Below are 57,002 nucleotides of genomic sequence, written 5' to 3'. Positions count from 1 at the left end.
CCTGCTGGCGGGCGTGATTCCGCTGGGGATCGCCATGGAGGAGTCGGGCGCGGCGGCCTTCCTCGGCGAACTCATCGTCGCTTCGGGGTCGCTGTTGCCGCCGCTTGCCTTGCTGGGGGTGTTCTACCTGTTCACCGCGCTGCTGACCAACCTCGTCAGCAACAACGCCAGTGTTGTGTTGATGATCCCGCTGGCAATCGACACGGCCTCGACGCTGGGGGCCAACCCGTTTTCGTTCGTGCTCGCGGTGACGTTCGCCGCGTCGACGGCCTTTATGACGCCCGTCGGCTACCAGACGAACCTAATGGTGTACGCCCCCGGCGGCTACCGGTTCTCGGATTTCATCCGGGTCGGACTGCCGCTCCAACTGCTGTTGACGATCGTGACGCCGCTCGGGATTGCGCTGTTCTGGGGCGTCTGAGATCGCTTAGAAGAAAGTGGAAGGCAGACAGCCACGTTAGTTCGTCGGCGTCGACGCCGTGTGGGCGTCCTTGACGCCGTCGACCGTCTCGCTCACGGCGTCGCAGCCCTTGTCGTGCAGCAGGTCGCCGACGACGACCACGTCGGCGTGTTGGCCCATCTCGTAGGCGTCGTCGTAGTCGTGGATGCCGCCGCCGTAGAACAGCGTCGCATCGTCAAGCGCATCGCTGGCGGCCTCCACGATCTCGGAATCCCCAAAGGTGCCGGAGTACTCCAGATAGATGATTTCCTGGCCGAACATCTTCTCGGCCACCCGCGCGTAGGAGGCCACGTCGTCGGCCGACTGATCGCAGTCGGCGTCGGTGTACTCGGCGACCGAGGCCTCGGGATTCAGGACGATGTAGGCCTCGGTCGTCGTCCGATCCCAGTCGAGGCCGTTTTCGATCCGCACCCACTCTTTGTGCGCGCCGACGATCCAGAACGGATCGCTCGAATTGAAAACGGTCGGTATTAGATACCCCTCCAAGGCTGGCGAATCGATGACGACCGAGGGGTTCGACGGCTCCTGGTACAGCGGCACGTCGTAGGCCGCGCAGGCGTCGACCACTCGCTGCATCTTGTCTTCGGTCATTCCCAGCGTCCCGCCGATCTCGATCGCATCGGTGCCGGTCGCACAGACGTCCTCGAACGTCTCGCCGTCGACCAACGGCTTGTCCGGATCGATTTTGAGGAGATGGTCCCACTCGGTCCACGGGCGTGTGCTCATGTTGGATTGAGGTGTCTTGTGTGACAATAAAAAGGGTGCGGTGGCCGATTCTGTCGGCTCGACGGCATCTCCGGCACAAGTGAATCACTGCGGATGGTAACTAACTAGCTCACATCTACATTTTATCGCACAAGTCTCACGTAATATTACTCTCAACGCACTATCAACAGTGATATACGACTGACTCGCTTATCTAATTGGAAGAAATGCAGAAACTAGAGGTCCTCTACGTCGACCTCAATTCCCAGCGGGCGGATGGAGCACTCGACGGGCTTGCAGCGGCCGATTCCGGGCTTGCTGTGGAGTTGGTCGACGAGGTCGAAGACGCCGTGGCTCGCTGTCGAACCTCCGAGGTCGACTGTCTGGTAAGCGAGTGGATCGGTTCGGAGGCCGACCGAACGGCGTTCGTCAATGCCGTACGGGACGCTGCGCTCGAGCTTCCGATACTCTGGATCACCGACCAGCCCGCCGCGACCGTCGGTCCGACGCTCGAACGGGGGCTGACCGAGTACGTTTATAAACAGGAACCGCCCGAACTGTACACCGTTCTGGCCCACCGGATCCGCTCGACGCTCGCCTCGGCGACTCCCGAATCGCAGCCCCCACCGGCCGCCTCGACGAGCGTCGACGCCGACGCCGACCTACCTGAGACGGATCACTCCGAGCGCGGTCACGCCGACGCCGACCTACTCGAGACCGATGGACCCGAGATCGGTCACACCGACGCCGACGAACCACACACGGAGGGCGTCTCCGAGGAGATCGTCGACCTGAGCCAGGTCGGGATTCTCCTGTTCAACGCGGCGGGTAAAATCACGCTCCTCAATCCAGTCGCCGAAGAGATCATGGGTCTGCCGGCGAGCGAGGCGATCGGCAGCGACTGTGAGGCGTTGGATATGCGGACGATAACCGACCAGGCGGTGCCGATGGCCGATCGGCCCGTTGCCCGCGTGCTGGCTTCGGGCGAGTCGATCGTCGACGAGCTCGTCAGTGTTCCGGCCGAAGAGGGCCGCCGCTGGCTCTCGATCAGCGCCTCGCCGCTGGCCAACGGCGAAACGGTCGAAGGCGTGGTGGTCACACTCGACGATGTCTCGGCGGAGATCGAACTGGAGACGACGCTCGAAACCGTTCTCGACCGGATGACCGACGGCTTTGTCGCGTTCGATACCGACCTTCGGTTCACCTATTTCAGCACGCAGGCCATCGACGAATCCCGATATCCTAACGTCGACTACGTCGGCGCGAAGCTCTCGGATCTCCATCCGGAACTCGGCATGTACGAAGACGACCTCCGAGCGGTCCTCGACACACAGGAATCGACGGCTGTCGAGACGTATCTCCCCGAGCCGACCGACGCGTGGATTCGCGCGCGGTTGTACCCCTCCGAAACCGGTATTTCGGTGTTCTACCGTGATATCTCCGAAGAAAAGCAACGCGAACGCGAGCTCGAACAGTACAAACAGATCGTCGAGTCGGTTCGAGACGGCGTCTGCATTCTCGATTCCGAGCTGCGGTTCGTTTACGTCAATCCCGCGTTCACCGAACTCACAGGCTACTCAGCAGCCGAATTGCGTGGCGAAAGCGCCGCACTGATTACGGATCCCGAGGATATGGCGGAGGCACGTGACCGCCGGGCGGCGCTGGTCGACGGCGAGGCTGACGCGACGATGCTCACCGCCGAGATTCGGACAGCCTCCGGCGAGCGAGTGCCGGTCGAGTCCTGGATGACGCCACTAACGCTGATCGATGGTGGACACGGGACAGTCAGTATCGTCCGAGATGTCAGCTTCCGAAAGCACACCGAACAGCTGTTCACCGCGCTCTACGAGGCCGCCCACGACCTGCTGTCGGTCCGGTCCGAAGGGGGTATCGCCGAAATCGCTGTCGAGGCCGCCTCCACGATGTTCGGGTTCGACGACGCAATCATGTTCAGTTACGACGACGCCACCAACGCCTTTCGGCCGCTGGCGCACACCCCGGCTGTTGAGACGAGCTACTCTGAACTCCCGTCGATCCCCGCCAGCAGCACCAGCCTCTCAGGGCGGGCGTTTTTCGAGTCCGAACTCGTCACAACCGCAGATATGAGCGCCCATCCCGAGGTCTTCGACCCCGAGACACCCTACCGGCGGGCGATGTTCATCCCGATCGAAGAGCACGGCGTGCTGTTCGTCGGCGACACCGACACCGGAGCCACCGCCGAGCGGACGCGGACCGTCGCCGAGCTGCTCGGCGCGACCGTAGCGGCCGCGTTCAATCGACTCGAACTGGAGCGCCAGTCGCAGGCCCACCGCCAGACGCTGGCCGACCAGACCGCCGAGCTGGCCGCACTGGCTCACACGAACGAACTCGTCGGCGAACTCGTCGACCGATTGTTCGAAGCCTCGACCCGCGAGGAGGCCGAGGCCGCCGTCTGTTCGGTGTTGGCCGGGTTCGACCGCTATGCGTTCGCGTGGATCGGCTCGGCTGACCGCCGGACCGACACGATCGAGACACGGGCCACCGCGGGCGACGACGGCGGCTATCTCGACTGGCTCGACCAGCAGCTGTCGACCAGCGGCCTGTCGGTCGTCGACGAGCCGACTTGCAGTGCGCTCAGAACGACCGAACCCGTGTCGGTCGAGCAGATCTCGATGGATTGGCAGCGGTCTCCGTGGCGAAAGGAGGCGCTCTCGCGCGGCTACCAGTCGGTGTTCAGCGTTCCGTTAGTTCACTCGGAGATCACCTACGGCGTGCTCTCGGTGTACGCCACCGCGCCGTCGGCGTTCGACGAGCACATCCGAACGCTCCTGGGCGTTTTCGGCCGGATCATCGCCTACGTTATCGCCGCGACCGAAACCAAACGCGGGCTGTTTACCGACGCTCGGACGGTCGTCGAACTCGACGTCGAGGCCAGCGACGACGTGTTGAGCCGTCTGGCCGCCCACCTCGGCGAGACCGTCTCGTTCGAAGGGATCGTTCCCCAGCGCGAGGGACGGTCGCTCCTCTACTTTTCGACCGAAGCGTCGACGGCGGCCGTAGAGCGGGCGGCCGAACAGCACTTCGCGATCGAGACGCTTCGGGCGATCACCCGCCACGACGAGATGGCACTGTTCGAAGCGACCGTCTCTGGGTCCCTGCTCGCCGCCACGCTCGTCGACTGCGGGGCGATCCCAAGACGGATCGACGCCGACGGCGAGCGCCAACACGTCGAGCTGGTCGTCCCCCAGACGACCGCGGTTCGGACGGTCACCGAGCGGCTCAACCGCGAATATCCGTCGACAGTGGTCTCTCGACACCCGAGCGACCAAGGCCTGCAGACGCGTGAGACCTTCCAGATGCAACTGCTCGACAGGCTCACCCCGCGCCAAGAAGAGACGCTCCGGACGGCGTTTTTCGCGCGCTACTTCGACTCGCCGCGCGGGAGTACGGGCACCGAAATCGGCGAGTCGCTCGGCATCTCACAGCCGACGGTCAACTACCACCTCCGTGCAGCGCTACGGTCCCTCCTGACGATGCTGTTCGAGCAGCCAGCCGACGAGGCTCTAGATAGATAGCCCCGATCGTTCGCCGACCCTGTATATATAGCAGTGATGGTTTTACACCTCCCGTTCGTCACATCTTATATGGCAGCAGACAGCCGCTGTCTGTACCTTTCGTGACGGCCCACACGGCTGTCGACGAGGCTGCACTGGCTGTCGATACTGCATGCTGTGGGCTCGCCAACGGGCTCACAACGCGGCTATCGCAGTCCGGATCCGCACACTGCGGTCGACCTGTGGGAGGCCCGTTCGGGGGAGCGGGCCTCGTTGCCGTGTCGTTGGGGGACGACACGCGACGGTCGAAACTCCGGGGAAGGCTGCCATACTGCTCGGCCGTTCCGTCGACACTGATGGAACGTACGCCGGTTGGCTCCGTTGGTGGGGGCCACGGGACCGACCGGTCACCGAGCCGTTACCGGTTTATACTGGACGGCACCCGACGGGGGCGGCACTACCGGGCAGCACGCTGCCGCCACACCTTTTGTTCACTCGTCTCACGGGCGACTCGCCGCACCCAAGAGGCCAACACCTAACTCGCAGTCGAGAGATGTCGACGTATGTCTTCCGACGAATCGAACGTGCTTGGTCGCCCGCTTGAACCTTGTAGTACGGTCCCCGAAACCGGGTTTTTGCGCGACGGTCACTGTCGACACCTCGACCGCGATCCGGGTCGACACGAACTCTGTGCAGTCATGACGCAGGAATTTCTCGAATACAGCCGCGCCCAAGGCAACGACCTGGTAACACCGCGGCCCGAATTCCAGTTCCCCGGGCTTCATCCGGGCGACCGCTGGTGTGTCTGTCTGCCGCGCTGGCTCGAAGCCCGCGAGGCTGGCTGCGCCCCGCCGGTCGTTCTTGAAGCGACGACCGAGGGCGTCCTTGACGAAGTTTCGGTCGACGAACTCCGCGCATACACGCACGAGCAGCCAGACACGTACGAGGAGTCAGGCACGAACACGGGTATGGATACAGATACCGATACGCGTCACGGCGAGTAGACAGTAGGCACTGCCTGCGATAGCGAATCCGTCTTTTCAAACGGTGAGAACCCGGTTAGTCGGCTTTTATCTGCCAGTTTCGGACGGTGTCGGCGCCGACGCCGTCGACCTGTTCGGCCAAGTCGTCAGGATCGGCATCCTTGAGCGCCGCAACGTCATCAACGCCTGCCGTCTTCAGCTTCTCGGCGGTCTTTTCGCCGATGCCCGAGACGGTTTCCAGCTCGGAACCGTTCTGTTTGGCCTGGTACTCGCGGTAGTTGCAGATCGGACAGCCGAGCTCCCACGGCTCGTCGCCCCCGTTGTCGACGACGAGTTCGGGTAGGTCGTGTTCCTCACACCGCTCGTCGGTGACTTCGATCTCACCGCGTCGCGGTAGTGGCAGCGAGTAATCGCAGTCGGGATACCGGGTACAGCCCACGAGACGCGAGCCGTTGCGGAGGCGCTTGATTGCCAGTTCGCCGTTCTCATCCTCGCCACAGTCTGGACACGCTCCGATAACGAGGTCATCTTCCTCGTCGGCCTCGTCGGCTTTGCACTGCGGACAGCCGTGGGTGAACGTTTTTCGCCCGGCGAGCATCTTGACCTCCCGAAGCTCGTGGTCGTCGCAGGTCTCGTCGAGTATCAGCGGCTTACCGGTAGATGGTAACGGCAGCGTGTACGTGCAGTCGGGATAGCCGTTGCAGCCGACGAAGTACGAGCCGTAGCGGCTTTTGCGAACCAACAGATCGTCGTCACACTCCGGGCAGGGACCGAGCGTTTTGTCGGCCTTGAGGGATTTTTGGATGTGGTCACCGATCTCTTCGCGCGAATCGGTCAGCTCATCGAACACACGTTCCAACATCTCCTTTGATTCGGTTGTCACCTCGTCGTAGCCCTTTTCGCCCGCCGCGATCGCCTGCATATCCGCCTCCAACTGGGCGGTCATATCCTCGCTGACGATCTGGTCGGCGAAGTCCTCGGCGGCCTCGACGACCGCGCGGGCGAGCATCGTGGGCCGCGGTGGATCGCTCTCGATGTAGCCCCGATCGTAGAGTTTCTCGATGGTATGGTGGCGGGTCGACTTCGTGCCGATCCCCATTTTCTCCATCGTCTCGATCAACCGCGATTGACCATAGCGCCGGGGCGGTTGGGTTTCTTTGTCCTCGATCCGCGTTTCGGTGATCGCCAACGACTCGCCTTTGTCGACGTCAGGAACGTGGGTCTCCTGCTGATTGAAGTACGGATAGACGTCGTGGTAGCCCGCCTCGATCAGCCGCTTGCCGTTGGCCTTGAGTCGGAGCTCGTCGACGGCCGTCTGGTCGACGTCGACCGCCGCGACGACTTTTAAATGCTCCCACGTCGCGTCGTCGGCGACGGTTGCAAAGAACCGCCGGACGACGAGTTCGTAGATCTCCCACTCGTCTTCGGAGAGTGCACCCGCCTCGGGGAGTTCGCCGGTCGGATGAATCGGCGGATGGTCGGTCGTCTCGTTGTCCCCGGCGGTCGGCTCGATCTCGCTGGCTTCGAGGAGCGATTCAGCGTCATCGCCGAACGCCCGGCTGTCGACGAACGCACCCAGCAGCTCTTCGGGGTCGAGATCTTCGGGATACACCGTGTTGTCGGTTCGGGGGTAGGTGATGTAACCAGCAGTGTAGAGGTCCTCGGCCATGCTCATCGCGCGCTGGGCCGAGTAGTTCAGCGAGCCCGCTGCGCGAATGAACTGGGTCGTATTAAATGGGGCCGGCGGTCTGTCGGTTCGGGTCCGCCGACGAACCGAGTCGACCGTCGCCTGGTCGGTCGACGACAGCACCTCGTAGACGGCCTCAGCGCGGTCGCCGTCCCAGACGCGTTCGGCCTCGTTGCCGTCTTCATCGCGGTAAAAGTATTGGGCCTCGAACCCGCCCTCGCCGGCCTTTTCGAGGTCGGCAAACAGCTCCCAGTAGGCTTCGGGATCGAAGGCGTCGATCTCGCGTTCGCGGTCGACGATCAGTTTGAGAGTGGGCCCTTGAACCCGGCCAACGGAGATAAAATCGTCGCCGAGTTGGCGGGCCGAAAGCGACAGAAAGCGGGTGAGCGCCGCGCCCCAGATGAGATCGATTACCTGTCGGGCCTCGCCAGCGGCCGCCAGATCGAAATCAAGGTCGTCGGGCTCGTCGAAGGCGCTATGAACCTCGCGGTCGGTGATTGAAGAGAATCGAACGCGGTCGATCTCGACGTCCTCGTTGACCTCGCGGACGAGTTCGTAGGCCTCCTTGCCGATCAGTTCGCCCTCGCGGTCGTAGTCGGTGGCAATGGTGACGTTCGAGGCGTTTCGGGCCAGCGAGCGGACCGCCGAGACGATGTTCTGTTGGGTCGGCTGCTTTTCGATCGGTGCGCCGATCAGTTCGACCGGTTCGACGTCGCGCCAGTCGTTGTACTCGGCGGGGAAGTCGACGCCGACGACGTGGCCGGAGAGACCGATACAGCGTTTACTGCCCCATTTGTAGACGTTGACGCCGTTTTCCCGTGTGGCGTCGGCGGTGCCGCCGCTCAGGATCTCGGCGATCCGCCGGGCGGCGTTGTCCTTTTCGGTGATGATCAGTGCAGGGCCGCGACTCATTGGGCGAGATACGCCGCTTTGTGGCCTAAACCTTTCGCGCTGACTGGCAGTCGACCGTCGACCCGCGATTTTTTGTCTCACCCGGTCGACTGGTACGATATGCTCAAACTCCTCATCGGCGTCTTCGGACTACTTGAAGCACTATACCCCGACCGCGTTCTTTCGACACTAACGAGACTCAGTTACGAGTACGAGGGTTCGGCTCCAACCGCGAAACCGTGGGTCATCACAGCCGCCCGTATCGAGGGGGTCATCCTACTTAGTGTGGCGATTCGTGCAGCGATCAAAGCCGACTGTGCCGCCAAGGGTGACGAGGCGTCGACCGACGAACCCGAACCGTCTGGAACGGTCGACCGAATCTAACCCGCCACACCCGGTGTCGATAGCCGAGTCGCACGCCTTATTTTCGTTGCGTCGCTCCGAACCGGTATGGAACACGTCGCCGCAGTGGCCGCCGAGACCGCAGCCACCAGCGGTGTTCTCCTTTCGAATCCCGAAGCGTGGGCACGCGACCAGATCGCTGACGCTGGCGGGATCGGACAGTACCTCCTCGTCTTTCTGTTGGCAGCGACGCCGCTGCTCGAAATACTGGTCGTCATTCCGATCGGCATTGGACTCGGTCTCCAACCCGTGGCAGTTGCCGTCGTCGCCTTCGGTGGGAATCTGCTGCCGATCTACGGGATCATCATCGCCCACAAGCGGGTTACGGCGCTTTCAGAACGCCGAGGTGCCACGATAGAATCGTCAGGTCGACACAAACGAATCAGACGGCTGTGGGAAAAATACGGCCTCCCCGGCTTGGCGGTGGCATCACCGATTAGTACCGGTGTACATCTTGCCGCGTTGTTGGCGCTCGGATTCGGGTCGACGCGACGGTCGACCGCCTTGTGGATGACCGCGAGCATCGCCGGCTGGACGGTCGTCATCACGGTCGTCTCGGTCACTGCGCTGTCGGCGCTGGGCGTTGTAGTTAAGTAGCCACCGCCTACCTTGAGAAAGTCACGGCTGTTTCGACCACAACTCCCACGTACCTTCCACCCCAACTGAGGGTATGGCACGGCTTCTCGTTGTCGGCGGCAGTGGGTTCATCGGACAGGCGATCTGTCGACAGGCGGTCGCGGCAGGCCACGAGGTTCGAAGCGTCTCGCGGAGCGGCCGTCCCGACGGCGTGGTCGGTGGTTGGGTCGATCACGTCGAATGGACCAGCGCCGACCTGTTTTCGCCACACGTCTGGCGCGACCGTCTTCGTGGGGTCGACGCTGTCGTCCACTCGGTCGGAATCGCCCACGAACGGCCGCGTGAGGGCGTCACCTTCGAGCGACTCAACGGTGATTCGGCCATTATTACTGCTCTCGAAGCCGAACGCGCTGGCGTCGACACATACGTCTTGCTCTCGTCTGCGGCCAACTACCCCACAGCTCGCCGGGCGTATCTTCAGTCGAAACGACGGGCTGAACGGGCGATCGAAAGCCTCTCTCTGGAGACGGTTATTCTTCGGCCTGGACCCGTCTACGGCCCCGGCCAGCCACACTTTCCGCGACCGCTCAACTACCTTTGCCAACTCGTCGACGAGATCGATCCGCTCGCCGAGCGACTCGGCGATGCCCGCCCCGTCTCGGTCGACCGGCTGGCGGGTGTCGTTGTCGACGCGGCGGTCGATCCCGAAACGCGCCTGCTGACCGTCGAGGACATCGTCGACCGGTGATCCGCATGGGGCTGACCGAGCCGAGGCGATCCCCGTGAGCAAACGGAGTTCGCCAGTCGACATGACGACCGGGGCGATCACCCCGCGACTCGTCTCGCTGGCGTGGCCGCTGGTGCTCGGGAACCTGCTGCAGACGTTCTACAACCTCGCGGATATGTTCTGGGTCGGCCGCGTGAGCGACGAGGCCGTCGCCGCCGTCTCGCTGATGTTCCCGCTCTCGTGGATGTTCGTCTCGACGGCGATGGGGATCACGGCGGCGACCATTGCCTTAGTATCCCAGCACATCGGCGCGGGCAACAAGCGAGAAGCCGACCGGGTCGTCGGCCAGACCGCGCTGCTGACCACGGCGGTCGCTACTGTGTTGGCCGCCATCGGGCTGGGATTCCGCGAGCCGCTGTTGTCGACTATCGGCGCGGAGGGGCAGGTGTACACCGAGGCGCTGGCCTATATCGAGATCATCTTCCTCACTCTTCCCCTCACCTTCCTGTTTTTCGCCTTCCGCGCCGCCTTGCAGGGCGCGGGCGACACCAAAACCGCAATGTGGCTGATGCTGCTGTCGGCCGGGCTGAACGTCGTCATCGACCCGGTTTTTATCCTCGGCTGGGGACCGATCCCCGCCTTCGGCACGCAAGGGGCGGCGATCGCCACGTTCATCGCCCGCGGGGTCGCTGCTACGGTGGGGGTTTATATACTCCTCATCGGTGGTTTCGGCGTTCGGCTCCGCCTCCCGGACCTCAGACCGGACTGGGGCCTCCAGCGACGGTTGGTCGACATCGGCACCCCGGCGACGATCGACGGCTGGGCCCGGAGCTTCGCGGCGGTCGTGATGGCTGGCTTCGTCGCCCAGTTTTCAGTCGCCGCGATTGCGGCCTACGGCATCGGCATCCGGCTAATGTCGGTCTCCTGGACCGTCGCGGGAGCCGTGGGGCAGGCCACCGCAACGGGCGTCGGCCAGAACCTCGGCGCGAAGACGCCCGACCGTGCCGCGGAGGTTGTCTGGAAGGCGACCGCCGCGACGATGGCGATCCTCTTTGCCGCGGCCGGAGTCGTCGTCGCGTTTCCCGCGGCGGCCATCGGCGTGTTCATCGACGGCCCTGCGGTCATCGACGAGGGGATCGTCTTCCTGCGGATCATCGCGCCGTTCTGGGCCTTCTTCGGCGGTGTGATGGTGATTCAGGGCGGCTTCCGCGGGGCGGGGGTCACCAAAGTCGCCATGGTGCTTTCGTTCCTCTCGCGGTGGATCTTCCGGGTTCCCACCGCCCTCGTCCTCGCTTTCGGGTGGGCCTACGCGATTCCAGGGACAGGACTGACGATCACGGCGTTCGACTGGGGCGTCGACGGCCTGTGGTGGGCGTTTTCGTTCGGGGCGTTCGCCTCCTTTATTGTCGCTGTCTTCTGGTTCCGGCTCGGGACGTGGAAAAGTGGTATCGTCGAGCGCGAGGCGTCGACGCCCGCGCCGACCGACTGATACGGTTTCCTGTAGACGGGTACCGACTCGACGGCTGCCCGGTGAGCAGTCGTGCGGTAGCGTCCTCCAATCAACCGTATGAGCTATCCGGTAAAGTGGTGTTGGAAAAACTGATTACAGCCACGCCGCAACAGCGCGCTGGCCGCCGACGGCGAGCTATCGAGGGCATCGGCGACGTCGTCGAGATGCGCCCCACGAGGCACGTCGTAGTACCCCATCTCAAGGGCGGTTTCGAGGGCCCGTTCCTGTTTGCCGGTGAGAACCGATCTGGATTCGGTCGACTCGAACGTCATCTCCTGAACCAGTGACTTGAGTTTCATATCGATGTCACTGCCGGCGGTTACGTCACGGAAGAACCCCGAGACGTTCACGTGTTCGGGAAACCGGAGTTCGAACTCCCAGGCCATCGTATCCCCGCGCGCTGATAGAATAACGCCATCGTTAGCCTTGATTTCGAGAAGTAAGGGGGAGGTGTCTGTCTCCCACGAAATCTTGTACAGTCTCCCGTTCCCGAAGGTTTCGAGCCGCGTGATCAGTTCGATCTCCGGAAGCGAACGCATCGTTTCCTCAAACCGTTCGAAGTTTGTGTGATCCCAGACGAAAATGAAGGGGAACGTGTCCTCTCGCATCGGCACGATCCGCTCGATCTCGATTTCGGCAGTTGGCTGGTTTTCGATTGATTTCCCGAGCGGGAAGCTCTCAGAGTCGATAACAAAGGTCGCAATAACACTCATACGGTCTCATAATACAAGCAGTTGGCCCAAGAGCGATATGACGTATTACTATGAATACTGAGACCACGTACTTCAGTCAACAAACCAGTCGACGGATCGGTGGTACTCGGTGAGGTGCCTTGTTGCCCGCATAGGCCATCGAGGCTGCGACACGGGTCTGTGATTCCTGCATGAATGGACACCGCGTTTACCCCCCAGTAGACGCGAGACCATTCAGGTAGAGATAGTTTTGCCCGAACTCCGGACGCACCTGAATCCCCCCATAATAGGTAGATGCCCCCTATCTCTACACTGAGATAGAGGATCGACAGAAGGGTGACTATTCGGGCGCAATTTGTCGTACCTTTTTATGCGAGTGGCGGTCGACACGCTCACCGAACCCGTTGTGGTGAGTTCAATCCGCCAACTGTGAGCGAAGGAGTTCGTTGACGCTGCCTGGATCGGCCGAGCCCTTAGATTTCTGCATCACTTGGCCGACGAGGAAGTTCAGCGCACCGCCCTCGCCGTTGTGGTAGTCCTCAACCGCCTCGGGATTCTCTTCGATCGCCTCGTCGACGAACCCCTCGATGGCATCGTCGTCGGCCTTGCCGAGGCCCTCGTGATCGATGATCGTCTCCGGATCGTCGCCCTCGTCGAGCATCTCCCGCAGGACGACCTCCTCGGCGTTTTTGACCGTGAGTTCGTCGGCGTCGACTAACCCGATGAGGCGCGTAAATTCGTCGAGGCGGTGGTCGACGTCCGTGATTTCCATATCGCGGTAGTTGAGTTCGCCAAGCAAATTGTCAGCGACCCACGTCGCCGCCAGATCCGCATCGAAGTTTTCGGCAACGGACTCGAAGAAATCCGCGACCTCCTTGGTCGAGGTGAGCTTCGAGGCCGACTCGCTGTCGAGGCCGTATTCGCTTATAAACCGCTCACGGCGCGCATCGGGGAGTTCGGGGATCGGAATCTCGTCTTTCCAGTGAGAAACTTCGAGCGGCGGGAGATCGGCCTCTCGGAAGTAGCGGTAGTCGGCTTCGGACTCCTTCGAGCGCATCGAGACCGTAATCCCCCGCGTTTCGTCCCAGTGGCGGGTTTCAGTTTCGATCACACGGCCGCGACGGACGGCGTTCTTCTGGCGAGTGACTTCGTAGGCCAGCGCCTTTTCGGCGCCCTTGTGGCTCGAAATGTTCTTGACTTCAGTTCGGTTGGCATCGGCGAGCACCGCGTCGGGAATCGAGCCGTCATCGCCGTCGACTTCGTCGCTGTCGACCAGCGAGATGTTGGCGTCGACGCGCAGGCTGCCGTCGCGGGTGGGATCAAACACGCCGAGATATTCGAGCACACCTTCGAGTTTGGCGAGAAAGGCGCGGGTTTCGGCGGGCGAGCGGAAATCCGGCTCGGTGACGATCTCCACGAGCGGCGTTCCAGCCCGGTTGTAGTTGATTAGGGTCGCCTCGGCGGTGTCGATCTGTCCGCCTTTGTGCTGGAGACTTCCGGGGTCCTCTTCGAGATGCGCACGCGTGATGCCGATCTCACGGCGCTCGCCCTCGACGGCGATTTCGAGGCTCCCCTGTTGGCAGATCGGGGCGTCGTACTGGGTGAGCTGGAAGTTCTTCGGGAGGTCGGGGTAGTAGTAGTTCTTCCGGTGGAACGTGGTTCGTTCGGGCACCTCGGCGTTCAGTGCCTTGCCGATTTTGACCGCGGCCTCGACGGCTCCTTCGTTGAGCACCGGCAGCGCACCGGGCAGTCCCAGACAGACGGGACAGGTACGGGTGTTGGGCTCCTCGTCGTCGTCCGCGGTGGTCGAACAGCCACAGAAGATCTTGGTCGACGTTTCGAGCTGGACGTGGACCTCCAGTCCGATGACGACCGTGTGTTCAGTCGATTCGACGGCCTGCGCAGTCATTACCCGGGGTTTGCCGCCCGTCCGCTAAAGGCTAACGGAGCGGTTGACGCGCTGGCGGTCGACGATTCGTGTTGTCTATCTGATTGTCATGAAGAGTTGAGTCGATACCTCAAAGAATAGTCTGTGGGCGGATCAGCTACTCGATTTCTTCTTCGAGGAGTGTCTGGCTCTGATCGCCCGACTCCCACGTGATACGGACCTCGTCGCCTTCTTCGAGGCGTGCACCATCATCTTCTGCAATTGTCTTTTCATCATCATTTATATATACAAGTGATTTATCACCTGCGTCTCCATAGTTATATTCGAAATTAATCGGATCTTCTCCAACTGTTAGGTCTTCCTCTTGTATAATCTCTGTTCCTAGTACTATTGTTGTTGAATCTCCCGAAGAGATGGAATCACCATCTACGTTCTCCCACGGATTAATCGGATGTGTTTTATCTTCATTAGCAACACTATTAGGATAAAAGGCGTCTGCGGGTACTAAAGTCGCGTATGCAGGTTCACCATTGACTTCTACAGAGATGTCGTCCTTGTCCACGTCCTCTCCACCGTCATGAGTAATAGTTAGCCCAGGAAAGTTTTCTGACGGACCCGATTCACCGGGATCTTCATGAACTTCTATATCTTCCTGCTCAGCATTAAACGATACTTGCGGCGGACTATCGCTCACCGAATCGCCCAGTCCAAGCACGCTGGACCCGATAACGGCGGCGATAATCACGGTCACTGCAACCATCAAAATTACCCCAATCACCGGACTCACTCCCTGTTCGTCGTTCTGAAATGGCCTCCAGTCCTTCATACCATTCTATCAACAATATATATTCTATAAAAGCATATTATTATGGTATGTATGTATATATTGGATTTGTTCGGAGGGTGTTCTGACGACGGGGCGGTCGACGACTGACTCCCACCTGTCGACTTGATTTGTTGTCCCTCGCATGCGCACATACGTACGTCTGTCCAGATTGACGACCGTCGAGCGCGAGGCGATCGTAGCCGGTCGGGCCGAACAGTCGACCGTTCAGCTTTCGTCGTCCAACTCCGGCGGACCAGAGTGCCCGCTCGACCCGGCCCTTCGTCCCGAAACGGTCCGAAGGGTGGCCATCGAAAACGGCAGTCACCCGCCTTCGGTGACCCGAACGAACCGATAGGCATCGACGTCCGACGCCTACCCCTGCCTCTAGTTCGCGGGACCGACGGCCCCCACATCGGTCAGTTCTCCCACAGGAGTCTGACACAGTTTTATACGTCCGTGGTAACGTTCATCATCCATGACTAATCGAGTCGACGATCTCGAAAGCGAGATTGCAGAGCTCCGTGCGGCAGTCAACGGTCTCACCGAAGAACTCGTCGAGACCAAAGCCCGCGTCCGCCAGCTCGAAGACGACGCCGAAGCGCGAGCCGCCGCTGCGGCGGAGGCGGAAGCGCAGGCGGCCACTCCGGTCGACGCTAGTCCCACCGAGACGATGACCAAAAGCGATGACCACGTCGAAGTCGTCAAACACGAGCGTGCGCCGAGCAACGACGCCGAAACACCCACCGACGCCACCGACGCCGACCCGGAGCCGGCATCCGAAGCTGATAACACCGCCGACGATCAGGAGTCGACAGAAGACGACGCCGCCGACCAGGGCGATATCATCGTTGCCTGAGGCTGCGTCGCGACACACCGATGGACACCTCTCGCGACCGGGCGGCCGACGCCGCCGTCAGTGACTAATGCACATCTCAGCCCTCGTCTTAGACGGTTTCAAGAGCTTCGGTCGACCGACGCGCATCCCCTTCTACGAGGATTTCACCGTTATTACGGGCCCCAACGGCTCTGGCAAATCCAACATTATCGACGGCGTGCTGTTCGCGCTTGGTCTCGCGCGCACACGAGGCATCCGCGCCGAGAAGCTCACCGACCTCATCTACAATCCGGGCCACGACGGCGACGAAGACGCCAGTGGCGGTAGCCGCGAGGCCAGCGTCACGGTCGTTCTCGACAACAGCAAGGGGACGCTCTCGCGCGAACAGGTCGTCACCGCCGCCGGTACCGACCGGATCGGCGACGTCGACGAGATCACGATCAAACGCCGGGTCAAACAGACCGAGGACAACTACTACTCGTACTACTACCTCAACGAGCGCTCGGTCAACCTCGGTGACATTCAGGACCTGCTGTCGCAGGCGGGCATCGCCCCCGAAGGCTACAACGTCGTGATGCAGGGCGATGTGACCGAAATCATCAACATGTCGGCGTTCCAGCGCCGCGGTATTATCGACGAGATCGCGGGCGTCGCCGAGTTCGACCAAAAAAAGGAGGCCGCCTTCGAAGAGCTCGACGCTGTCAAAGAGCGCATCAACGAGGCGAGTCTCAAAATCGACGACAAACAGGAGCGACTCGACCAGCTCGCCGACGAGCGCGAAACCGCGCTCGAATACCAGTCGTACCGCGAGGAGAAATCGGAGTACGAGGGCTATCTGAAAGCCGCCGAGCTCGAAGACAAACGCGAGCACCTCGCCCGCACGGAAGAACAGATCGCCGACTGCGAGGAGACGCTCGCCGAGCGGCAGTCGACGCTCGATGCCAAACAGGGCCGACTGGGCCGACTCGAAGACGAACTCGCAGCGCTCAATCGCGAAATCGAACGCAAGGGCGAGGACGAACAGCTCGCGATCAAACGCGAGATCGAGTCCGTCAAGGGCGAAATCGACAGACTCGAAGGCCGGATCGAGACCGCCGAAGAACGCGTCGACGAGGCCGAGAACGAACGGCGCGGCGCGTTTGTCGAACTCGACCGAAAACAGGAACAGGTCGACGAACTCGAAGCCGAGATCCGCGACCACAAGGTCAAAAAAGCCTCGATCAAAGGAACGATCCAGACGAAAGAAGCCGAACTCGAGGCGGTTCAGAACAAAATCGAGACCGTCGACACCGAGTTCGACGAGCTCAAAACCGAGCTGAGCGACGAAAAATCCCGGCTCGAATCGCTCAAGTCCGACGCCAACGACGCCCAGCGCCAAAAGGACCGACTGCTCGACGACGCCCGCAGGCGGTCGACCGAGGTCAGCGAGGCCAAATCGGATATTGAGGCCGCACAGACCGACCTACCCGAGTTGAAGGCGACGCTCTCGGAGCTTCACAGCGAACTCGACAAGGCCGAAAAGAACGAACAAAAGATCGACGCGACGATCGAGATGCTCCGCGAGGACCGCCGCGAGCACAAAGCCGCGCTCGACGAGGTCGAAAACGACCTTCGAGAGGCCCAATCCGAGTACACCACCCTCGAAGCCCGTGCCTCGGACTCCGGCGACACCTCGTGGCCACGCGCGGTGACGACGATTCTCAACGCCAGCATGGCCGGCGTCCACGGCGCGGTCGGCGATCTCGGAAGCGTCGACGGCGAGTATGCGACCGCCTGTGAGACCGCCGCCGGTGGCCGGCTCGCCAACGTCGTGGTTGCTGACGACGGCGTCGGCTCGGACTGCATCGACTACCTCAAATCCCGCAACGCGGGCCGAGCGACGTTTCTGCCGATCACGAAGATGGACAATCGGAGCCTGCCGCAGATCCCCAATGATCCGGGCGTCGTCGACTTCGCTCGGAATCTCGTCGACTACGACTCGCGATTCGAATCTGTGTTCTCCTATGTCCTCGGCTCGACGCTCGTCGTCGAAGACATGCAGACCGCCCGACAGTTCATGGGAACGTACCGCATGGTCACGCTCGACGGCGACCTCGTCGAGCGCTCGGGCGCGATGACCGGTGGGTCGGGCGGCGGCTCGCGCTACTCGTTTTCGAAATCCGGCGAGGGAAAGCTCGAACGCATCGCCAAGAAGATCGGTCGACTCGAAGACAAACGCCGAGAACACGACTCAGAGATCCGCGAGATCGAAGGCCAGATCGACGACGCGAGGGATCGAAAATCCGATGCCACCGAGACGGTTCGGGCCATCGAGACAGATATCGAACGGACACGCGAGGAGATCGACGACACCGAAGCGACAATCGAGCGTCTCGAAGACCGCCTCGAAGAGATCGAAGCCGAACGCGAGAGCGTCACCGAAGAAATGGAGTCGGTCGACGAGCGGATCGCCGAGATCGAGGCCGAACGCGAGGCTGTCGAGGAGACGATCGCCGAGCTCGAAACCGAACTCGCCGATTCGGAAATTCCTGAACTCACCGCTCAAGCCGACGAGATCCGCGAGGAGATCCGCGATCAGAACGCGCGAATCGAGACCGTCGACAGCCGGATCAACGAGAAAGGGCTCGAACGCCAGTACGCCGAAGAGGCCGTCGAAGAGCTCCACGACACTATCGAGACGGCCCAGAACCGAAAGGCCGAGGCGAAAGACCGAATCGCCGAACTGGAAGGCCAGATCGAGACCAAAGAAGCGACGCTTGAGGAGAAACGCGCGGCTGTCGAGGAACTCGAAAGCGAGTTGGTCGAGCTCAAAGCCGACCGCGAGCAACGCAGAGCCACCGTCAAATCCGCCCAAGCCGACCGCGATGAGGCCCAAGAGGCGGTCGCTGCGATAGAATCCACGCTCGAAAGCCACCGCGAGACGGTCGACCGGCTCGAATGGGAGATCAACGAGCTCGAAGCCGCAGTCGGCGAGTACGACCCCGAGGAGATTCCGGATCACGACGAGGTCGAATCGCGGATCGCCACGCTGGAGACGAAAATGGAGGCGCTCGAACCCGTGAACATGCTGGCGATCGAGGAGTACGACGAGGTCGAAGCCGAACTCGACCGCTTGACTGAGGGCAGAGACACCCTCATCGAAGAGCGCGATGGCATCCGCGATCGGATTGATCAGTACGAGTCCGAAAAGAAGTCGACGTTCATGAACGCCTTCGAGTCGATCAACGGCTACTTCGAGGACATCTTCTCGCGGCTCTCGGCAGGGACAGGGGAACTCGTTCTCGAAGATCCCGATGATCCATTCGAGGGCGGACTGACGATGAAGGCCCAGCCCGCCGACAAACCGATCCAGCGGCTAGCGGCGATGTCCGGCGGCGAGAAGTCGCTGACTGCCCTCGCGTTTATTTTCGCCATCCAGCGACACAACCCCGCGCCGTTCTACGCGCTCGACGAGATCGACGCCTTCCTCGACGCCGTGAATGCCGAGCGGGTCGGCGAGATGGTCGACGATCTGGCGGGCGACGCACAGTTCGTCGTCGTTTCCCACCGGTCGGCGCTACTCGAACGCTCCGAGCGGGCGATCGGCGTCACGATGCAAGAGGAAAACTACAGCGCGGTGACCGGTATCCAGTTCGGCGAGACGGACGACAGAGTCGAGGAGGCCCCGGCCAATGACTGAGTCGCCGGAGGTCGCCGGAGCCGGGACGACCGGCGCTGACCGATCGGCGCCAGACGCGGAGTCGACGCCGCCCAACGCCGCTGAAGTGGCTGCCGACACGAGCGAATTGCCGGTCGACCCGGGCGACCTAGGGGGCGACGATGACGACGGCGTCGAGCCGGTCGAACTGTTGGTCCAGCTGGCCAACGAGGGCGAGATCGACCCCTGGGATATCGACATCGTCGAGGTCACCGATGCGTTCCTCTCGGAGCTCGCCCGGACCGACCTCCGGACGACCGCGCGCGCGTTGTTCTACGCGAGCGTGCTCCTGCGGATGAAAGGCGACCAGCTACTGGCCGAGCCCGAGCCCGAACCGAAAGACGAACCCGAACCGTGGGAGATGGCGATGAGCGAGGCCGCCGACGCCGAGCCGGGATTCGATCCGGTCGACGCGCTCGAAGACGAGATGGACCGCCGACTCGACCGCAAACGGACCCGTGGATCGCCCGAAACGCTCGACGAGTTAGTCCGCGAGCTTCGCGAGGCCGAGCGCGACAACTGGTGGAAACGCCGCCGGGAGTACGACACCTCCGAGTCGCCGCGTGGGTACAGTCGCGGTACCCAAACGGTCGACTACCGGTCGGCCGACGAGTTCCGCCCCGAGGACGAACCGACCGAAGGCGACGTGACCGGAACAACCCACACCGAGGATATCGACCAGGTTATCGACGACGTCGTCGCAGTTCTCCAACCGCAGTTCGACAAGGGGCGGGCCGAACTGCTGTACGCTGAAATCAAAACCTCGGGCGGTCGCCCGTTTATGACCTATCTCGCGCTGCTATTTCTCGCCCATCGCGGCCAGATTCGCCTCCAGCAGGACGACCTGTTCGGTGATCTCTGGGTTCAAGACCCCGAAGCAGTCGAATCGTCGACGGATTCTGAAGAGGAAATCGACCACGAGGAAGCTGTCGACGGCTCCGAACCGCCAGCGGATGACGACGATGGCTCCGAAGTCGAGCCGATCGACGACTGAGAGTACCGTCAGTCGGGTTGCAGTACGGTATTGTTTGTCTCAGGCTTCTGCTTCAGCCGACAGCGCCCACGCGTCGTCACCAACGAGTTCGATCTGTCCACGGTCGACCATCAGTTCGAGAACCTCACCGAGGCGGTTGGGCTGGGTGGTCTCCAGTTCGATCTGGCCGATGTCGTAGCGCTCGGCGAGCTGGCGTCTGATCGCCTGGGTGTCGATCGGTTCGTCGACGGTTGACAGAATCCGGCCGATTAGCTCCGAGAGGTCCTCAATGAAGTTCCACGGATAGACGACCCAGGTCCACGTCTCGAGCTGTTCGCCGACGAAATCCGGCTCGAACTCGCTCGTTTGGAGCAACTGCAGGGTGGCGGTTCGAACCTCACCGGTCGTTCGCTCGCTCACGTATTCGTGGGCGCGCTCGATCGACCCACCCGTGTCGGCGATATCGTCGACGATGAGCACGTCCTTACCGTCGAGACAGCCCTGCGGCATCGGATACCGGATCTGGGGCTCGTCAGCCGTCTCGCCAGTGCCGACGTAGTGTTCGATTTTGAGGCTCGTCAGGTCGTCGAGTCCGAGGAAATCACACAGACAGCGCCCCGCGAACCAGCCGCCGCGAGCCAGCGCGACGACGACGTCCGGCTCGAACTGTGCAGCCCTGACCTGTCTGCTCACGTCTCGACAGCGGTTATATAAATAGTCCCAGTCGGTGATCGTACAGTTGAACGTCTCTGAGTGGTCGACCATACGACTTGTTGTGTGCAAGGCGGTGTTAAATCGGCTGAAACGCGTTCGATCATGAATCGCGGTGACCCCGATCATATTCGACCCCCGGCCAGTCGACTTTTGTTTGTTTCAGTGCTCTATGGTTCCGTGTCACCATCCAGCACCGAGCGCGCAGAATCGCTTCTCAGTTCGGAGCCACTGATCGCGCATCTGGCGACCAGCGTCGACGACCGCCCACACGTCGCAGCCGTCTGGTACCGCTGTGACAACCAAACGATCGAGATCGTCACCGACGGCAAGAAACTGGCCAACATCCGTGAGAACCCGCGGGTCGCGCTCTCGGTTCAAAAAGACCACAACGGCCACACCGAGTGGATGGTCTCGCTTCTTGGCACTGCGACCGTGGTCGACGATGCCGAAGCGTTCGCCGAAGCGAACCGACAAATTAACGCGAAATACGATGCCGACAAAGGGGCGTATTCGGAGAACACGCTGGTTCGGATTTCGGTCGGTTCGATGACTCACCGGGAGTACTGAGCGGTGTACATGTGTGCGGGTAGCCGCTGGCTACTGCGGTTAGTCGAAATCTAACTTCTCACGAAGCGTTTTCGTAACCTCGACCGCTGGCTCGTCAGGGGTATCTTCGCAGGCGATTGGCTCGCGGCCGTCGAACGTTTCGTGGACGATTCTGACGCCGTCCGCGAGCGTATCCAGCCCGTAGCCGCCCTCCAACACGAACGCCAGCGCCGCGTCGTTGCGGTCGGCGATCGTTCGCATGCGGTCGGTCATCAGCGCGTAGCCCTCGGTCGACACGCGATGTCGCGAGATGGGGTCGTGGCGGTGGGCATCGAAGCCCGCGCTTACGATCAGGAGGTCAGTATCGAACGCGGCGAGCGCTGGATCGAGGGCTTCGTCGATTACATGGAGATAGTCGGGATCGCCAGCGCCCGCCGGAAGCGGGGCGTTGAGCGTCGTTCCCTCGCCGTCACCTTCGCCGACTTCGTCGACGGCTCCTGAGCCAGGGTAGATTCCTTCTTCGTGGATCGAGGCGTAGAACACGTCGTCGCTGTCGTAGAAGATGTCCTGGGTGCCGTTGCCATGGTGAACGTCCCAGTCGAAGACGGCGGCTCGGTCGATCTCGCCGGTATCGATGAGTCGTTGGGCGGCGACCGCGACGTTGTTGAAGAAACAAAAGCCCATGGCGTCGTCGCTGACCGCATGGTGGCCCGGCGGTCGACCCAGTGCGAACGGCGTCTGTCTGCCATCCGCGCCATCGAGCGCGGCTCCGGCCGCCCACTGGGCGAGTCCGGCACTCTGGAGGGCTGCCTCCCAGGTCGCTTCGGCGGCGACCGTATCGCGGTCCCAGTTGCCGCCGCCGTCTTCGCAGAACGTTTCGAGTTTGTCGACGTAGCTGTCGGTATGAACTGCCGCAACTGCCTCGCGTGAGGCCGACTCGGTATCCTGGTAGTCGACGCCGTGTTGTTGCTGCAGGCCGCGTTTGATCGCTCGCAATCGGTCGGCCGTTTCGGGGTGTCGTTCGCCGGTATCGTGCTTCAGACAGGCCTCGCTGTATCCAAACTGCATTATTCGAAAAGCGAAAAGTACATTTCGATGTCGTCGGCCTGTACGGTGCGTCGGTCGGCGTGGCGAGCGAGTTTGACCGCCGCGGCCGCCACGTTTTCGGTGTAATCTTCGAGAATGTCGGCCAGCGCGATCCGGGCGTCCATCGACACCCGGTAGCTGTCGTCGATATCGAGCCGGGCGATCCGGTCGACCGGCGCGACCGGGAGCTCCAACTCGTCGCGGTCGACGACCTGATACACGCCGAAATCCTCGGCCATCAATGTTTTACGGCCGTCCTGGGTTGCCGTCTCGGCGGCCTCAACAGCGAGCGCCGCGCCGTGGCGCTGAACGCGCCGTGCCAGTTCCTCGGCGGCATCGGCACTCACTCGGAGTGACGCTGCGTTGCGCCGAATAATAGCGTCTACCGGGGCGAACGGCAACTCAACACTCATACCCAAATACCGGGCTGTGTGTCGTATAATGCTTTCCGTTACGATTTCGCACACGTCAGCATCGAACGGCACTCGGGGAGCGAGCGTTACTTAAAACAGCTCCGTGGCGTTGATCGTCCCCCCGGTTTCAGGGCCACGAACGGTCACTTCCTCGCCGAGTCTGAGCGACTCATTCGTCTCGACGGTCCGTGTCTCGGTGCCGTTGTCGAGAATCACGGGTTCGCCGGTCTGAACAACCGTTCCAGTGAACTCGACGACTCCCGAAGAGTCCGACAACTCGCTGTCGGTCGCGGCTGACTCGCTGTCGGTCGATTCGGTTGCTGAGTTCGCTGGCGACTGGCCGTCCTCGAAGGCAGCAAGCCCCCCGGCTGCGGCGGCCTCTGCCTTGCGCTCGTCTTCGGCCGCCTGTTCGGTTTCGAGGCTCCCCGAACCGGATTCCAGCACGCTGACCGTCGACTGCCAGCCAGCGGAGGCCTCGAGGTCGTCCTGCCAGCCGTCTTGGATCTCTGCGTCGGTAACGAGTACGTGGTCGGCGAGCTCAATGTCTTTGTCGGCCTTTTCGCTCCAGAGCGCGACCCGAATATCGCCCGTTTCGTCCTTGAGTCGGATGTTTCGGACCTGGCCCTGTGAGCCGTCGTCGCGGTCGAACGTACGCTTTTGATCCGACTCGATGACGCCGCCAGCGATGTCGACCGTCTGGCCGATTTCCACAGATCCAATATCGGTCGTCTCGGGGACGTACTCGATTGCTTCCTCCAACGATTCGACCGCGCTGCGCGAGCCGACGTGGAGTTCGAGGCTCCCGTCGCGTTCTTTCACGTAGCCGTCGACGATCTCGACCGACTCGCCCGCACTGAGTTCGTCGACACGGTCGGCTTTTTCGTCCCACATCGTCACTCGAATCCGGCCGGTTGGATCGCCAACGGCGAGGTTCGAGACACGGCCTTCCGAGCCGTCGTTGCGGTCGAACGTGCGGACGGTGCCGACATCGAGAATTCGGCCTTTGAGATTGACGTCCGACAGGCCCAACGAGAGGTCTTCGACGCGGTGGACGTCCAGTACTTCGACGTCGACCTCCGCGTCCTCGTCGGGTTCGGCCTTGTCGACGCTGACCTCGACGCCGTTGTAGCCGTCTTTGGGTCGACCGGCGATCCGGAGCACGTCACCCACATCAAGTTGGCCGTGTTGTTCGCCGTCGGGGCTGCCGACAGCCGAGACGGCCAGTTGGTCCCACATCGAGATGCGGATGCGACCGGTCTCGTCGGCGACTTCGAGGTTAACCACACAGCCCTCGGCGTCCTCGCCGTCGCGTTCGAACGTTCGGAGCTCGCCGATCGAGACGATCTTGCCGAGGAACTTGACCTCCTCCATTCCGGGTTCGATGTCGGCAATGCCGTTTACCTCCTCGTCTTTCAGTTCGTGTGCGATGAGCATGGCTGCCGTCTCTTCGTCGGCCAATCCGCCCATCTGCTCGACTTTGTCTTCGACGGCCGCTCTGAATTCTTCGAGCGGGACGTCGGTGTCGAGGTCGTCGTAAACGTCCGCTATGACACCCATGAGTATATCCTGAGCCAGGGCCAGACCGCGCATAAGCGTTGTCCTTGCGCCAGTTGCACCCGGCTGTCGACGCTGCTTCCGGGTCGGCTCTCACGGCCCTGAGAGGGGTGTCGTTCACGTGTGAGCTGCGACATACACCGGCTGTGTCGGTATCGGATATAAACCTCGGGGCGAGGAAGGCTCGGTCGGACGCGTGGGGTGTCGACAGTCGCCACGGGGCCGCCGTACCGTAACCGTCTTATGTGAACCGAGGGTACAATGAGATGAGTCCCGTTAGGGTAGTGGACTATCCTATTGGCTTGCGGAGCCAGTGACCGGAGTTCAAATCTCCGACGGGACGTTCGTTCTTTCGGGTTGCCTCGCTTCGCTCAGCAACCGCTCGGTCACTCACGTCCCGTCTTGCTCCACGCTCGTTACACTCGCGTGGAACTCCGACGGGACGTTTTTATGTATAATCTGTTCTGAGTCGAACCAATCGTCGACCCGTTCAAGAACGTCCCTGCGCACATCGAGAACTGAGGCGGGTTCTCAGGCAGCGTGTTCGGCCAGAGTATCCACCAAGACACGGTTGTAATCGGGGATGTCGGCGACGACACGTCCCCAGACGATGTTGCCGTCGCGGAACGCCGCTTGGTCGACCCAGTTTGCGCCTGCGTTGATGAGGTCGTCTTTGATCCCAAGCGAGCCCGTCGCGTCCGAGCCCTCGACGATGCCAGCCGAAATGCCGACCAGCCCGGCGTGACAGATCAGCCCGATGATTTTGTCGTCCTCATAGGCCTCCCGGACGAGGTCGAGCACCGACTGGTCGCGGCGGATCTTGTCCGGCGTCCAGCCGCCGGGGACCAACACCGCATCAACTGCCGCCGGGTCGACCTCCGCGGCGGCGAGTTCGCTCTCGGCGGTGAGCCCGCCGCTTTTGCCCGTGTACTCCACGTCGGCTTCCGTGCCGACGACATCGATCTGTGCGCCTTCCTCTTGCATACGCAGAGCGTGTCATAGAACTCTTCACACACTATAGTCAGTTAAGTTACTATTATAACGGTTTACTTCCTTAGAGATGCGTGCACAAGGTGCACGACGTTTAAAATCTGTTAGAGAGTACCTTTTCGTGTCCGAATAATGATCTCTCGAACCTGTTTAACGTGATTCGTCTCGGATTGAACGAATGCTGTGAGGATGGCTTCGACGATCTCGGAGCGGCTGACTCCGAGATCGTCACATTTAGCGACCAATTCATCTAGTTCTCGCACGATTTCCTCGTCAACAGCGACTCCGAACTTCTCTTTCGCCATAGCTACGACAAGCTAAGAATAGCGTGCACCAAGTGTACGGCGTTTTCAATTCGTTAGAGTTGATTCAACAAACCATGTGAACACTTCTATGACACCCTCTACGCATGTAGACGGCCCAGAACTCCAGATCCTCGAATCCGGGTCCGACTAACATGGCGATTCGTGTGTCTTCGAGTTTCATGTCGGCTCGCCGTTGGAGTAGAACCGGACAGCCCGGACGTGGGGTGCCCACGTCGACCCTGTCCGACCGATACCCAACCGTACCTCGGAAGAGACCCCATTCAATCATAATCTTTTGTTTTGGTTTGGCAACGAGATAGTCCACAAATGGGTTCATCACCGACTGGTCGCTGCGACGGATAGTTTCAGGACGAGAGCGCGCTATGTCTCGCGTTTCCTACCACGTCACGCCAGCCGCCAACAGCCCGGCGTCGACGAGCAAGAGCACCGCCACAGCCCCGGCAGCCAGAAAGATCGGGCGCGTCGACTCGACGGCCGCCCCAACGTCGTCACCGGCTGCCGAGCCACCTAGACGCTTACAGCCGATCTCAACGAGCCCGGTCAACACGAACCACAGCACCAACATCGCCACGACGAGTTGACCACGGCCGGTACTAAAAAGCGACTCCGCAGTGTAGCCTGTGCCTGCTAGGTGGCCGCCGGTCGCCACGAAGACGACCGCGCTGATACGGGTCAACCACGAGAGCCTCGTCGAAATCGCCGCCATCGCGTCGGCCGAAATCGTCCCTGCGGTCGACGCCGGGAGGACCGCTCCGACGACGAACAGCACACTTCCGGTCCAAAGCCCGGCGAACAACACGTGAACCACCTGCATCACCGAATCGATTACTGCCATGCCCGATTATTGGTCGACAGTCGGATATATGCTGCTGATCAACGCTGACGACGTTGCTGAAGGAGGGTGTTTGGTAAATATATCTTTCTTAATCCCAAAAAAGCGTTTTCACAACGTGAAGTTTTAAGTGGCTGGCGGGTGAATGAGTAGATGTCATGAGCACGCAGAAAACCGTCCGACAGCAGGCCGGAACCGTCGAAGGCTCCGAAGGGCTTCGGCTCGAAAAGGAAAAAGCCGAACAGATCGTCGACGCGCTGAACACCGATCTGGCCAACGCGTACGTTATGTATCACCAGATCCACAAACACCACTGGAACGTCGAGGGCGCGGAGTTCCACGATATCCACGTCTTCCTCCAAGAGGTCTACGAGAACCTCGAAACCGGGGCCGACCGAATCGCCGAGCGGGCACAGGCAATCGGCGGCGTCCCGGTTGCAGGTCCGGCCAATCAGGAAGAGCGAGCGACGGTCGAGTTCGAAGGTGAGGATGTCTACGACATCCGTACCTCCCTGGAAAACGACGTGATCGCCTTCGGAGACATGATCGAAGGGATGCGCGACCACATCCAGCTGGCGGCCAACCTCGGCGATCCGACGACCGAGCACATCCTCAAGGAAGTCCTAACGCAGGTCGAAGAGGACGCCCACCACATCGAGCACTATCTCGAAGACGACACGCTCGTCCTCGAATCGGTGACGAAATAATCGACTGTTTCACTCAGGCGTTTTAGGCGTCGTCGGTGCTCGTGTTTGGCGGTCGACGGGATCTAACCATCGTTTTTACTTTTTTTACCAACGAGCTACAGCCACATCACTCACGGGAGCGTCTGCCAACTCGCGATCAGGGCTGTAGTTTCTGACGGAGATCGTTCGCAGTGAGCGCACCCTGAATCAGGTACGAGGCCCCGCTGTACTTCGGTGCGATCAGTGCTGCACCGAACAGCAGTGCCGCCCGTTCGGTCTCGCCGTTCTGTCGGGCGTGGCCAGCTTGAACGAGCAGTGAGACGACGTTTAGCTGTTTGAGCCGACTCTCAGAGAGCAGTGTTTCGACTGGGGTTGCGGCGGACTGGAGGGACATTACACCCTACCGGACGCGTCGACGACGGAAAAACGCCCGGAGCCATCAACGTCGAGAACACTCAGTCGGTCTGTGGAATGGCGTACGCCCCGGCCACGAAGAAGGCGATCGCAAGCCCGGTGAGAACCGCCAACTCACCGAGATACGGCTGGCCAGCCGCCGGTTCGTAGGTGAGCGCCCGCACGCCGCGGGCGAAGTAGGTCAAAGGCGAAAGTTCGACCAGCGGACCGAACCAGCCGGGCAACTGTTCGAGCGTGATGAACGTATCCGAGAGGAAAAGCAAGGGAAGCGCGATCGTGTTGCTCGCGGCGATCACGCCGTCCTGGGAGTCGGCCAGTCGACCGAGCAGTGCGCCGAACCCACAGAACATGATTACGGCGAGCGCGACGAAGGGCACAAGCATCACGAGCGATCCCGAAAGCGGGACCGTCGCATCAGTGAGCACGATGACGAGTCCCAAAATCAGCAGGCTCGCAATGCCGATGATGAGCGTGTTGACGAGCGTGTGGGCCACCAGCCACTCGGTCCGTCGCAGCGGTGTCGTCGCCAACTTTTCGAATCTGTTGTCGTCGCGGTGGCGGGCGATCTCACTGCCGACGCGTGACAGCGGCGTAAACAGGACGACGGTTGCCAGGTAGCCCGGAATGTAGTAGGCCGCCGGCTCCGCAAAGAGGCCGCCGTCGGTCGACTGAGTCCGAACCAGTGCGCCGAAGATCACGACTAGGATGACGGGGAAAAAGAACGTGAAAAAGACCGCCGTCCGGCGGCGCAGAAACGAGTGCCACGCGGCGACGGCCTCCGCGCGAATCCGCCGATACCGACTCATTGGTCGCCTCCGGCCGCACCGTCGACCGCTGGCTGGCCAGACGGCGTCGCTTGCTCTACGGCATCGTCAGCGACCACGCTCGCGCCGGGCGTCGACGCGCCCTCGAACGTTTCGCCGGTGAGTTGGAGATAGACGTCTTCGAGACTCGGTTCGGTCCACGTCAGCGAGTCGTAGCTGATTCCCGCCGTCGAGAGGGCCTCGACCGCCTCGGCGATATCGACCGGCGAGACGCCGTTGACGACGACTTCGGCCGGGCTTTCCGAGGTCGAAAAGCCGGCCGCACACAGGGTCTCGGCCGCCTCGTGGCTGGTTTCGGTCCCAATCACGAGTCGACTCTCGCCGCCGTGGTCGGCAATCAACTCGGTGGGCGTGCCGACGGCGACCAGTTGCCCGTCTTGGAGCAGGCCGACGCGGTCCGAGAGTCGCTCGACCTCGTCCATCGAGTGGCTCGTGAGCACGACCGTCGTACCGCCCGCGGCGAGCGATTCGAGCAGGTCCCACAGCGCGCGTCGACCGGCAGGGTCGATTCCGGTAGTCGGCTCGTCCAAGAACAGGAGATCGGGGTCGTTGACTAGCGCGGTCCCGACACAGACGCGGCGTTGCTGGCCGCCCGAGAGCGTCTCGTACCAGCTGTCGGCCGTCTCGGTGAGCCCGACATCAGCGAGCACGGTGTCGGTGTCGTGGGCGGTTCGGTAGAGCCCGCCGTAGTAGTCGATGAGTTCGCGGGCGGTGAGTCGTGCTGGCGGTGAAAACGACTGCGGAAGCAGGCCGATCCGGTCGGCGTCGACCGCGGTCGGCTCGTCGCCGAACACCCCTATCGTGCCTGTTGCTGACGTTGTCCCCGTGAGTGCCCGGATGAGCGTCGTTTTACCCGCTCCGTTCGGTCCGATCAGACCGAACACCTCGCCTTCGGCCACCGTGAGATCAACTCCGTCGAGCGCGACGGTCTCGCCGTAGCGTTTGGTCACCCCGCTGGCGACGACAGCCTCGTTCATACGCGTTCTCGGGGCGGTTTCGGCCTAAGGATTCTGTTTTCGCCGCCCGAAAAGCCGAACCAGCTATACTGCTCCGATACAAACGGCCGGTGATGGACTGTCGGGCAAACCTGTCGACTATCGGTCTCGTGATGCTCGTAGTCATCGTGATCGCTGTCGGCCTCACTGTTGGTCTGGCCGTCTTTTTATAAACAAAGTCCCTGACTGCGAGATCCGTCCGACGCCTCGTCCGAATACAAATCGTGAGGGTTTCAGCATGCTTATGTCGCTATCGACGCGAAACGCTGTATGCAGTACCGACAACTCGGAGCGACCGGCACGCGCGTTTCAGAACTCTGTTTCGGCACGTGGCGGTTCGGACGCAAAACGGGTGGCGTTCTCGAAACCGACGAGGACCAAGCCCACGAACTGCTCGATACGTTCGCCGACCACGGCGGGAACTTCATCGATTCGGCCAACGTGTACGGCGATCCGAACGGCACCAGCGAGTCCTACATCGGCAACTGGCTCGAAGAAAGGGATCGCGAGAAGTTCGTCATCACCTCGAAAGTCTACTTCGGCTTTGACGACGACAACCCAAACGGCTCGGGGCTCTCGCGGACGCATATCCGCGACCAGATCGACGGCACGTTGGAGCGGTTAGGCACTGACTATCTGGATCTGTACTACATCCACCGCTGGGACGAGAACACCCCGATCGAAGAGACGCTGTCGACGCTCGATCGGATCGTCGAGGAAGGCAAGGTCAACTATCTGGGCGCGTCGACAATGGCCGCTTGGCAGCTCACCAAAGCCCTCTGGAAATCCGATACGGAGGACTACCAGCGCTTCGACGTGACCCAGCCGCTGTTCCACGCGGGGTACTACAAGGACGTTGAGGACTTTCTCGACGTCTGTGCAGACCAGGACCTCGCAGTCTGTCCCTACTCGCCACTCGCTGGCGGGTTCCTCACGGGTAAGTACGAGCGCGCCGACCCCGAGGATCCGAAATCGGTTCGCGCGCCGGACGGTTCGCGCGGGAGCTTCGACGAGCGCTTCGAACGCTTTTATCTCTCCGAACGCGGCTGGAAAGTTCTCGACGAGATCCGAGCGGTCGCCGACGAAGTCGATGCCTCGCCCGCCCAAGTCTCGCTACGGTGGCTTATGGACCAAGAAGCGTTCACGTGTGTACCGATTATCGGCGCACGGACGCCCGAACAGCTCGAAGAGAACGTTGGCGCGGCCGACGTCTCGCTCACACGAGACCAACACGACCGCATCACGGACGCACGGTTCGACGACGAGGGTCGACGCTGGGGCCATTAAATGTCGGCTAACTGTTCGTAGTCACCGGCTACGTGGCTGGTTCAGTGCTGTTGGCCGTAGCCGGCGAACTTTTCGGTTAATCTGTCGATTTCGTCATCCGGTAGTAGATTCGGCTCGCCGATAGCGAGTGCTTGGTAGTGGATTCGCGCGCAGTACTCGACCATCAGCGCGATCTCGAACGCCGACTCGATGCTGTCGCCGACGGTCAACACGCCGTGGTTTTCGAGCAGACAGGCGTTATATTCGTCGCCGAGCGTGTCGACCGCGATCCGTCCCAACTCCGGGGTGCCGTAGGTCTCGTACGGGGCGACCGGGACCTGATCGCCAGCAAAGGCAATCAGGTAGTGCGACGGGCCGATCGGCTCGCCGAGGCTGGCGAACGTACTTGCATAGGGTGAGTGGTTGTGGACGACACCGCCGACGTCGTCGCGCTGGCGGTAGACCATCGTGTGCATCGGCGTCTCGGCCGAGGGATCGTACTCTCCGTCGACCCGCTCGGCGTCGAGGTTTACGAGTGGAACGTCGTCGCCGGTGATCTCCTCGTAGGGCATCCCCGAGGGGCTGATGACGACGTGTTCGTCGTCGATCCGGCCGCTGACGTTGCCGCCGGTTCCCTTGGTCAGTCCTTGGTCGAGCATATCGCGGCCGGTGTCGGCGACCGCTCGGCGTTTAGCGTGCAGTTCGTCGATGTCGATTGAATCTGGAACGGGCATTGGTCTCGTGTTGTCGCGGTGGTTTGTGATCGTGCTACTGCTGGGGTGGCGAGAACGTCGACAGCACTTCCTCGTTGGCGATATGTTGTGGCTCTTCGCCCCCGAAGAGTGCCAGGAGGTCGTCGCGGATCATCGCGGAGTGTCGACTGATCACCTCCTCGGTCGCACCGCCGAGATGCGGCGTCGTGACGACGGTGTCGAGTTCCAGCAGCGGGTGGTCGTCGGGAATCGGTTCTTTGTCATATACGTCGAGGGCTGCTCCACGGAGGCCGCCGGTCTGCAACTGGTCGACCAGTGCGTCCTGGTCGATAATCGCGCCGCGCGCGTTGTTTATAAAGAACGCGCCGTCTTTCATCCGCTCGAACTCTTCGGGGCCGAGCAGACCGCGAGTGGCCTCGGTGACCGGGACGTGAACCGAGACGATGTCGCTCGTTTCGAGGAGTTCGTCGAGGTCGACCTTTTGGGCTTCGTACGTTGCCATCGTTTCGGCGTCGACGTACGGGTCGAAACCCAAGAGGTCGACGTCGAACCCCTGGGCGCGGGTGGCGACCTCGCGGGCGACAGCGCCCATCCCGACGAGCCCGAGGGTTTTGCCGGCGAGCTCGATGCCTTTGAGCCGTGTGTACGGCGAGTCGGCACCCATTCCCCAGGTGACGTCCTCGCGGCTGCCGCCACCCGCGGCGTCGGCCTGCGGCTCACCGGTGTAAGTCCCGGTGTGCAACAGGTGGTGTGAGTGAGCGATGTTGCGGAGCAGCGCCAGGATCTGGCCCCAGGTGAAGTCGCCGACGCTGACCGCGTTGCGTCCGGGGGTGTAGAGGACGGGAATTCCGTGGTCGGTGGCCGCCTCGATGTCGACGTTCGCGTCGGGACCCCCGCGTGGGCAGGCGATGATTTTGAGGTCGTCGGCCGACTCGATGACCGACCGCGAGACGCCCTCGTAGCCGACGATCAGCAGGTCGACACCGTCGAGGCGCTGGCGAAACTCGTCGTCATCGAGCCGCCCGTCGCGCTCGCTGATCGGCGCGTACTCGACTTCGAAGCCGAGTTCGTCTCGGAGGGCCGCTACGACTGCTGGATCGAAGTTCGCTGTGATGAGTGCGTTCATACGAAGGATTCAACCGCCAGTTTGTTTGGACCGAGCGCTCCACAGCGCACGTGACGTTAACAACTATTATATATGTAGTGCTGATTTCCAGTACTGAATCGCTGTTTTCGGCGCCCACGTGGAACCACCGTTTCCGGAGGTGTTGTGGATCGTATACGCGCCAGCCACTGTTTGGTGAGTCAATTACTATTTAAACCCGACATAACAATTAGTGTGAAAAAGTGTTATTCGGCATTAATTATAACTATTTTTTATGTCACAAGTGCTCATCGGCGTCGACGCTGGCACGACAGTGATCAAGGCAGTGGCGTTCTCGCTCGATGGCGAGGAACTCCACCAGCACAGTCTCGACAACGCGGTCGACAGCCCCGAACCGGGGTATGCCGAACAGTCGATGACCGGGACCTGGGAGACGACCGCCGAGGTGCTTCGGGAGGTCGTCGACCAACTCGCTGACGACGACGAGGTTCTCGGCCTCGGCGTGACCGCACAGGGCGACGGCTGCTGGCTGCTCGACGAGACGGGCGAGCCGATCCGCCCGGCGATTTTGTGGTCCGACAGCCGGGCCAACAGCATCGTCGGCGAATGGGCCGACCAGGGAATCAGCCAGGAGATCTACGACATCTGCGGCGGCGGGGTGTTTCCCGGATCGAGTCTCACGATTCTCCAGTGGCTCGCCGACAACGAACCCGAGACGTTCGAACAGGTCGGGACGGTCTTTTGGTGCAAAGACTGGCTGAAGTACAACCTCACCGACGAGATCGTCTCGGACCCCTCGGATATGTCGCTGCCGTACCTCGACATCGAGACCGTCGAGTACGCCGACGAAGTGCTCGAACTCGTCGGCCTCGAACCGATCGTCGACGCGCTGCCGCCGATCAAAAACGGCGACGAAGTGATCGGCGAGGTGACCCCGGTCGCCGCCGACCAGACCGGCGTTCCGGCCGGGACGCCGGTCGTCTCGGGGATGTTCGACGTCCCGGCCTCAGCCATTGGTAGCGGCGCGGCAACGGCCGGCGACGGCTCGTCGGTCGTCGGGACGACCTCGCTGAACCAGACGATCCTCGACGAGCCCTACAAGGGGTCGACGCCGGTCGGCATCACTGCGGCATTAGGCGTCGACGGCCTGTGGGCACGCTTTATGGCCTCGATGACCGGCACCCCGAACCTCGATTGGGCGCTCGAAGAGATCATGGCGTTTTCCGAATTCAATCTTGTCGAGATGGCGGTCGGCGAGATTCCGGTCGGCTCGGGTGGGATCATCTATCACCCCTTTTTGAGTTCGGCGGGCGAACGCGCGCCGTTTTCGGACCCCAACGCCCGCGCGCAGTTCATGGGGTTGAGCCAGGAACACACCCAGGCCCACCTCGTTCGCGCGGTGTACGAGGGGATCTCGTTGGCGATGCGTGACTGCTACGAACATCTCCCGTACGACACCGACGAGATCTTTTTGAGTGGTGGCGGGGCGAACTCCGACTTCTGGTGTCAGATGTTCGCCGACGCGCTCGACGCATCGATCGCGGTCCCCACCGGCAGCGAGTTCGGCGCCCAGGGCGCGGCGATTCTCGCCGGTCTCGGCGTCGGCGTCTACGACGACCTCCAGTCAGCAGTCGACAGAACGTCGGCGGTCGAGCGGTCGTTCGAGCCGCGTCCGGAAATCGCCGCCCAGTACGACCGCTGGTACCATGTGTATAAACAGGCGTACGAGGCGACGTTCGACGTCTGGTCCGAGCGGGCCGAGGCGGTCGACGAACTCGCCGCGATGCGTGAGTCGACGGCCGACGAACAACGCTCGTCGGTCGTCGAAGGCGCTGACGATTGATTCGATCTAGCGGTCGTCGACCCAGCCGACGAACAGCGCGAGCACGGGAACGATTTCGAGTCGACCGAGCCACATCAACCCAGTCATTAGTAGAAGCGAAACGTCGGAAAACCCTTCATAGGTTCCGTACGGACCGATTTCGCCGAACCCGGGGCCGATGTTCCCGAGCGTCGCCAGCGAGGCGCTGAACGCCTCCAAGGTCGTTAGGTCCTGGCCGATTCTCGCCGAATCGAGGCTGAAAAAGACTGCCGACGCGCCGAACAGGACGATGTAGAGCACCGTGAACACCATGATGCCGCGGATAGCGTCCTCGTCGACGACGGTCCCGCCGAGTCGAACCGGTTTGACAGCGTCGGGATGGACCGAGGTGTAGAGCTCACGGCGCACTGTTTTGAGAACGATCAGCCACCGAACGACTTTGACGCCACCGCCGGTCGAGCCAGCCGAGCCGCCGATGAACATCGCAAACAGTAGCAGGATCTGAGCGTGTTCGTCCCACTGGGCGAAGTCGGCGGTCGCAAAGCCGGTTGAGTTCATCAGCGAGGCGATCTGGAACGCCGCCTGCCGGATCGTGTTCTCGGTGAACCCGCCGGTCGTGCCACCGATTTCGAGCGGTGGGGCCGCCCCGCGGACCAACACGGCCGCGAGAACGGCGGTCAGCACCGCGATTGCGCCGGTGTAGGCGCGGAACTCGGGGTTGTCGACGACGGTTCGGAGGTCGCCGCGAATGGCGTGCCAAAACAGCGCGAAGTTCACACCGGCGACAACCAAAAACGGGATTATAAGCCACTGAACGGCCGCGCTGAAGGCGGCGATGCTCTCGGCCTCCGGCGAGAAGCCGCCGGTCGGAAGCGTCGTAAAGCCGTGGGCGACCGCGTTGTAGAGGTTCATTTCGGGTGCGAGTCCGACCAGATGCAGGCCGTAGAGCAGGACGATCAGCGCCAGTGTGAAGCCGAAGTAGATCAGCCAGAGCGCGCGGGCGGTTTCGGCGATTTTCGGTGTGAGCTTCTGGAGTTCGGGACCGGGTGCCTCCGACTGCATGAGTTGGGCGCCGTTGACCGCCAGCTCCGGCAGGATGGCGATCATCAGCACGATGATCCCCATCCCGCCGAGCCACTGGGTGAGCTGTCGCCACATCAGAACGGCGTGTGAATGCTGCTCGTAGCTGAGTTCGAGCGTCGCGGTCGCGCCGGTGGTCGTGAAGCCGCTCATCGACTCGAACAGCGCGTTGATCGGCACGCCGAGCGCCGATTCGGTGCCATAGCCCGCCAGCACGTAGGGAATCGCGCCGATCACCGCGACCGCCAGCCACGACAGCGAGACCAACAGCAGTGCTTCGGGCGGGTTGAGATCCGGATCCGAATCGAACTGTTCGAGCCCGAGTCCCACGAGGACCGCGATAACCGGTGAAACCAGAAATACCCAGATGTCCTGGCCGTAGATCACCGCAACCATCAGCGGCACCAGCATCGTCACGGCCAGATATTTGATGATCGTCCCGACGAGACTCACACTCGCAGCCCAATCGAGCCGCCATCTCATCTGCTCGTCACCATTTGATTGTCGACCGTAACTCAGAGATTCCGTATCAACGCTTCGATACCCTCGGACGATCCATCGAACCGGTGCGACCTGAGCTTCCAAACGCCAGTCGTACACAAACATTCACGATATACCGACTGTATGTTATTTTTATAAAAAATATCAATACGATGATAATATTTATCCTGTGATTCATTGATTACTACCTGTGGGGCAGGTAGTCACTACTCATGGTCTGGGAGTCGACAGCGGTTCCCCGCGGCCGGATTCGGGCGTGCTACCGCCACACGTGATCATCTATGACAAATGAAACCTACGTCGGTTCCGTCGATCAAGGAACCACTGGCACGCGGTTTATGGTCTTCGACCATGGTGGCAACGTCGTAACGAGCGCCTACGAGAAACACGAACAGATCTATCCCGAACCCGGTTGGGTCGAACACGACGCGATGGAGATCTGGGAGAACACGAAGTCGGTCATCAACAAATCGCTGGACGAGGGTGGCCTCACTGCCGACCAGCTCGACGCGATCGGCGTCACCAACCAGCGCGAGACCACGCTGCTGTGGGACGCCGAATCCGGAGATCCGATCGCCAACGCGATCGTCTGGCAGGACCGCCGGACGACCGACCGGGTCGAGCAGTTAGAAGAGGAGGGCAAGGTCGACGAGATCAGACAGAAAACCGGCCTCGAAGCCGACGCCTACTTTTCGGCGACCAAAGCCGAGTGGCTGCTCGACAACACCGACCCGATCAAGCTCCAGCGTGCCCGGCCTCAGGACGTCCGCGAACGCGCTCAAGAGGGCGACATCATGTTCGGGACGATCGACACGTGGGTGATCTACAACCTCACAGGGAACCACATCACCGACGTTTCGAACGCCTCACGGACGATGCTGTTCAACATCCACGAGATGGACTGGGACGACGACCTCCTCGACGAGTTTAGCGTTCCGGCCGCGACACTTCCCGAAGTCCGTCCCTCCTCGGACGACGACACCTACGGGTCGACCGATCCGGATGGCTTCCTCGGCGCGGAAGTGCCCGTCGCAGGCGCACTCGGTGACCAGCAGGCCGCCCTGTTCGGCCAGACCTGTTTCGATTCCGGCGACGCCAAAAACACCTACGGGACGGGGTCGTTCATGCTGATGAACACCGGCAACGAGGCGGTCATGAGCGAACACGGCCTGCTGACGACGGTGGGTTTCCAGCGCTCGGGCGAACCGGTGCAGTACGCGCTCGAAGGCGCGATCTTCATCACCGGCGCAGCAATCGAGTGGCTCGAAGACATGACGCTCATCGACAACGCGATGGAGTCCGAGGCCGTCGCCCGGAGCGTCGACTCGACCGATGGCGTCTATCTGGTTCCCGCCTTTACTGGCCTCGGCGCGCCGCACTGGGACCAGCGTGCCCGTGGAACCATCGTCGGGATGACCCGTGGCACCCGGCCCGCCCACGTCGTGCGGGCGACGCTCGAATCGATCGCCTTCCAGACGAAAGACGTCGCCGAGGCGATGGTCGAAGACAGCGATATCGACCTCGCTGACCTTCGTGTCGATGGCGGCGCGGTCAAGAACAACTTCCTCTGCCAGCTACAGGCCGACATCGTCGACACGAACATCGTCCGGCCGGTGGTCGACGAAACCACCGCGCTCGGATCGGCCTACGCCGCTGGCCTGGCGGTCGGCTACTGGGAGACGGTCGACGAACTTCGGGACAACTGGCAGGTCGACCGCGAGTTCCAACCCGATCCGGATGCCGACTACACCGCCGAGTTCGACCGTTGGCACGACGCCGTCGACCGATCGATGGGCTGGGCCCAGTCGGAAGGCGAGTAGTCGACGCTACGCGTCTCGGTCGCAATTGCTCACCGATATTTTATAAAACCGCAGAACAGCAAAACAGCGAACGTCGAGCGAAGCCTCAGTTGAGCCGTGCGACGATGAGATCCGAGAGGTCCTCGCGGAACGCCTCGACGTCGATCTCTTCGAGCACCGGCACGAAAAAGCCCTCGACGAGCATATTCCGAGCCGTGGTGGGGTCAATCGAGCGAGATGTCATATACAGGAGATCCTCCTGGTCGACCTGGCCCACGGTCGCCGAGTGGCTGGCCTCGGTGTCGTGGTTCTTGATGATCAGCTTGGGTGAGGCGTCGGCTTCCGACTCATCGGAGAGCATGAGGGTGTTCTCACGCTGGTAGGAACTCGTGTTCCACGCGCCCTCGCCGACGTCCTGGACACCCTCGTAGACCGACCGGGCCACGTCGTCGAGCACGCCACGGGTGACGAGGTCGGCGGTTGTGTGCTCGGCACGGTGCCAGACACGGGCGTTGACATCGAGATGCTGGTCCTCGTGGCCGAAGAAGGCCCCGACGACCTTCGTCTCCGAGCCGTCGCCCTTGAGTTCCGTCTCGACGTCCGAGCGGGTAAGTCGAGAGCCGATGTTGCCCTCGATCCAGTTGGCGGTGGCGTAGGTGTCGGTCACCGCACGCTTGAGCGTAACGTGGTAGGTCTCCTGGTCGAGGTTCTGCAGCGAGCCGAACTGGACGTAGCTGTTCTCGCCAGCCACGACTTCGACGATGTTGCTGAAGAAGCGGTCTCCTTCGACATCTTCGCCGGATTCGATGGATTCGAGGATCGTCGCGGAGGCGGACTTCTCGGTGATCACGAGTGTTTGACTGAACAACGACCGGGAGTTCATCTCGGCGCGGATCGTGATGTCCTCGGCGTCGACGCCCTCGGGAACATAGATGACCGTGCCCGTGGTGAACAGCGCTGCCGATAGCGCGGTCAGATAGTTCTCTTCGGCGTCGACGATTGAGCCGAAGTGCTCTCTGATGAGTTCCTCGTGGTCCGCAAGTGCTTCGACGAACGAGAGGACGGTCGCACCCTCGGCCTCGACGCGTTCGGTTGCGTCGGACTGATCGAGCGGATCGACTAGGTTCTCGAAGTCGAGTGCTTCGAGGTTGGTCCAGCGTCGACCGGGCGTCTGAATGACGTCCGGCAGTTCGAGCTCGTCGAGCGCATCGAGCGCCGCAAGACGGCGTTCGAGGAGCCACTCGGGCTCGTCTCGTTGCTCGGAGATCTCCTGGACTGTCTCCTCGGAGATCGTGGCTGGAACCTGGACGCTCATCCGAGCGAGCCCTCCATTTCGAGTTCCACGAGGCGGTTGAGTTCGACCGCGTACTCGATGGGCAGTTCTTCGGTAAGCGGCTCGATGAAGCCCGAGACGATCATCTGCTTGGCGTCGTCGTCGTCGAGACCTCGGGATTGGAGGTAGAAGATGTCCTCGTCGCCGATCTTACCGACGGTCGCCTCGTGGGCGACGTCGACTTTCGACTCGTTGATCTCCATATACGGCATGGTGTCCGACGTGGATTTGTTGTCGAACATCAGCGCGTCACACTCGACTGCCGTCGAGGAGTTCTCGGCACCGTCGGCGATGTGGACGAGTCCCCGGTAGTTGGTCCGGCCGCCGTCCTTGCTGATACTCTTGGACTCGACGGTCGACTTCGTCTCGGGGGCGTTGTGGTAGACCTTCGCACCGGTGTCGATGTTCTGGCCCTCGCCCGCGAAGGCGATAGTGATGTGGTTGTCCGATGCGCCGCGACCCTTGAGGATTGAGGCGGGGTAGAGCATGGTAGCTTTCGAGCCCATCGAGCCCGAAATCCACTCCATGCGGCCGTTGGCCTCGACGATGGCGCGCTTGGTGTTGAGGTTGTAGGTGCTCTTCGACCAGTTCTGGACCGTCGAGTACTGGACGTGAGCGTCTTCGCCGACGAAAACCTCGACGCCACCGGAGTGGAGGTTGAACTCGGAGTATTTCGGGGCCGAACAGCCCTCGATGTAGTGAACCTCAGAGCCCTCTTCGGCGATGATGAGCGTGTGCTCGAACTGGCCCATACCTTCCGAATTCATCCGGAAGTAGGCCTGAATCGGCATCTCGACTTTGGTGTCTTCGGGCACGTAGACGAACGAGCCGCCAGACCAGATCGCACCGTGGAGTGCAGCGAACTTGTTGTCGCTCGGTGGGACACACTTGTTCATGAAGTACTCGCGGACGATCTCTTCGTGGTCACGGACCGCCTTGTCCATGTCACAGAAGATAACGCCCTTTTCCTCCCACTGCTCCTGCATGTTCTGGTAGACGATCTCCGACTCGTACTGGGCACCAACGCCCGAGAGGGCGTTCTTCTCGGCTTCCGGGATGCCGAGTTTGTCGAAGGTGTCTTTGATGTCCTCGGGCAGGTCCGTCCAGTCGTCGACGCCGCCGCGGACGTCGATGTCAGGTCGAATATACGGTATGATCTCGCTGACGTCGACCTCCGAGAGATCCGGGATCTCGGGCCAGCTGGTCGGCATCGGCATATTCTGGAAATGCTCGAGGGCGCGGAGGCGGCGCTGGAGCATCCACTCCGGTTCGTCCTTGTCCTCGGAGATGACGCGTACCGTCTCCTCGGTCAGCCCCTTTTCGCTCTTGAAGGCGGAGGCTTCCTCCTTCTTGAATTCGAATCGGGCCTCGGTGTCTGTCTGTTTGATGTGTTCTTCGGAACTCATGGATTGTTGTAGGTGTTGGTTGCTTATAGTGCTGTGCGTAACTGTATACGCTTACGCAGTCTCGTAGACGTCCTCGCGGACCCAGTCGTAGCCCTTGTCTTCGAGTTTCTCGGCCAGTTCGGCCCCGCCGCTTTTGGCGATCTTGCCGTCGAGCATGACGTGGACGTGGTCGGGTTCGACGTAGTCGAGAATTCGCTGGTAGTGGGTGATCTGGAGGACACCAGTGCCCTGCTCGTCGCGCAGCGCGTTGATGCCTTTCGAGACGTCCTGGAGGCGGTCGATGTCGAGCCCTGAGTCGATCTCGTCGAGGACGGCGATACAGGGTTCGAGCAGCGCAGCCTGCAACACTTCGTTCTGCTTTTTCTCCCCACCGGAGAATCCGGCGTTGAGATAGCGGGTCATGAACTTCTCGTCCATGTCGAGCAGTTCCATCTTCTCGGAGAGGATCTGCTGGAACTCGGCGACGCTGACCGCGCCGTCGTCGGCTGGGCCTTCCATCGGTGAGGTGTCGTAGCCCGACTCTTCTTCCTCGTCTTCGTCGTCGTCGCCTTCGAACAGCTCCTCGCGTTCGTCGGCCTTGGCGTTGAGCGCCTGGCGGAGGAAGCTGGTCATCGTGACGCCTTCGATCTCTGCGGGGTACTGGAAGCCGAGGAAAATACCGAGCGCGGCGCGCTCGTTCGGCTCCAGCTCAAGGAGATTCCACGTGAGATCCTCGTCGTCGAGGTCTTCGTCGATGTCTGCGACATCCTCGTCGTCGAGGTGGAGCAGGATCTCGCCGTCGGTGACCCGATAGGCCGGGTGGCCCGCGATGATCTTGGCCGTCGTCGACTTGCCTGAGCCGTTGGGGCCCATCAGCGCGTGGATCTCGCCCGACTGTACTTCGAGGTCCACGCCTCGAAGAATCGTCTCGCCGTCTTCTTCTGCGACTTCTGCGTGTAGGTTTTTAATTTGGAGTGTTGCCATTGTTGATTCGTTGCCTCGTATGCGTAGAGTAGGAGGTTACGCCCATAATGGTTACGCATTCACCCCTACAAATCTGCGTCTCCGAAAAGAAAAATTCTCAAATCGAAAAGACACGCTGCTTTCGTGTGTTTTTGCTTACCAGTACTGTTCGAGTCCGGTCTGTGTCTGGCCAGTCTTGATCTCCTCCCACGACATCCCGAGGGCTTCGATCACCCGCGAGATCGGCCCTTTCAGTGTCTTTTCTAACATCTTTTCGAGATCGACTTCGAACTCCTCAGGGAGCTGGTCGGCGTACTCGAAGCAGATCACATCGGGGTCGCGTTTGAACTCGCCATAGAGGGGGTCGCGCTGAGGGTCGAGCCCTTCCTCGTTTTCCATTCGGCGGAAAAACGAGGGATGGACGGTTTCGAGGTAGAGTCGTTTGGGTTTCGAGCCGCGGTCGAAGTTGGTGCCCAACATGAGGTTGGCGTACTGCGCGCCCCGGACCTGTGCGGTCGGTGTCTCGTAGGCATCGAGACGCTTGCCGATACCGCCGGGAATCCCGATCTCGTCGACGCTTCGCTCGCCGTTGAGGAACTCCTCGATGACGGTCGTGAGGTACGCACGGACCTCCTCGATGTCGTCGTCGACATCATCGCCGGTCACAATCGTCTCGATGACGTCTTTTTGGACCTTTTTGGTAATCGGCGCGATATCCGAGCGTTTGTACTCAAAGCCGGTGATGTCGATGTCGTCGACGTCTTTGCCCTCTTTCCAGATGATGTGGCCCGCATACCGCTTTTTGCGGCCCGCTTGGAAGAATCGTCGATACAGTTTCTCGAATTCGATCTGGAACCGGTGGACGTCGGCGTTGAGTTCCTCGCGCGCGAAGTCATCGTATCGGCCGTTGATGTACTCTTGGATCTCAAACGACTGGTCGATGGCGTCGGCCTTGTCGACTTCTTTGCCGAGTTCGAGCATGACGCTGTCAGTGTCGCCATATGCGATCTCGTAGTCGAGTTCGTTGGCCGCAGTCGCAGTGAAGTCAATAACCTCGCGGCCAGTCGCAGTAACCGCCGCTGCACCCTCCTTGTCGTAGAGCCGGAATCGATCCCACCCCGTCACACCATAGAGTGAGTTCATAATAACCTTCACAGCGGCCTGTTGGGTGTCGTAAATGGCGTACTCGGCGCTTTCGGGGCTGTGCTCATTCCGCAGTTTCTTTTTATTTTCACGCTCGGTCAACAGTTCGTCGACCATCTCGCGCATGATCCCATCAGGCTGCTTGCGGAACCGGCTCCCGTTGGGCGCGCGGTAGGTCTCGCCCTCGAAGTCGTCGTCGACCTTGGTTTCGGGCCCGGCATTGATCGTCACCATACACATCGGGTAGAGCGACTTCAAGTCCAGGACGGTAACGTTCTGCTTGACGCCCGTAATCGGGTCGAACACCGCCCCACCCTCGAAGTCCTCGGATTCCTGTTTGCCCTTCGTGGGCAGCGCGAACTTGCCGTAGGCTTTGTGGAGAACGTACTGGTCGACCGCGTCTCCAGGGGTCGGAGCGTCTTCGATCTTACAGCCGACGAACTTTCGAACCTCGTCCCAGAAGGCAATCAATCCCTGTTTGTGGTCGATCTCGACACAGAGTTCGACGTCCCGGAGGTTGTATTCGAGCAGTCGCGTCGGGTTGTCGGTCCAGAGATCACCGATGTCTCCAGCATATCGCTCTTTGCCGATGTCGAGTTCGGTCTCGCCGACCGCATCAAGCCGGTAGGAGTCGAGTTCGGTGAACTGGGTTCGTTTGTAGCCGTACAGCAGATCGAAGACGACCCGACCCTTGATGTCGGGACCGCCCCAGCCCGACCGCCAGACCTCGTTCACACGCGAAAGCCGGTCAATCGACAGGTCGTGGTCAGTGCCGGAATCGAGTTCTTCGAGTCTGTCGAGCAAGTACGGCGCATCGAAGTCCTCGAAGTTCCAGCCAGTAAGGATGTCTGGATCGGTCGTCTCAATGTACTTCACGAAGGCATCCAACATTGCTTCCTCGGAGTCGTAGCTTCGGACGTCGACCGTGATCTCCTCGCGGTAGGGGTCGTACTCGGGGAGCGACTCGGGGATTTCGCCGTCTCCCTCCTCGGATTCCCAGATCCAGACGACGTATTCGTCGTCAAACGAATCATAGCTCGTCAGACAGAGAATAGGCTCCTCGCCGTCCTCTGGAAAGCCGTTCTTGTCGTAGACCTCGATATCGAAGATGTCGACTCGAAGGTCGGTGTCGACCGATGCCGGGACGACCTCGGTGTGGGGAACCTGGATCGAGTTGTCTTCGAGTCGACGCTCAGAAACCCGAACGCCGCTGTTGATTCCCTTGTCGATCAAAAAGCGATTTGGGAACAGAATGTCGGCCTCGTAGTGATCGAACTCGTCGCGGAGTTGGCCCACGTCGCGTGGGGTTCGACCGATGATTTTGGTCAGTTTTTCGCCTCGGATACTCTGGAAGGGCTCGCCGTTGTGATCGACCTCGCGGCTGTCGATGAGTGCGTCGTGTTCGTTTTCCGGTGGGGCATCGAGCGAGTCGGTCGGCACGTAAAAGTAGGGCTCGAAGCCGAGCACCCGGACGTGTTCGTGGGTTCCGTCCTCGCGGCGGCCGAAGACGTGGATGACGGGGTGTTGTTCGCGGCCGTTGCCTTCGATGGTGTAGTCGACCTGAGTCACCATGAGTTCGACCGTGCCGGTCGAGTCGGGGAACTTCGCCTCGTCGATGTCGACGACGTCGCTGATTCGTCCACCGCCGTTGCCCGCAACGACTGCAGCCGCGTCGGCCGCATCAGCCGCATCAGCCGTCGACTCCTCGTCGGAGTCGGACCCAGAGAAATTCGAGAGAGCCGACTGTGTCATAGCCGCAGGTTGGGCCGTCCGAATAAAAAGACCAAGCTTTCAGTCGCCCAACTGACCGACCGCAGCAACGACCTATCGGCGTCGCTGTCGTTCGGATGCTGGCCACCACGACTCGACGGAGCCTCGACCGTCACGAGAGTTCTACGTCGATCTCGTTCTCGCTGACGTGGAGGTATTTCAAGGGATCTGCTGTGCCGGTAAGTTCGACCGTCGTCTCGGCGAGTGACGACTGGTACTCGAGATCGAAATCTCCGGTGACATCGAGACTGTTGGCGACGACCGAGCCGACGAGGTCGACGGTCCCACCGGTCTCGATATCTGCGTCGGGCGCGTAGACGATAGCCTCGATCCGGACGGTCCCACCGCCCTTGCTGTCGTCGAGGAAGCCATCGCCGATATACAGGACGTTACGCTCGGCCTCGGGGGCGTCGTTGGCAGTTCCCAAAAAGCCGTTGCCGTCGGCATTGAACGAGTCGGCGATATAGTAATCGACGTCGTTGTCGGTGTCATCGGTCACCGTTACCTCGTTGTCCTGTATATCGAACTCCCCGTCGACGATGATCGTCACGTTGCCGTCGGTCGTGTCGATGTCGAGATCATCGGAAAGCGCGAGGTCCTCGTCGACGTAGTAGGTCCCGTTTTCGAGCCTGCAGTCATCGTCGGCGAGACACCCCTCATCGATGCTTTCGTTGGCTTCGGCCGATTCGATTTGCTTGTCGATTAGCGGTGTGGCCGACCGGTGGGGCGTGTTTTCTTCGACCGGATCGTCCACGTCGGCGCTCCCGTCGGCGTCGTAGGACCGCTGGACCGAAAGCGAGTTTTCGAACGTCTGTTCGTCGGGCACCGTCAGCGTCGACACCACGGTCTCGTTTTCGTGGTACAGTTCGGTCTCGCCCTCGGTTCGCTCGGTGAGGAACTCGTGCCAGCCCTCGTAGTAGGGACTTTCGATTGTGACCTCGATCGTGCCGTTTTCAAGCGGTGAGGGAACGCCCTCGACAGCGTCCGTCGAACGTCCGACCTGGGTGATCGAACCGCGTGGCTGCCCACTGATCGCACCATCGCCGCTGACTTGGATGATCGGTAGCGTCAGCGTCGACTTGCGGTAGTGGTACTCCGGCGGCGAGCTAACGGTGCTGTTGCCGTCACGCATGGACCAGACACCGCCGCCCTGATAGGCGACCTCACGGTTGGTTCCTTTATAAACAATCGCGCCCAGCTCGGTGTCTACCAGCGTCTCGCGCTCGTCGCCAGAGACGTTCGAGATCGTCATCGATCCCTCGTCTTCTTGAACCGACAGTGTCCCGTCGGTCATCCGTCCGAGACTGAACTGCTGTGAGTCGGCATCGCCCAGCGCGACGAGGCTCGCTTTCGAGCTGAGATGCGACATCCCGTTTTCGACATTGCTCGATTCGGCGTCCGAGACGAGATCCGCCAACGCCACGCCACCCAGCGCGACCGAGGCACCGATGACCACCATCGAGATGCCGAGAATCAGCACCGTTCCCACCAGATCCGACTGACTTCGTTCGGCTCTCGCCCGCCCGAGACCTCCGCTCGGGTCCGTCGACTCGCTGACGCTCGCCACCGAAGCCAGCCAGTCACCGAGCCGACGAACAATCATGAGTATTGATCAGTTAGCAGTCCACATAAACGCTCTCTCGAATCTATCAGTCCTGAGAACGTTGTGGTGAGCACCGAAGCCTATCGAAATCGGAGACAGACAGAGAAATTGCCAATATTTTGATTAGTTTGGGTGGCGAACCTCCAGTGGCTATGGCCGACAAAACACATCACGAGTCGACACTCTCACGGCCGGATGCCGCCGAGTACATCCGGTCGTTGGGCGCGAGCCTCGGCGACCAGAACCGATCGTGGACCGTCCCGGTTGGAAACAAGGACGTCGAGATCCATCCTGACTCACAGATCGACCTCGAAACGACCATCGACGAGCGCTCACGACTGCTCGGCGACGATGTCACCGAAGTAACCATCCAGCTGAGCTGGACGGAGCCGGATGAGTCGGCCAACACAGAAGGGGCGGACCGATGATTCTCCAGGGGTCGCTCACCGGCTCGATTATCGTCCTTATCGTGAGCCTACTTATCGGGACGATCGCGATCTATGCCGGTGCACGCCTCATTATCGACGCCGATACAGGAATGGGCCGAGCGGCCGTGACGGCGCTGCTCGGTGCACTCGCGTGGGCGCTCGTGAGCTTCTTCGTCGGCTGGATACCACTGCTCGGACCGCTTCTCACGCTTATCGCGTGGATCGGCGTTATCAACTGGCAGTATCCCGGCGGCTGGGGTGCGGCTGCCGGAATCGGCCTTATCGCGTGGCTGGTTTCGGTCGCCGTTCTCGTCGTGCTCGGCAACCTGGGAATCGTCGGGTTCGAAGCGCTTGGCGTGCCCATGTAACCCTCAGTCGACTGATTTTCGCTCCCGACAAGCTTCTCACTCGAGATGCGTTTCGAGGAAGTCGACGATCGCCCGGTAGGCTTCGATCCGGTTTCCGAGTTTCGTAATGCCGTGGCCCTCGTCGCCAAAGACGAGTTTTTCGACCGGAACCCCCTGTTTGCGGGTCTTCTCGGCGATCGCGTTGGCCTCACCGACCGGCACGCGTGGATCGTTCTCGCCATGCAGAACGAACAGCGGCGCTGCAATCCGCTCTATGCTGTTGATCGGCGAGATCGATTCGAGGAACGCGCGATCGTCGGCGAGCGAGCCGTACTCGGCCTCGCGGAGTTCGCGCCGCCAGTCGCCGGTGTTTTCGAGAAACGTCACGAACGAGGCGATACCGACGATGTCGATGCCAGCAGCCCACAGGTCGGGGTACTCGGTCATCGCCGAAAGCACCATGAACCCGCCGTAGGAGCCACCCATCGCCACGATTCGGTCGGTGTCGACCGCCGGGTGGTCGGCGAGCCACTCGACAGCCGCCCGGATATCACGAACCGAATCCATCCGCTTTTCGACGTCGTCGAGGGCGGCGTACGCCTTCCCGTAGCCCGACGAGCCGCGGACGTTCGGCTCGAAGACGGCGTAGCCGTGTGCCAGGAGGTACTGCTTAACCCCGTTGAACGAGGGTCGACGCTGGGACTCGGGCCCACCGTGGATGTCGACGATCACTGGGGTGTCGCCGCTGCCGGTGTCCGTGGCCGGAAGCGAAAAGAACGCGGGAATCTCCCGGCCGTCGAACGTCGGGTAGTGAACGAGTTCGCTTTCGACAAACGTCTCGCGGGGGATGCCCGCCGTGGGCGCATCGGTCCACCGCTCGCTTTCGCCCGAGCGGATGTCGACCACCCAGACGTTGGCGGTGTCGGTGTCGCTCGTGACCGTTATTGCGAATTTGTCGCCGTCGGGGCCGAAGCTGATTCCGCCCGAGACGCCAGCCGGTACGTCGGGGTCCGGGAAGGGGTCGATCCGGTCATCCGCGACGAGTTCGCCGGCGGTCCACTCGGTGTGACCATCGATATTGCGGCCGTAGACGATGCGCCGGGAGTCCTCGTCGACCGCCAGCCCGCCGACGTTCCACTCGTCGTCGCTCTGGTGGTCACGTCCTTCGGTTTCGACGACCGAGAACGCGTCCGAACCGAGCGCGAGGCGTTCGAGTCGGAGCGTGTCGGTCTCGCGGTCGGTAACGAGATAGAGGCTCTCGCCGTCGGGGGCCCAACTGGCGCTGTGGTACCGAACTGACCCCTCGTGGGGTGTGTGGTGAGTCAGTTCGCCCGTCTCGACGTCGAGTGTGTACAGGTCGCCGTCGTAGCCCGAGTAGGCCTCGTGGACGAGGAGTCGACCGTCGTCAGGGCTCCAGCCGCCGAGCGTGAGCCAGCCGTCTCCTTTATAAATAAGCTCGGCATCCTCACCAACTGAATCGCGGCGCTGGACGTAGACGTCGAACACAGACTTGTCGCGGCGGTTCGACGCGAAGGCGAACCGCTCGCCATCGTGGCTCCAGCCACCCCAGCGGTGTTTGGCTTCCGGCTGTTGGGTCAAGTCGACGATGGTGCCGTCGGTGAGATCAAGAAGATGAAACTGCGTTCGCTCGTTGCCGCCGGTGTCCTTTCCGAACACGAGTTCGGGCCGTTCGGGCGAACACGAAACGAACGTGAGCCGCTCGTCGAAGACGGTGTGTTGGTCGGGCCACGCGCCGGGGTCGGTGAGACTCCAGAGCTGCGGGGTGCCGGTGGTCGTGAGCCGAAAACAGAGTCTGTCGCCCGTCGCGGTCCAACTCGGGCCGTAGGCACTGCGGACGTTGAGATAGCGTTCGATCCCGTACATAGCAAATATGAGCGCGCCGTCGACAAACCGTTTCGGGTCGGATCGCCGGGGTTTTTACTGCCCGCTTTCCTCGAATGGCATATGCGTGTCGCGTTCGTCTCGATGTATACGCTGCATACGCGTGACACCGCTGTCACCCGCCGGCTCGCCCAACTGTCGGGGCTGCTCGTCCAGCGAGGCCACGAGGTCGAAGTGCTGTGTGGACGGTGGTGGGACGGCAAACACCCGACGTTCGACCAAGAGGGAATCACCTACCGGATGGTCGACGGCGACTTCACCTCGCACTTTTTCGCCTCAAAACTCCCGTTCGCCTTACGGCGCGCAGAGCCGGACGTAGTGATTGCACCCAACAGCCCACCCGGCCACGCTCGAACCGCAAAAGCCACCTGCAAACTTTTGAGAGTGCCGCTGGTCGTCGACTGGTGGGCCGACCGTCCGGGCGAGTCGGCCGGAAGCTACCGGAGACTCGCCCGGAGTGCCGACGCGATTACAGTTCCTTCCGAGACGATTAAAACCGACGTCCGGGAACATGGCGGGTCAGCCGACGCCATCGCGGTGATCCCGCCGAGCATCGATTTCGATCTCGTCGAGTCCGCTCCGGTCGACGATCGAATCGACTACGTCTACAGCCGTCGACTCGACGAGGACGCCAACGTCGAAACCTTCCTGCTCGCGCTCGCCGAGCTACGAGACCACGAGTGGCGCGCGGCCGTCATCGGTGCGGGCCCCGCACTCGACGGGGCCAAACGCACCGCCTCAGACCTCCGTATCGACGACCGAGTGGCGTTTCTCGGTGAACTGTCAGAGGCAGAACGCGTTCCGATATTTAAGGGCGCACACGTCTTCGCCCAGACGGCCACCCACGAGCCGTTTGCCACTGAACTGCTCCGGGGGTTAGCGTGTGGCTGTGTCGGGATCGCGGAGTATCAGGGCGACTCGGCGGCCCACGAACTGATCGAGCGCAAATCGCGACTCCCCGATACTCGTGGGAGCCTAGTGTCGACACCCCAGGAACTGGCCGACGAGATTATCGCTGCCGAATCGATGGCCCACCGGACGACCAATAGCCACTACCGAGTGTTCGACCACGAGCCGATTACCGACCGACACGTCCAGTGCTACCAAACCGCCGTCGACGACTACGGCTTTTTTTGATGTATTGGGAGAGCAGCCGCTCACTACGGTGTTATCAATCCCGTACGGCAGACAGTTGATTCTTGTCGGGCACACACTGCTGGTAGTCGACGCCTAACGACCATGTGCCGCGAATACTCGACGAGTACCAAGAGTTAGTGATACCGCTCGCGCTCGGCGTCGACGACCGAACCACCGAACGCCTCGCAGAACGCCCGCGCGACCGCCCCCATCTCACGCATACACTGGCTCGTCGACGCGAATCCCAACTCCGAGGCGACCGCTTGCCACGGCTGGCCCTGGAGCACCTTTCGAATCAGGAGTCGCTCCTGTCGGCCCGAAAGAATGGGTGTCGGCTGTAGCAGCGAGGCCAATCCGAGTTCGCCGAAGACGTGCGGGGCGGCCTCGTAGGTCCCTGGTCCGTAGCCGACGCCGGCGACGATCCGCCACTCGCGGTCGGAGAGTTCGACGGGGTCAGCTTTGCGTTTTCCAACGGCCGCCAGCGCCTCGCGGACGACGTTCGGATCCAGCGCCGAGAGCACGTCGCTCAACATCGCCCCGATCCGGTCGACGAACCAGTCGACGTGGCGCTCGGTGAGCGCTCGCCCCGCTGCCGAACAAGGCCGCAACATCAACGCGGAGTGCTCGCCGCTCCGGTCGTTGCTGGTGATCGAGAGATGGACCGTTCGATAGCCATTGTTTCGCCAAAACGTGAGCAAGCGAGGAGTGGCCCCGAAACCCACGCCGAGCCAGTCGACCCGTTCGGCGAACTCGGCGTAACAGTGGTCGAGAAGCGAAGAACCGATCTCGCGGGATCGAACAGCGTGGTGGGTGGCGATCCGCATCACGCGGTAGCCGACCGGCTCGGCTGCCGCCTCGTCGCGGAGTTGGCTCGTCAGCACGTCGGGTAACATGTTTCCACGCACGCGCTCGCCTTCGTACATCCGGGCTCGTCGGTCGGCATCCAGCCCACCCTCACGGGCCAGGACGGCAACCGAGACGACGTGCCCCTCATGGCAGAGTGCGCGAATCCGGTAGTTTGGTGCGTCGAGGAACCGAACCAGATCGGTGGGTTCGGTCCGGTAGTGAGCGACTACTAATAACCCAAACACCGACCGAAGCAGCTGTTCGTCGGCCGCGAGTTCGTCGGCAGTCAGCCGGCGGTACTCAACGCTGTCGGGTGTCGCGTCCTCGACCAGTTGGTCGACCGGTGGCTGGGCGTCCAAGAGGAGCGTGCGAAACAGCCACGACTCGACGGGGTCGCCGCGGGCGTAGCGGATCGGCTCGTTGAGTTCGATCGAGTCGACGTCGTGGTGACTGGCAGCCAGTCGGTCGCGAAAGCGGATGTCGAAGCCGCGGCCGGTGCCTTCGTAGCCGTGGACGGTGGTGCAGAACGCCGCCGAGGGGGCCGCGAGGAACGCCGACAGGAGGTCCACCGGCATTGCGGCGGCCTCGTCGACGAGTATGACGTCAACGGTAGCAGCGAGTTGGGCCGCCTCGGGCGGGGACCGAAAACGGATTCGACCCTCAGTGGTGGTCCCGAGCGTCGAGGCTTCCGTGGATTCGAACGTCGACAACACGTCGAGTGTACCGAGGAGCTGCTCGGCGCGGTCGAACAGCGGACCCGTGTTGTCAGTGGTCGGAGCCGTCACGAGCACGTCCCGGCCGGTGGCCGCCAGCGAGCCAGCCGCCAGCCCGGCGGCGCTCGATTTCCCCCGGCCACGGTCGGCCTCGAGAACGACCGCGTGGCCGGGCTCGGAGAGCACAGCGAGGTGGTCGACCGCGCGGGCCTGATCGTCGGTCAGACAGGCTTCGAAGGCAGCGGCCGGAAACGGGCTATTCGGTCGAACAAACCGACGCCGAGTCGACCGATCAGATGAGTGTGGCGTCGAATGTGTCGACGCGGTAGATTGATTACCCTGGTTGATCAGCCCATCACGCTCGATAGTGACCGAGAGCGAACCCACGGTATCGCTCGACTCGTCGAGACGAACGATGGCGATGCCAGGGTGTGTCGACAGCGTGTCGACGAGTCGGTGGCGAAACCGGTTGCCCACGTCAGCACGATCGAACGGCGGGACCGCGACCTGGTCGACGAGGGCCTCGAGCCCAGAGGGAATATCGGCCAGCGGCGGCGTGAGCAACACGAGCAGGCCGCCGCCGTCGACCGCGCCAGTGACTTGGCCGAGTGTGTTCGCCGAAAACCCCTCGTGGCAGTCCACGACGACGATCTCGCGGGTTGTCCCGAGCAGGTCGCTCGCTCGGGTTGGGGCCAGCCGGTGGAAGCGAAACCCCTCGCGCGTCGTGACGAAGCTTACCGACTCGGCGCCGACATCGGTCGACTCGATGACGGTGTAGGCCGCGTCGATGCCAGCGTCTCGCGAGCCAGCCAGCACTAGCAGTCGGCGCTCGTTTGTCCGGCGGGCCTCTGCATGGAGATCACCGACGAGCCCGGCAACTGTCATAGATGGGGTTACCAGACCCCGAACAAGGCTCTTTCCCTGTCGACAGCCACACGAGTCGGTCAGTTCGGTCGACCGCACGATGTAGCATGCTATCGAACACCACGCAGCCATCGATACACAATACAAAAGCAAATAGGTACTAAACCAAACAAAAATTTCGGATAGTCCTCGCACACCGTAGTTCCCGTGGGCGTAGAGGTGGCCCAAACGCCTTTTCAGTTGGACGTAGGAAATACTAATCGACTGACAAATGACTGAACACGTTCCCAACCAACGGCGTCGACCAGTACCATCAACGTGGGTGACCGCTCTGCAGGGTGTTTTCGGTGACTCGCCACAGACAGCGTCGGCCAGCGAGTCGACTGAGACGAGAAAGCCGACAGCAACGCCGCGACTGCTCACAGACGGTGGTGAGAACGAATCGGATGACGAAAAACAATCGGACGACGAAGAAGGCGAGAGTAACGAGTCTGACGAGGGCGAAACCGGCGATGCGGGCGGCGGTGACGAGGAGATGGCCCCGCCTGAACAAGAAGGGGAAGCAGGTGCCGAACCGGAACAAGAGGGCGAAGGAGAACAGGAAGCCGAAGAAGGTGAAGAAGAAAAGGAAGCAGCAGAAGATGAAGGAGAACAGGAAGCAGCAGAAGGTGAAGGAGAACAAGAAGCCGAAGAAGAGACAATCGACGTCCCACAGAGCGATGTCGAAAGCGTGGGTGCGACCGAAGACGAGAGTACGACGGTGCTGTTTCTCGACCTCTATGGGTTGGACCTCGATCTGCTCGGCCTCGAAATCGAACTCCATCAGCTCGTCTTGGATATCTTTGCGACCGAAGGCGACGGCAACCTGCTAGGTAATCTGTTGTCATCGGTCGCTGGTCTCACCGATCCCGGTGGGCTCTCGAACCTGCTGCCCGACATCTCGGAGATGATGCCGGAAGGCGGCCTCTCGGGAATGCTCCCCGGTGGAGACAAACTCAAGAGTGTGCTTGGTCTCGGCGGGCAAGAGGGCGAAGGTGGAGAGGAAGGAGAGGAAGGTGAAGGTAAAAAAGAAGGTGGAGGATTCCTCTCGTCGACCGCAAGCAAAGTTCGCGAGTCGATACCCAGTCTTCCGGTCAAACAGCTGCTCATCGAAGTCATCGCTGGGGTGATCAGACAACTGCTCGAATCCCCCGAGAAGGAATCCGGCGAGGACGCCTCCGGTGAAGGCTCATGAGCGACACGAATGGTCGACTCGATTACGGTCGACTCGTCGGCGACATCGATTTCGCTGGCGCGTTTGAGGGGACGCGTTTCGAGCAGTACACGAACAGGCAAGAGGGACTCGGGAGTATCCTCGGCGGCTGGCTCGGGGCCATCATCGGCCGCTTTGTGGGCATGGCGCTGGGACAGGTCGCCCAAGAACTGCTCGTCGACGAACTGTTCGGAACCGAGGAGAAAGACGAGGAAAACGAGGAAGACGAAGCGGAAGGCAAGCAGGCAAAGGGTGAAGGAAAAACAGAAGACGGTGAGCAGACCGCTGACGCCGAAGAGTCGACCGACGAGACAGACGAGACAACCGATAGCGACGAAGAGACAGCGGAGGCGGATGCCGAATGAGCATTCGCCAGCCCACGCCACGAGGTGAGCGGCGATGAGTGGGAAGACACTCAATCTGATCAAAGAAAACCTGCCGAACAGCCTTCGAGACGAACTCAAAGAAAGCGAGTTGGCCACGAAGGTTGGCGGCTCCTACGGTGAGGAGGCCGGTCGACAGGTCGGCCAAGAGGTCGGCGCGGAGATGGAAGATCGGTTTCGCTCCCGACTCGATGCCGGGGCAGACATCGGTCGGGCGATTCGAGACACCCTCAAAGCCCTCCCGGGAATACTACTGGCCGCACTGCGTAGCGGCGCGTCACCGGGAGCGGTTGTCTCAAACCTCAAATCACAGCTCGAAAACGAAGCGAAATCGCTGTTCACCGAGACGCGAGACGAACCCAGCGAGGAGGCCGAAGAGACAGAAGAGACAAAGGAAACGGCGGAGGGTGGCCCAGCAGAGAGCGCGGAGTCTGCTTCCGAAGCCGCTGACACAGCCACCGAAACAGCTACCGATTCCGTAACGGATGCGACTGACAAGGCGACGGAAGCCACTGAGAACGCCACGGAGGCCGCCCAGTCGATTCCGGGACTCCCCGACAGCGTCGACCAACTTCGCCGCGAGACGATCCGCGACCTCCTCGAAGTAATGTCGTACCGTGATCTCCAATCGACGGCCAAAGAGGTTGGCGTGAAAGCCAACCAACGTCACGAGGAGATTGTCAACGACATCGTCGACCAGTTCGCGGGCCAAGAGGACGAAGAGGGCGATCAGGACGAAGGCGGCGACGCCGAGGCAGAATCGGAGTCCTAACCGTGGCACCCGATACCCAACAACAGGTCGACGACCTGCTCGCCGACCTCGCGGCGATCTTTGACGACGAGTCGACCGACGATGGCCAGCCCGATCCGGAGGCACTCGACGAACTCGCTGACCGGGCCGACGAATTAGTGGCTGTGACCGATCTCTCCGACCTGTTGGTCGCGAGTGGTCTCGGTGAGAAAGACGAACCGCCCGAATCATTGCCAGCCGCAGTCGCCTCAGGCGACCCACAGAACGTCGCCAAACTCCGATCGCTGCTCACCGCCTCGAAACTGTCGCGGGTTGATGACGACGACGACCGCAAAGAACGCGTCGACGAACTGCAGTCGCTCGCAGAGACCGCGCGCGGAGACTCATCGGCTGACGATGAGACAGCCAATGAAGCTACTGGAGACGACGCTGAGTCGACTACTGGAGACGACGCTGAGTCGACTACTGGAGACGACGCTGAGTCGACTACTGATGCGACGGGCGAGGAGACGGAGGCAACTGAAGCAGAAGCGACCGAGGCAGAAACGGAGGGTGACGAAGAGTCGTCTCCGATTCGAGAGCTCCTGGAGTCACAGCTGGAAGAGACTCACAGCTTGTTTGATGAAATTCCTGACTTTGAGGGACTCATTGACGGTCTCGGTGAGGACGACGAGGAGAAAACAGAGACTGTTGATGAGGACGAGCGTCAAGAAGATCGATCGACCAAACAAAGCGATGGGACACGCTGGCGGCCCGGCGGTGGCAAACAACGAACGACACACTCGACAGTTCCAGGTACCGGTCGACGGGATATCGGTCGACGACCGGGGCGGTTTTCGTCGGTGCGTGGCTCGACAGTTTCGAAACGGTAGAATCGCGGCGTTAGTGCTGGTTGGGGCCGGTGTCGCTGCGTCGGTATTTTTCGAGTCGACGATAGCCGATGACTTCGCCGCTTTCGTCGAGTTCGATCTCGTACTGGCCGAGGATGTCCTGGGTGTCGGGCACCGATCGGCGTTCGATGATCTCGACGACCGCTCGCCAGTTGTCCTCGTTCCGTGAGACTTCGACGATGCCATCGAGGCTGCGGCCGATCACATCGGTCGACAGCTCGATCACCTGATTTCTGACCTCGATAATACTCGCCGTGTCTCCCTCGCCATCCAGGGAGGGGGTCGATTCCTCTTGGGGGTCGACACCGACATCCCCGGACTGTTCGGCGACTGCCTCGTCGTCGGCTTCGATTTGTGCGGGTTCCTCAGGCGTCTCTTCCTGCTCGTTGTCGTTTTCAGCAGACCCCTCGCCTTCGTCAGTCGACTCTGCGTCCGACTCCGAGTCGGACTCCGATTCTGACTCCGACTTTGACTCTGCGTCAGATTCTGATTCTGTGTCTGATTCCGACTCTGACTCAGCAGCCTCGCTCGACGCTTCACTTTCGTCACTCTCGTCACTCTCGTCGCTTTCGTCGGTTTCTTCTGCGGCTTCCTGCTTGGCCTCTGAGCCACCATCCGTGCGTACTACGCGGGCTGTTTGCGTGTTCGGTTCGGTTCTGTCGTCGTCTGTGGAATTGTGTCCCATGGTCTGTGTGTAAAATGTCAAAATTGGAGTTCGTTAGTGGCTGGCCAAACACTGCGCCGTTATCTCGGTTGGTTACGTTGCCTCGGGGTACTGTGCCTGGGTTACCGGCGTCCGTCGGAGTTCGAGGTTCTGGAGATCCTCGAGGTCTCCTTCCTCGGTCACTTCTTCGATCTTCGAGATCTCGGCGGCGTAGTGGAGGAAGGTGTCGACCGAGGCCACCACGACGCGAGCTTCGACAGTGAGAATTTCGATCCCGACGACCGAAATCCGCGCCCAGATGTCGATGACGACTCCCTTATCGAGGATGCGGTCGAGTACGTCCGCCAAACTATCTGCACCGGGTCGGTCTGATGCCATACTACACGACACTCCTGTCAGGTATTTAGGTAATGTGGCCGCAGAAGACGACTATCGATCTAAAGTATCTCTAGAGCCTGTCCAAGAAACACCGACAGAAACGTCAGATTCTGTAGCTCTTGAGCGTTCATTACGGTAAATTTATCTAGCTGAAAATACTATACGGCGTAAGGATTTACTCGTGACGTTTAATTTTATC

The 57,002-nt window shown here is 61.3% G+C and carries 50 protein-coding genes and 1 tRNA gene (1 of these 51 running past the window's edge); 24 read left to right on the top strand and 27 right to left on the bottom strand.

Annotated features, from left to right (window positions below):
• Positions 1-421 carry the end of an SLC13 family permease gene (locus O2S87_RS03390; RefSeq protein WP_475407394.1) on the top strand. The gene continues 1,703 nt to the left of window position 1, outside the view, so the window shows 421 of its 2,124 coding nt (coding positions 1,704-2,124); the start codon falls outside the window, past its left edge; it ends in the stop codon at positions 419-421.
• A 36-nt stretch (positions 422-457) separates the two neighbouring features.
• Here O2S87_RS03390 and O2S87_RS03385 read toward each other — a convergent pair whose 3' ends face one another.
• Positions 458-1,186, bottom strand: a complete 729-nt coding sequence (locus O2S87_RS03385; RefSeq protein WP_475407393.1) for a phosphoglycerol geranylgeranyltransferase — start codon at positions 1,184-1,186, stop codon at positions 458-460.
• A 206-nt stretch (positions 1,187-1,392) separates the two neighbouring features.
• Here O2S87_RS03385 and O2S87_RS03380 point away from each other — a divergent pair, with 206 nt between their 5' ends.
• The 3 genes from O2S87_RS03380 (at position 1,393) to O2S87_RS03370 (ending at position 5,702) form a co-directional block, all read left to right on the top strand.
• Positions 1,393-4,719, top strand: coding sequence for a PAS domain-containing protein (locus O2S87_RS03380; RefSeq protein WP_475407392.1), 3,327 nt, complete (start codon positions 1,393-1,395; stop codon positions 4,717-4,719).
• A 335-nt stretch (positions 4,720-5,054) separates the two neighbouring features.
• Positions 5,055-5,237, top strand: coding sequence for a hypothetical protein (locus O2S87_RS03375; protein ID WP_475407391.1), 183 nt, complete (start codon positions 5,055-5,057; stop codon positions 5,235-5,237).
• 24 nt (positions 5,238-5,261) lie between these two features.
• On the top strand, positions 5,262-5,702 hold the full coding sequence (locus tag O2S87_RS03370) for a DUF2237 family protein (protein WP_475407390.1): 441 nt from the start codon (positions 5,262-5,264) through the stop codon (positions 5,700-5,702).
• 55 nt (positions 5,703-5,757) lie between these two features.
• Here the strand turns inward: O2S87_RS03370 and O2S87_RS03365 are convergent, their stop codons facing one another.
• A complete protein-coding gene (locus O2S87_RS03365) occupies positions 5,758-8,280 on the bottom strand; it encodes a DNA topoisomerase I (RefSeq protein WP_475407389.1) in 2,523 nt (840 codons plus the stop codon).
• Positions 8,281-8,379: 99 nt separating this feature from the next.
• On the opposite strand from O2S87_RS03365, the gene O2S87_RS03360 reads away from it, so the two are divergent.
• From O2S87_RS03360 to O2S87_RS03345, 4 genes are all read left to right on the top strand, one after another.
• Entirely contained in the window at positions 8,380-8,643 is a 264-nt protein-coding gene (locus O2S87_RS03360) for a hypothetical protein (protein WP_475407388.1), read from the top strand.
• Positions 8,644-8,709: 66 nt separating this feature from the next.
• A complete protein-coding gene (locus O2S87_RS03355; protein ID WP_475407387.1) occupies positions 8,710-9,258 on the top strand; it encodes a small multi-drug export protein in 549 nt (182 codons plus the stop codon).
• Positions 9,259-9,331: 73 nt separating this feature from the next.
• Positions 9,332-9,985 carry an NAD-dependent epimerase/dehydratase family protein gene (locus O2S87_RS03350; RefSeq protein ID WP_475407386.1) on the top strand — a complete coding sequence of 218 codons (654 nt, stop codon included), beginning with the start codon at positions 9,332-9,334 and terminating at the stop codon, positions 9,983-9,985.
• A gap of 61 nt (positions 9,986-10,046) precedes the next feature.
• On the top strand, positions 10,047-11,453 hold the full coding sequence (locus tag O2S87_RS03345) for an MATE family efflux transporter (protein WP_475407416.1): 1,407 nt from the start codon (positions 10,047-10,049) through the stop codon (positions 11,451-11,453).
• A gap of 83 nt (positions 11,454-11,536) precedes the next feature.
• On the opposite strand, the gene O2S87_RS03340 is transcribed toward O2S87_RS03345, so the two are convergent.
• From O2S87_RS03340 to O2S87_RS03330, 3 genes are all read right to left on the bottom strand, one after another.
• The gene (locus O2S87_RS03340) at positions 11,537-12,187 is read right to left on the bottom strand and encodes a helix-turn-helix domain-containing protein (protein WP_475407385.1); all 651 of its coding nucleotides are present in this window, start codon (positions 12,185-12,187) and stop codon (positions 11,537-11,539) included.
• A 394-nt stretch (positions 12,188-12,581) separates the two neighbouring features.
• Entirely contained in the window at positions 12,582-14,075 is a 1,494-nt protein-coding gene (gene gatB, locus O2S87_RS03335; protein WP_475407384.1) for an Asp-tRNA(Asn)/Glu-tRNA(Gln) amidotransferase subunit GatB, read from the bottom strand.
• 136 nt (positions 14,076-14,211) lie between these two features.
• On the bottom strand, positions 14,212-14,880 hold the full coding sequence (locus O2S87_RS03330; RefSeq protein WP_475407383.1) for a type IV pilin domain-containing protein: 669 nt from the start codon (positions 14,878-14,880) through the stop codon (positions 14,212-14,214).
• A gap of 475 nt (positions 14,881-15,355) precedes the next feature.
• On the opposite strand from O2S87_RS03330, the gene O2S87_RS03325 reads away from it, so the two are divergent.
• The 3 genes from O2S87_RS03325 to O2S87_RS03315 all read left to right on the top strand — a co-directional run bounded on the left by O2S87_RS03325 (position 15,356) and on the right by O2S87_RS03315 (position 20,406).
• Entirely contained in the window at positions 15,356-15,736 is a 381-nt protein-coding gene (locus O2S87_RS03325; RefSeq protein ID WP_475407382.1) for a DUF7518 family protein, read from the top strand.
• A gap of 67 nt (positions 15,737-15,803) precedes the next feature.
• Positions 15,804-19,394 carry a chromosome segregation protein SMC gene (smc, locus tag O2S87_RS03320; protein ID WP_475407381.1) on the top strand — a complete coding sequence of 1,197 codons (3,591 nt, stop codon included), beginning with the start codon at positions 15,804-15,806 and terminating at the stop codon, positions 19,392-19,394.
• The gene (locus O2S87_RS03315) at positions 19,387-20,406 is read left to right on the top strand and encodes a segregation/condensation protein A (RefSeq protein WP_475407380.1); all 1,020 of its coding nucleotides are present in this window, start codon (positions 19,387-19,389) and stop codon (positions 20,404-20,406) included. The genes smc and O2S87_RS03315 overlap by 8 nt, the downstream gene beginning before the upstream one ends.
• Positions 20,407-20,445: 39 nt before the next feature.
• On the opposite strand, the gene O2S87_RS03310 is transcribed toward O2S87_RS03315, so the two are convergent.
• Entirely contained in the window at positions 20,446-21,150 is a 705-nt protein-coding gene (locus O2S87_RS03310; protein ID WP_475407379.1) for a phosphoribosyltransferase, read from the bottom strand.
• A gap of 126 nt (positions 21,151-21,276) precedes the next feature.
• On the opposite strand from O2S87_RS03310, the gene O2S87_RS03305 reads away from it, so the two are divergent.
• Positions 21,277-21,666: a pyridoxamine 5'-phosphate oxidase family protein gene (locus O2S87_RS03305; RefSeq protein WP_475407378.1), complete on the top strand. Its 390-nt coding sequence runs from the start codon at positions 21,277-21,279 to the stop codon at positions 21,664-21,666.
• A gap of 39 nt (positions 21,667-21,705) precedes the next feature.
• On the opposite strand, the gene O2S87_RS03300 is transcribed toward O2S87_RS03305, so the two are convergent.
• The 3 genes from O2S87_RS03300 to O2S87_RS03290 form a co-directional block, all read right to left on the bottom strand.
• A complete protein-coding gene (locus tag O2S87_RS03300; protein WP_475407377.1) occupies positions 21,706-22,713 on the bottom strand; it encodes a histone deacetylase family protein in 1,008 nt (335 codons plus the stop codon).
• Positions 22,713-23,144 carry a histone gene (locus O2S87_RS03295; RefSeq protein WP_475407376.1) on the bottom strand — a complete coding sequence of 144 codons (432 nt, stop codon included), beginning with the start codon at positions 23,142-23,144 and terminating at the stop codon, positions 22,713-22,715. Before O2S87_RS03295 ends, O2S87_RS03300 begins: the two co-directional genes overlap by 1 nt.
• A gap of 90 nt (positions 23,145-23,234) precedes the next feature.
• Entirely contained in the window at positions 23,235-24,701 is a 1,467-nt protein-coding gene (locus O2S87_RS03290) for a single-stranded DNA binding protein (RefSeq protein WP_475407415.1), read from the bottom strand.
• 267 nt (positions 24,702-24,968) lie between these two features.
• On the opposite strand from O2S87_RS03290, the gene O2S87_RS03285 reads away from it, so the two are divergent.
• Positions 24,969-25,041: transfer RNA gene (locus O2S87_RS03285), tRNA-Arg, on the top strand.
• Positions 25,042-25,229: 188 nt separating this feature from the next.
• Here O2S87_RS03285 and O2S87_RS03280 read toward each other — a convergent pair.
• From O2S87_RS03280 to O2S87_RS03270, 3 genes are all read right to left on the bottom strand, one after another.
• Positions 25,230-25,682, bottom strand: coding sequence for a DJ-1/PfpI family protein (locus O2S87_RS03280; RefSeq protein WP_475407375.1), 453 nt, complete (start codon positions 25,680-25,682; stop codon positions 25,230-25,232).
• Positions 25,683-25,792: 110 nt separating this feature from the next.
• Complete coding sequence (locus O2S87_RS03275) at positions 25,793-25,993, bottom strand: ribbon-helix-helix protein, CopG family (protein ID WP_475407374.1); 201 nt, start codon at positions 25,991-25,993, stop codon at positions 25,793-25,795.
• Between the two features lie 397 nt (positions 25,994-26,390).
• A complete protein-coding gene (locus tag O2S87_RS03270) occupies positions 26,391-26,849 on the bottom strand; it encodes a transporter (protein WP_475407373.1) in 459 nt (152 codons plus the stop codon).
• 155 nt (positions 26,850-27,004) lie between these two features.
• Here O2S87_RS03270 and dpsA point away from each other — a divergent pair, with 155 nt between their 5' ends.
• Positions 27,005-27,553, top strand: coding sequence for a DNA starvation/stationary phase protection protein DpsA (dpsA, locus tag O2S87_RS03265; RefSeq protein WP_475407372.1), 549 nt, complete (start codon positions 27,005-27,007; stop codon positions 27,551-27,553).
• Between the two features lie 136 nt (positions 27,554-27,689).
• On the opposite strand, the gene O2S87_RS03260 is transcribed toward dpsA, so the two are convergent.
• The 3 genes from O2S87_RS03260 to O2S87_RS03250 form a co-directional block, all read right to left on the bottom strand.
• Complete coding sequence (locus O2S87_RS03260; RefSeq protein WP_475407371.1) at positions 27,690-27,926, bottom strand: hypothetical protein; 237 nt, start codon at positions 27,924-27,926, stop codon at positions 27,690-27,692.
• A gap of 61 nt (positions 27,927-27,987) precedes the next feature.
• Positions 27,988-28,752, bottom strand: a complete 765-nt coding sequence (locus tag O2S87_RS03255; protein WP_475407370.1) for an ABC transporter permease — start codon at positions 28,750-28,752, stop codon at positions 27,988-27,990.
• A complete protein-coding gene (locus O2S87_RS03250) occupies positions 28,749-29,747 on the bottom strand; it encodes an ABC transporter ATP-binding protein (RefSeq protein WP_475407369.1) in 999 nt (332 codons plus the stop codon). The genes O2S87_RS03255 and O2S87_RS03250 overlap by 4 nt, the downstream gene beginning before the upstream one ends.
• Positions 29,748-30,035: 288 nt before the next feature.
• Between O2S87_RS03250 and O2S87_RS03245 the strand changes: the two genes are divergently transcribed.
• The gene (locus O2S87_RS03245) at positions 30,036-31,052 is read left to right on the top strand and encodes an aldo/keto reductase (RefSeq protein ID WP_475407368.1); all 1,017 of its coding nucleotides are present in this window, start codon (positions 30,036-30,038) and stop codon (positions 31,050-31,052) included.
• A gap of 41 nt (positions 31,053-31,093) precedes the next feature.
• Here the strand turns inward: O2S87_RS03245 and O2S87_RS03240 are convergent, their stop codons facing one another.
• Both O2S87_RS03240 and O2S87_RS03235 read right to left on the bottom strand, forming a co-directional pair.
• Positions 31,094-31,765 (bottom strand): class II aldolase/adducin family protein, encoded by a 672-nt coding sequence (locus tag O2S87_RS03240; protein ID WP_475407367.1) that lies wholly within the window; start codon positions 31,763-31,765, stop codon positions 31,094-31,096.
• A 34-nt stretch (positions 31,766-31,799) separates the two neighbouring features.
• Positions 31,800-32,870, bottom strand: a complete 1,071-nt coding sequence (locus O2S87_RS03235; RefSeq protein WP_475407366.1) for a 2-hydroxyacid dehydrogenase — start codon at positions 32,868-32,870, stop codon at positions 31,800-31,802.
• Positions 32,871-33,123: 253 nt separating this feature from the next.
• Here O2S87_RS03235 and O2S87_RS03230 point away from each other — a divergent pair, with 253 nt between their 5' ends.
• Positions 33,124-34,692 carry an FGGY family carbohydrate kinase gene (locus tag O2S87_RS03230; RefSeq protein ID WP_475407365.1) on the top strand — a complete coding sequence of 523 codons (1,569 nt, stop codon included), beginning with the start codon at positions 33,124-33,126 and terminating at the stop codon, positions 34,690-34,692.
• A 6-nt stretch (positions 34,693-34,698) separates the two neighbouring features.
• Here O2S87_RS03230 and O2S87_RS03225 read toward each other — a convergent pair whose 3' ends face one another.
• Entirely contained in the window at positions 34,699-36,234 is a 1,536-nt protein-coding gene (locus O2S87_RS03225; RefSeq protein ID WP_475407364.1) for a TrkH family potassium uptake protein, read from the bottom strand.
• Between the two features lie 299 nt (positions 36,235-36,533).
• On the opposite strand from O2S87_RS03225, the gene glpK reads away from it, so the two are divergent.
• Positions 36,534-38,072 carry a glycerol kinase GlpK gene (gene glpK / locus O2S87_RS03220; RefSeq protein WP_475407363.1) on the top strand — a complete coding sequence of 513 codons (1,539 nt, stop codon included), beginning with the start codon at positions 36,534-36,536 and terminating at the stop codon, positions 38,070-38,072.
• Positions 38,073-38,157: 85 nt separating this feature from the next.
• Here the strand turns inward: glpK and sufD are convergent, their stop codons facing one another.
• The 5 genes from sufD to O2S87_RS03195 form a co-directional block, all read right to left on the bottom strand.
• Positions 38,158-39,366, bottom strand: a complete 1,209-nt coding sequence (gene sufD, locus O2S87_RS03215) for a Fe-S cluster assembly protein SufD (protein ID WP_475407362.1) — start codon at positions 39,364-39,366, stop codon at positions 38,158-38,160.
• Positions 39,363-40,790, bottom strand: a complete 1,428-nt coding sequence (gene sufB, locus O2S87_RS03210; RefSeq protein ID WP_475407361.1) for a Fe-S cluster assembly protein SufB — start codon at positions 40,788-40,790, stop codon at positions 39,363-39,365. Before sufB ends, sufD begins: the two co-directional genes overlap by 4 nt.
• 51 nt (positions 40,791-40,841) lie before the next feature.
• The gene (locus tag O2S87_RS03205; RefSeq protein ID WP_475407360.1) at positions 40,842-41,753 is read right to left on the bottom strand and encodes an ATP-binding cassette domain-containing protein; all 912 of its coding nucleotides are present in this window, start codon (positions 41,751-41,753) and stop codon (positions 40,842-40,844) included.
• Positions 41,754-41,888: 135 nt separating this feature from the next.
• On the bottom strand, positions 41,889-44,627 hold the full coding sequence (locus O2S87_RS03200; RefSeq protein ID WP_475407359.1) for a DNA-directed DNA polymerase: 2,739 nt from the start codon (positions 44,625-44,627) through the stop codon (positions 41,889-41,891).
• Between the two features lie 130 nt (positions 44,628-44,757).
• Positions 44,758-46,248 (bottom strand): DUF7289 family protein, encoded by a 1,491-nt coding sequence (locus tag O2S87_RS03195; protein ID WP_475407358.1) that lies wholly within the window; start codon positions 46,246-46,248, stop codon positions 44,758-44,760.
• A gap of 152 nt (positions 46,249-46,400) precedes the next feature.
• On the opposite strand from O2S87_RS03195, the gene O2S87_RS03190 reads away from it, so the two are divergent.
• Together O2S87_RS03190 and O2S87_RS03185 are read left to right on the top strand one after the other, a co-directional pair.
• Positions 46,401-46,676, top strand: coding sequence for an amphi-Trp domain-containing protein (locus tag O2S87_RS03190; RefSeq protein ID WP_475407357.1), 276 nt, complete (start codon positions 46,401-46,403; stop codon positions 46,674-46,676).
• On the top strand, positions 46,673-47,044 hold the full coding sequence (locus O2S87_RS03185; RefSeq protein ID WP_475407356.1) for a hypothetical protein: 372 nt from the start codon (positions 46,673-46,675) through the stop codon (positions 47,042-47,044). The genes O2S87_RS03190 and O2S87_RS03185 overlap by 4 nt, the downstream gene beginning before the upstream one ends.
• A 36-nt stretch (positions 47,045-47,080) precedes the next feature.
• Here the strand turns inward: O2S87_RS03185 and O2S87_RS03180 are convergent, their stop codons facing one another.
• Positions 47,081-48,907, bottom strand: coding sequence for a S9 family peptidase (locus O2S87_RS03180; RefSeq protein ID WP_475407355.1), 1,827 nt, complete (start codon positions 48,905-48,907; stop codon positions 47,081-47,083).
• Positions 48,908-48,988: 81 nt separating this feature from the next.
• Here O2S87_RS03180 and O2S87_RS03175 point away from each other — a divergent pair, with 81 nt between their 5' ends.
• Positions 48,989-50,062, top strand: a complete 1,074-nt coding sequence (locus tag O2S87_RS03175; protein ID WP_475407354.1) for a glycosyltransferase family 4 protein — start codon at positions 48,989-48,991, stop codon at positions 50,060-50,062.
• Positions 50,063-50,196: 134 nt separating this feature from the next.
• Here O2S87_RS03175 and tmcA read toward each other — a convergent pair whose 3' ends face one another.
• A complete protein-coding gene (gene tmcA, locus O2S87_RS03170) occupies positions 50,197-52,506 on the bottom strand; it encodes a tRNA(Met) cytidine acetyltransferase TmcA (protein WP_475407353.1) in 2,310 nt (769 codons plus the stop codon).
• Between the two features lie 250 nt (positions 52,507-52,756).
• Here tmcA and O2S87_RS03165 point away from each other — a divergent pair, with 250 nt between their 5' ends.
• The 4 genes from O2S87_RS03165 to O2S87_RS03150 are packed head-to-tail and all read left to right on the top strand — an operon-like array spanning position 52,757 to position 55,743.
• Positions 52,757-53,719: a hypothetical protein gene (locus O2S87_RS03165; protein WP_475407352.1), complete on the top strand. Its 963-nt coding sequence runs from the start codon at positions 52,757-52,759 to the stop codon at positions 53,717-53,719.
• Positions 53,716-54,102: a hypothetical protein gene (locus tag O2S87_RS03160; RefSeq protein ID WP_475407351.1), complete on the top strand. Its 387-nt coding sequence runs from the start codon at positions 53,716-53,718 to the stop codon at positions 54,100-54,102. Before O2S87_RS03165 ends, O2S87_RS03160 begins: the two co-directional genes overlap by 4 nt.
• A 34-nt stretch (positions 54,103-54,136) precedes the next feature.
• Positions 54,137-54,892: a hypothetical protein gene (locus tag O2S87_RS03155; protein WP_475407350.1), complete on the top strand. Its 756-nt coding sequence runs from the start codon at positions 54,137-54,139 to the stop codon at positions 54,890-54,892.
• A 2-nt stretch (positions 54,893-54,894) separates the two neighbouring features.
• Positions 54,895-55,743: a hypothetical protein gene (locus O2S87_RS03150; RefSeq protein WP_475407349.1), complete on the top strand. Its 849-nt coding sequence runs from the start codon at positions 54,895-54,897 to the stop codon at positions 55,741-55,743.
• A 10-nt stretch (positions 55,744-55,753) separates the two neighbouring features.
• Here O2S87_RS03150 and gvpO read toward each other — a convergent pair whose 3' ends face one another.
• Entirely contained in the window at positions 55,754-56,446 is a 693-nt protein-coding gene (gene gvpO, locus O2S87_RS03145; RefSeq protein WP_475407348.1) for a gas vesicle protein GvpO, read from the bottom strand.
• A 72-nt stretch (positions 56,447-56,518) separates the two neighbouring features.
• Positions 56,519-56,803 (bottom strand): gas vesicle protein GvpA, encoded by a 285-nt coding sequence (gene gvpA, locus O2S87_RS03140; RefSeq protein ID WP_475407347.1) that lies wholly within the window; start codon positions 56,801-56,803, stop codon positions 56,519-56,521.
• Positions 56,804-57,002 lie beyond the last annotated feature (199 nt).

This window comes from Halohasta sp. A2 (assembly GCF_056175805.1).
This window is presented reverse-complemented; position numbering and strand designations above follow the sequence as displayed.

Excerpts from the sequence above, each read along its gene's own strand:
- O2S87_RS03385 (WP_475407393.1), bottom strand. The coding sequence starts at position 1,186 with ATGAGCACACGCCCGTGGACCGAGTGGGACCATCTCCTCAAAATCGAT.
- O2S87_RS03380 (WP_475407392.1), top strand. The coding sequence starts at position 1,393 with ATGCAGAAACTAGAGGTCCTCTACGTCGACCTCAATTCCCAGCGGGCG.
- O2S87_RS03375 (WP_475407391.1), top strand. The coding sequence starts at position 5,055 with ATGGAACGTACGCCGGTTGGCTCCGTTGGTGGGGGCCACGGGACCGAC.
- O2S87_RS03370 (WP_475407390.1), top strand. The coding sequence starts at position 5,262 with ATGTCTTCCGACGAATCGAACGTGCTTGGTCGCCCGCTTGAACCTTGT.
- O2S87_RS03365 (WP_475407389.1), bottom strand. The coding sequence starts at position 8,280 with ATGAGTCGCGGCCCTGCACTGATCATCACCGAAAAGGACAACGCCGCC.
- O2S87_RS03360 (WP_475407388.1), top strand. The coding sequence starts at position 8,380 with ATGCTCAAACTCCTCATCGGCGTCTTCGGACTACTTGAAGCACTATAC.
- O2S87_RS03355 (WP_475407387.1), top strand. The coding sequence starts at position 8,710 with ATGGAACACGTCGCCGCAGTGGCCGCCGAGACCGCAGCCACCAGCGGT.
- O2S87_RS03350 (WP_475407386.1), top strand. The coding sequence starts at position 9,332 with ATGGCACGGCTTCTCGTTGTCGGCGGCAGTGGGTTCATCGGACAGGCG.
- O2S87_RS03345 (WP_475407416.1), top strand. The coding sequence starts at position 10,047 with ATGACGACCGGGGCGATCACCCCGCGACTCGTCTCGCTGGCGTGGCCG.
- O2S87_RS03340 (WP_475407385.1), bottom strand. The coding sequence starts at position 12,187 with ATGAGTGTTATTGCGACCTTTGTTATCGACTCTGAGAGCTTCCCGCTC.
- gatB (WP_475407384.1), bottom strand. The coding sequence starts at position 14,075 with ATGACTGCGCAGGCCGTCGAATCGACTGAACACACGGTCGTCATCGGA.
- O2S87_RS03330 (WP_475407383.1), bottom strand. The coding sequence starts at position 14,880 with ATGAAGGACTGGAGGCCATTTCAGAACGACGAACAGGGAGTGAGTCCG.
- O2S87_RS03325 (WP_475407382.1), top strand. The coding sequence starts at position 15,356 with ATGACTAATCGAGTCGACGATCTCGAAAGCGAGATTGCAGAGCTCCGT.
- smc (WP_475407381.1), top strand. The coding sequence starts at position 15,804 with ATGCACATCTCAGCCCTCGTCTTAGACGGTTTCAAGAGCTTCGGTCGA.
- O2S87_RS03315 (WP_475407380.1), top strand. The coding sequence starts at position 19,387 with ATGACTGAGTCGCCGGAGGTCGCCGGAGCCGGGACGACCGGCGCTGAC.
- O2S87_RS03310 (WP_475407379.1), bottom strand. The coding sequence starts at position 21,150 with ATGGTCGACCACTCAGAGACGTTCAACTGTACGATCACCGACTGGGAC.
- O2S87_RS03300 (WP_475407377.1), bottom strand. The coding sequence starts at position 22,713 with ATGCAGTTTGGATACAGCGAGGCCTGTCTGAAGCACGATACCGGCGAA.
- O2S87_RS03295 (WP_475407376.1), bottom strand. The coding sequence starts at position 23,144 with ATGAGTGTTGAGTTGCCGTTCGCCCCGGTAGACGCTATTATTCGGCGC.
- O2S87_RS03290 (WP_475407415.1), bottom strand. The coding sequence starts at position 24,701 with ATGGGTGTCATAGCGGACGTTTACGACGACCTCGACACCGACGTCCCG.
- O2S87_RS03280 (WP_475407375.1), bottom strand. The coding sequence starts at position 25,682 with ATGCAAGAGGAAGGCGCACAGATCGATGTCGTCGGCACGGAAGCCGAC.
- O2S87_RS03275 (WP_475407374.1), bottom strand. The coding sequence starts at position 25,993 with ATGGCGAAAGAGAAGTTCGGAGTCGCTGTTGACGAGGAAATCGTGCGA.
- O2S87_RS03270 (WP_475407373.1), bottom strand. The coding sequence starts at position 26,849 with ATGGCAGTAATCGATTCGGTGATGCAGGTGGTTCACGTGTTGTTCGCC.
- dpsA (WP_475407372.1), top strand. The coding sequence starts at position 27,005 with ATGAGCACGCAGAAAACCGTCCGACAGCAGGCCGGAACCGTCGAAGGC.
- O2S87_RS03260 (WP_475407371.1), bottom strand. The coding sequence starts at position 27,926 with ATGTCCCTCCAGTCCGCCGCAACCCCAGTCGAAACACTGCTCTCTGAG.
- O2S87_RS03255 (WP_475407370.1), bottom strand. The coding sequence starts at position 28,752 with ATGAGTCGGTATCGGCGGATTCGCGCGGAGGCCGTCGCCGCGTGGCAC.
- O2S87_RS03250 (WP_475407369.1), bottom strand. The coding sequence starts at position 29,747 with ATGAACGAGGCTGTCGTCGCCAGCGGGGTGACCAAACGCTACGGCGAG.
- O2S87_RS03245 (WP_475407368.1), top strand. The coding sequence starts at position 30,036 with ATGCAGTACCGACAACTCGGAGCGACCGGCACGCGCGTTTCAGAACTC.
- O2S87_RS03240 (WP_475407367.1), bottom strand. The coding sequence starts at position 31,765 with ATGCCCGTTCCAGATTCAATCGACATCGACGAACTGCACGCTAAACGC.
- O2S87_RS03235 (WP_475407366.1), bottom strand. The coding sequence starts at position 32,870 with ATGAACGCACTCATCACAGCGAACTTCGATCCAGCAGTCGTAGCGGCC.
- O2S87_RS03230 (WP_475407365.1), top strand. The coding sequence starts at position 33,124 with ATGTCACAAGTGCTCATCGGCGTCGACGCTGGCACGACAGTGATCAAG.
- O2S87_RS03225 (WP_475407364.1), bottom strand. The coding sequence starts at position 36,234 with ATGAGATGGCGGCTCGATTGGGCTGCGAGTGTGAGTCTCGTCGGGACG.
- glpK (WP_475407363.1), top strand. The coding sequence starts at position 36,534 with ATGACAAATGAAACCTACGTCGGTTCCGTCGATCAAGGAACCACTGGC.
- sufD (WP_475407362.1), bottom strand. The coding sequence starts at position 39,366 with ATGAGCGTCCAGGTTCCAGCCACGATCTCCGAGGAGACAGTCCAGGAG.
- sufB (WP_475407361.1), bottom strand. The coding sequence starts at position 40,790 with ATGAGTTCCGAAGAACACATCAAACAGACAGACACCGAGGCCCGATTC.
- O2S87_RS03205 (WP_475407360.1), bottom strand. The coding sequence starts at position 41,753 with ATGGCAACACTCCAAATTAAAAACCTACACGCAGAAGTCGCAGAAGAA.
- O2S87_RS03200 (WP_475407359.1), bottom strand. The coding sequence starts at position 44,627 with ATGACACAGTCGGCTCTCTCGAATTTCTCTGGGTCCGACTCCGACGAG.
- O2S87_RS03195 (WP_475407358.1), bottom strand. The coding sequence starts at position 46,248 with ATGATTGTTCGTCGGCTCGGTGACTGGCTGGCTTCGGTGGCGAGCGTC.
- O2S87_RS03190 (WP_475407357.1), top strand. The coding sequence starts at position 46,401 with ATGGCCGACAAAACACATCACGAGTCGACACTCTCACGGCCGGATGCC.
- O2S87_RS03185 (WP_475407356.1), top strand. The coding sequence starts at position 46,673 with ATGATTCTCCAGGGGTCGCTCACCGGCTCGATTATCGTCCTTATCGTG.
- O2S87_RS03180 (WP_475407355.1), bottom strand. The coding sequence starts at position 48,907 with ATGTACGGGATCGAACGCTATCTCAACGTCCGCAGTGCCTACGGCCCG.
- O2S87_RS03175 (WP_475407354.1), top strand. The coding sequence starts at position 48,989 with ATGCGTGTCGCGTTCGTCTCGATGTATACGCTGCATACGCGTGACACC.
- tmcA (WP_475407353.1), bottom strand. The coding sequence starts at position 52,506 with ATGACAGTTGCCGGGCTCGTCGGTGATCTCCATGCAGAGGCCCGCCGG.
- O2S87_RS03165 (WP_475407352.1), top strand. The coding sequence starts at position 52,757 with ATGACTGAACACGTTCCCAACCAACGGCGTCGACCAGTACCATCAACG.
- O2S87_RS03160 (WP_475407351.1), top strand. The coding sequence starts at position 53,716 with ATGAGCGACACGAATGGTCGACTCGATTACGGTCGACTCGTCGGCGAC.
- O2S87_RS03155 (WP_475407350.1), top strand. The coding sequence starts at position 54,137 with ATGAGTGGGAAGACACTCAATCTGATCAAAGAAAACCTGCCGAACAGC.
- gvpO (WP_475407348.1), bottom strand. The coding sequence starts at position 56,446 with ATGGGACACAATTCCACAGACGACGACAGAACCGAACCGAACACGCAA.
- gvpA (WP_475407347.1), bottom strand. The coding sequence starts at position 56,803 with ATGGCATCAGACCGACCCGGTGCAGATAGTTTGGCGGACGTACTCGAC.